Source organism: Streptomyces sp. NBC_01803 (assembly GCF_035917415.1).
Lineage (GTDB): Bacteria > Actinomycetota > Actinomycetes > Streptomycetales > Streptomycetaceae > Streptomyces.
The window spans coordinates 2,267,501-2,323,181 of the sequence record NZ_CP109073.1 but is presented as its reverse complement, the minus strand read 5'-3'; the positions used below and the strand labels follow the sequence as shown (position 1 = coordinate 2,323,181).

At 72.9% G+C, this 55,681-nt stretch carries 53 protein-coding genes, 2 pseudogenes and 1 riboswitch; of the genes and pseudogenes, 30 read left to right on the top strand and 25 right to left on the bottom strand.

Annotation, left to right across the window (positions count from 1 at the left end; translation table 11 throughout):
• The first annotated feature begins 382 nt into the window (after positions 1-382).
• The gene (locus OIE51_RS10015; protein ID WP_326597052.1) at positions 383-790 is read left to right on the top strand and encodes a VOC family protein; all 408 of its coding nucleotides are present in this window, start codon (positions 383-385) and stop codon (positions 788-790) included.
• On the opposite strand, the gene OIE51_RS10010 is transcribed toward OIE51_RS10015, so the two are convergent.
• The 3 genes and pseudogenes from OIE51_RS10010 to OIE51_RS10000 form a co-directional block, all read right to left on the bottom strand.
• On the bottom strand, positions 780-1,490 hold the full coding sequence (locus OIE51_RS10010) for an MOSC domain-containing protein (protein ID WP_326597050.1): 711 nt from the start codon (positions 1,488-1,490) through the stop codon (positions 780-782). The genes OIE51_RS10015 and OIE51_RS10010 overlap by 11 nt on opposite strands.
• A gap of 185 nt (positions 1,491-1,675) precedes the next feature.
• A pseudogene (locus tag OIE51_RS10005) lies at positions 1,676-1,775 on the bottom strand (zinc-binding dehydrogenase); the annotation flags it as partial.
• A 230-nt stretch (positions 1,776-2,005) separates the two neighbouring features.
• Positions 2,006-2,929 carry an RNA polymerase sigma factor SigF gene (locus OIE51_RS10000; protein ID WP_326597048.1) on the bottom strand — a complete coding sequence of 308 codons (924 nt, stop codon included), beginning with the start codon at positions 2,927-2,929 and terminating at the stop codon, positions 2,006-2,008.
• A 247-nt stretch (positions 2,930-3,176) separates the two neighbouring features.
• Here OIE51_RS10000 and OIE51_RS09995 point away from each other — a divergent pair, with 247 nt between their 5' ends.
• The 4 genes from OIE51_RS09995 (at position 3,177) to OIE51_RS09980 (ending at position 6,279) form a co-directional block, all read left to right on the top strand.
• A complete protein-coding gene (locus OIE51_RS09995) occupies positions 3,177-3,557 on the top strand; it encodes an STAS domain-containing protein (protein ID WP_326597047.1) in 381 nt (126 codons plus the stop codon).
• Between the two features lie 181 nt (positions 3,558-3,738).
• A complete protein-coding gene (locus tag OIE51_RS09990) occupies positions 3,739-4,257 on the top strand; it encodes an ATP-binding protein (protein WP_326597046.1) in 519 nt (172 codons plus the stop codon).
• An 84-nt stretch (positions 4,258-4,341) separates the two neighbouring features.
• Entirely contained in the window at positions 4,342-5,019 is a 678-nt protein-coding gene (locus OIE51_RS09985) for a response regulator transcription factor (RefSeq protein WP_326597045.1), read from the top strand.
• A 15-nt stretch (positions 5,020-5,034) separates the two neighbouring features.
• Positions 5,035-6,279, top strand: coding sequence for an ATP-binding protein (locus OIE51_RS09980; protein ID WP_326597043.1), 1,245 nt, complete (start codon positions 5,035-5,037; stop codon positions 6,277-6,279).
• A 469-nt stretch (positions 6,280-6,748) separates the two neighbouring features.
• Here the strand turns inward: OIE51_RS09980 and OIE51_RS09975 are convergent, their stop codons facing one another.
• Positions 6,749-7,234 (bottom strand): GtrA family protein, encoded by a 486-nt coding sequence (locus tag OIE51_RS09975; RefSeq protein WP_326597041.1) that lies wholly within the window; start codon positions 7,232-7,234, stop codon positions 6,749-6,751.
• Between the two features lie 34 nt (positions 7,235-7,268).
• Positions 7,269-7,679: a protease inhibitor I42 family protein gene (locus OIE51_RS09970; protein ID WP_326597040.1), complete on the bottom strand. Its 411-nt coding sequence runs from the start codon at positions 7,677-7,679 to the stop codon at positions 7,269-7,271.
• Between the two features lie 88 nt (positions 7,680-7,767).
• Between OIE51_RS09970 and OIE51_RS09965 the strand changes: the two genes are divergently transcribed.
• From OIE51_RS09965 to OIE51_RS09950, 4 genes are all read left to right on the top strand, one after another.
• Entirely contained in the window at positions 7,768-8,925 is a 1,158-nt protein-coding gene (locus OIE51_RS09965) for a 5-(carboxyamino)imidazole ribonucleotide synthase (protein ID WP_326597039.1), read from the top strand.
• Entirely contained in the window at positions 8,922-9,461 is a 540-nt protein-coding gene (gene purE, locus OIE51_RS09960; RefSeq protein ID WP_326597037.1) for a 5-(carboxyamino)imidazole ribonucleotide mutase, read from the top strand. Before OIE51_RS09965 ends, purE begins: the two co-directional genes overlap by 4 nt.
• Positions 9,458-10,699: a dipeptidase gene (locus tag OIE51_RS09955; RefSeq protein ID WP_442811895.1), complete on the top strand. Its 1,242-nt coding sequence runs from the start codon at positions 9,458-9,460 to the stop codon at positions 10,697-10,699. Before purE ends, OIE51_RS09955 begins: the two co-directional genes overlap by 4 nt.
• Positions 10,700-11,030: 331 nt before the next feature.
• Positions 11,031-11,219: riboswitch (cyclic di-AMP (ydaO/yuaA leader) on the top strand.
• A 3-nt stretch (positions 11,220-11,222) separates the two neighbouring features.
• The gene (locus OIE51_RS09950; RefSeq protein ID WP_326597036.1) at positions 11,223-12,182 is read left to right on the top strand and encodes a M23 family metallopeptidase; all 960 of its coding nucleotides are present in this window, start codon (positions 11,223-11,225) and stop codon (positions 12,180-12,182) included.
• 108 nt (positions 12,183-12,290) lie between these two features.
• Here OIE51_RS09950 and OIE51_RS09945 read toward each other — a convergent pair whose 3' ends face one another.
• Both OIE51_RS09945 and OIE51_RS09940 read right to left on the bottom strand, forming a co-directional pair.
• Positions 12,291-13,046 (bottom strand): ABC transporter permease, encoded by a 756-nt coding sequence (locus OIE51_RS09945; RefSeq protein ID WP_442812047.1) that lies wholly within the window; start codon positions 13,044-13,046, stop codon positions 12,291-12,293.
• Between the two features lie 44 nt (positions 13,047-13,090).
• A complete protein-coding gene (locus tag OIE51_RS09940) occupies positions 13,091-14,059 on the bottom strand; it encodes an ATP-binding cassette domain-containing protein (protein WP_326597034.1) in 969 nt (322 codons plus the stop codon).
• Between the two features lie 101 nt (positions 14,060-14,160).
• On the opposite strand from OIE51_RS09940, the gene OIE51_RS09935 reads away from it, so the two are divergent.
• Positions 14,161-14,928, top strand: a complete 768-nt coding sequence (locus tag OIE51_RS09935; RefSeq protein WP_326597033.1) for a TetR/AcrR family transcriptional regulator — start codon at positions 14,161-14,163, stop codon at positions 14,926-14,928.
• A gap of 346 nt (positions 14,929-15,274) precedes the next feature.
• On the opposite strand, the gene OIE51_RS09930 is transcribed toward OIE51_RS09935, so the two are convergent.
• Positions 15,275-16,435 carry an acyl-CoA dehydrogenase family protein gene (locus OIE51_RS09930; RefSeq protein ID WP_326597032.1) on the bottom strand — a complete coding sequence of 387 codons (1,161 nt, stop codon included), beginning with the start codon at positions 16,433-16,435 and terminating at the stop codon, positions 15,275-15,277.
• A gap of 120 nt (positions 16,436-16,555) precedes the next feature.
• On the opposite strand from OIE51_RS09930, the gene OIE51_RS09925 reads away from it, so the two are divergent.
• A complete protein-coding gene (locus tag OIE51_RS09925) occupies positions 16,556-17,920 on the top strand; it encodes a UDP-glucose dehydrogenase family protein (RefSeq protein ID WP_326597031.1) in 1,365 nt (454 codons plus the stop codon).
• A 248-nt stretch (positions 17,921-18,168) separates the two neighbouring features.
• Here the strand turns inward: OIE51_RS09925 and OIE51_RS09920 are convergent, their stop codons facing one another.
• From OIE51_RS09920 to OIE51_RS09900, 5 genes and pseudogenes are all read right to left on the bottom strand, one after another.
• Entirely contained in the window at positions 18,169-18,627 is a 459-nt protein-coding gene (locus tag OIE51_RS09920) for a hypothetical protein (RefSeq protein WP_326597029.1), read from the bottom strand.
• 226 nt (positions 18,628-18,853) lie between these two features.
• Positions 18,854-19,039: pseudogene (locus OIE51_RS09915) on the bottom strand (N-acetylmuramoyl-L-alanine amidase); the annotation flags it as partial.
• A gap of 45 nt (positions 19,040-19,084) precedes the next feature.
• Entirely contained in the window at positions 19,085-19,405 is a 321-nt protein-coding gene (locus OIE51_RS09910; RefSeq protein ID WP_326597028.1) for a hypothetical protein, read from the bottom strand.
• Positions 19,406-19,410: 5 nt separating this feature from the next.
• A complete protein-coding gene (locus tag OIE51_RS09905) occupies positions 19,411-19,959 on the bottom strand; it encodes a hypothetical protein (RefSeq protein ID WP_326597027.1) in 549 nt (182 codons plus the stop codon).
• 126 nt (positions 19,960-20,085) lie between these two features.
• The gene (locus tag OIE51_RS09900) at positions 20,086-21,291 is read right to left on the bottom strand and encodes a helix-turn-helix domain-containing protein (RefSeq protein WP_326597026.1); all 1,206 of its coding nucleotides are present in this window, start codon (positions 21,289-21,291) and stop codon (positions 20,086-20,088) included.
• Between the two features lie 172 nt (positions 21,292-21,463).
• Here OIE51_RS09900 and OIE51_RS09895 point away from each other — a divergent pair, with 172 nt between their 5' ends.
• Complete coding sequence (locus tag OIE51_RS09895) at positions 21,464-21,679, top strand: hypothetical protein (RefSeq protein ID WP_326597025.1); 216 nt, start codon at positions 21,464-21,466, stop codon at positions 21,677-21,679.
• A gap of 504 nt (positions 21,680-22,183) precedes the next feature.
• Here OIE51_RS09895 and OIE51_RS09890 read toward each other — a convergent pair.
• Entirely contained in the window at positions 22,184-23,086 is a 903-nt protein-coding gene (locus OIE51_RS09890) for a 1-aminocyclopropane-1-carboxylate deaminase/D-cysteine desulfhydrase (protein WP_326597024.1), read from the bottom strand.
• A gap of 6 nt (positions 23,087-23,092) precedes the next feature.
• Complete coding sequence (locus OIE51_RS09885; RefSeq protein WP_326597023.1) at positions 23,093-23,617, bottom strand: CGNR zinc finger domain-containing protein; 525 nt, start codon at positions 23,615-23,617, stop codon at positions 23,093-23,095.
• A gap of 92 nt (positions 23,618-23,709) precedes the next feature.
• Between OIE51_RS09885 and OIE51_RS09880 the strand changes: the two genes are divergently transcribed.
• On the top strand, positions 23,710-24,099 hold the full coding sequence (locus tag OIE51_RS09880) for a VOC family protein (RefSeq protein ID WP_326597022.1): 390 nt from the start codon (positions 23,710-23,712) through the stop codon (positions 24,097-24,099).
• 118 nt (positions 24,100-24,217) lie between these two features.
• Here OIE51_RS09880 and OIE51_RS09875 read toward each other — a convergent pair whose 3' ends face one another.
• Positions 24,218-25,546 (bottom strand): LCP family protein, encoded by a 1,329-nt coding sequence (locus OIE51_RS09875; protein WP_326597020.1) that lies wholly within the window; start codon positions 25,544-25,546, stop codon positions 24,218-24,220.
• 109 nt (positions 25,547-25,655) lie between these two features.
• On the opposite strand from OIE51_RS09875, the gene OIE51_RS09870 reads away from it, so the two are divergent.
• Positions 25,656-26,189: an acyl-CoA thioesterase gene (locus tag OIE51_RS09870; RefSeq protein WP_326597018.1), complete on the top strand. Its 534-nt coding sequence runs from the start codon at positions 25,656-25,658 to the stop codon at positions 26,187-26,189.
• Between the two features lie 9 nt (positions 26,190-26,198).
• On the opposite strand, the gene OIE51_RS09865 is transcribed toward OIE51_RS09870, so the two are convergent.
• The 3 genes from OIE51_RS09865 to OIE51_RS09855 form a co-directional block, all read right to left on the bottom strand.
• Positions 26,199-26,630 carry a J-domain-containing protein gene (locus OIE51_RS09865; RefSeq protein ID WP_326597016.1) on the bottom strand — a complete coding sequence of 144 codons (432 nt, stop codon included), beginning with the start codon at positions 26,628-26,630 and terminating at the stop codon, positions 26,199-26,201.
• 165 nt (positions 26,631-26,795) lie between these two features.
• A complete protein-coding gene (locus tag OIE51_RS09860; protein ID WP_326597015.1) occupies positions 26,796-27,710 on the bottom strand; it encodes a DNA-3-methyladenine glycosylase family protein in 915 nt (304 codons plus the stop codon).
• A 34-nt stretch (positions 27,711-27,744) separates the two neighbouring features.
• Positions 27,745-29,088 (bottom strand): N-acetylmuramoyl-L-alanine amidase, encoded by a 1,344-nt coding sequence (locus OIE51_RS09855; protein WP_326597013.1) that lies wholly within the window; start codon positions 29,086-29,088, stop codon positions 27,745-27,747.
• Between the two features lie 129 nt (positions 29,089-29,217).
• Between OIE51_RS09855 and OIE51_RS09850 the strand changes: the two genes are divergently transcribed.
• The 4 genes from OIE51_RS09850 to OIE51_RS09835 all read left to right on the top strand — a co-directional run bounded on the left by OIE51_RS09850 (position 29,218) and on the right by OIE51_RS09835 (position 34,839).
• Positions 29,218-29,970, top strand: coding sequence for a TIGR03089 family protein (locus OIE51_RS09850; protein WP_326597012.1), 753 nt, complete (start codon positions 29,218-29,220; stop codon positions 29,968-29,970).
• A 39-nt stretch (positions 29,971-30,009) separates the two neighbouring features.
• Positions 30,010-31,047, top strand: a complete 1,038-nt coding sequence (locus OIE51_RS09845; RefSeq protein ID WP_326597010.1) for a hypothetical protein — start codon at positions 30,010-30,012, stop codon at positions 31,045-31,047.
• Positions 31,048-31,429: 382 nt separating this feature from the next.
• Entirely contained in the window at positions 31,430-33,001 is a 1,572-nt protein-coding gene (locus tag OIE51_RS09840) for an LCP family protein (protein WP_326597008.1), read from the top strand.
• A 56-nt stretch (positions 33,002-33,057) separates the two neighbouring features.
• Positions 33,058-34,839 carry an LCP family protein gene (locus tag OIE51_RS09835; RefSeq protein WP_326597006.1) on the top strand — a complete coding sequence of 594 codons (1,782 nt, stop codon included), beginning with the start codon at positions 33,058-33,060 and terminating at the stop codon, positions 34,837-34,839.
• Between the two features lie 24 nt (positions 34,840-34,863).
• Here OIE51_RS09835 and OIE51_RS09830 read toward each other — a convergent pair whose 3' ends face one another.
• Positions 34,864-35,880, bottom strand: a complete 1,017-nt coding sequence (locus OIE51_RS09830) for a glycosyltransferase family 2 protein (protein WP_326597004.1) — start codon at positions 35,878-35,880, stop codon at positions 34,864-34,866.
• A 93-nt stretch (positions 35,881-35,973) separates the two neighbouring features.
• Between OIE51_RS09830 and OIE51_RS09825 the strand changes: the two genes are divergently transcribed.
• Positions 35,974-37,083, top strand: coding sequence for an LCP family protein (locus OIE51_RS09825; protein ID WP_326597003.1), 1,110 nt, complete (start codon positions 35,974-35,976; stop codon positions 37,081-37,083).
• Here the strand turns inward: OIE51_RS09825 and OIE51_RS09820 are convergent.
• The 3 genes from OIE51_RS09820 to OIE51_RS09810 are packed head-to-tail and all read right to left on the bottom strand — an operon-like array spanning position 37,080 to position 39,905.
• Entirely contained in the window at positions 37,080-38,429 is a 1,350-nt protein-coding gene (locus tag OIE51_RS09820) for a coenzyme F420-0:L-glutamate ligase (protein WP_326597002.1), read from the bottom strand. The two genes, OIE51_RS09825 and OIE51_RS09820, sit on opposite strands and share 4 nt — an antisense overlap.
• Positions 38,426-39,391 carry a 2-phospho-L-lactate transferase gene (cofD, locus tag OIE51_RS09815; RefSeq protein ID WP_326597000.1) on the bottom strand — a complete coding sequence of 322 codons (966 nt, stop codon included), beginning with the start codon at positions 39,389-39,391 and terminating at the stop codon, positions 38,426-38,428. The genes OIE51_RS09820 and cofD overlap by 4 nt, the downstream gene beginning before the upstream one ends.
• Before the next feature lie 13 nt (positions 39,392-39,404).
• Positions 39,405-39,905: a cysteine dioxygenase gene (locus OIE51_RS09810; RefSeq protein ID WP_326596998.1), complete on the bottom strand. Its 501-nt coding sequence runs from the start codon at positions 39,903-39,905 to the stop codon at positions 39,405-39,407.
• A 517-nt stretch (positions 39,906-40,422) separates the two neighbouring features.
• On the opposite strand from OIE51_RS09810, the gene OIE51_RS09805 reads away from it, so the two are divergent.
• The 3 genes from OIE51_RS09805 (at position 40,423) to OIE51_RS09795 (ending at position 45,977) form a co-directional block, all read left to right on the top strand.
• Positions 40,423-40,686 (top strand): WhiB family transcriptional regulator, encoded by a 264-nt coding sequence (locus tag OIE51_RS09805; protein ID WP_077061059.1) that lies wholly within the window; start codon positions 40,423-40,425, stop codon positions 40,684-40,686.
• 138 nt (positions 40,687-40,824) lie between these two features.
• Complete coding sequence (locus OIE51_RS09800; RefSeq protein ID WP_326596994.1) at positions 40,825-44,406, top strand: glycosyltransferase; 3,582 nt, start codon at positions 40,825-40,827, stop codon at positions 44,404-44,406.
• Entirely contained in the window at positions 44,403-45,977 is a 1,575-nt protein-coding gene (locus OIE51_RS09795) for a DUF5719 family protein (RefSeq protein WP_326596993.1), read from the top strand. Before OIE51_RS09800 ends, OIE51_RS09795 begins: the two co-directional genes overlap by 4 nt.
• Positions 45,978-46,007: 30 nt before the next feature.
• On the opposite strand, the gene OIE51_RS09790 is transcribed toward OIE51_RS09795, so the two are convergent.
• The gene (locus OIE51_RS09790; RefSeq protein WP_326596992.1) at positions 46,008-46,478 is read right to left on the bottom strand and encodes a metallopeptidase family protein; all 471 of its coding nucleotides are present in this window, start codon (positions 46,476-46,478) and stop codon (positions 46,008-46,010) included.
• 92 nt (positions 46,479-46,570) lie between these two features.
• Here OIE51_RS09790 and OIE51_RS09785 point away from each other — a divergent pair, with 92 nt between their 5' ends.
• The 7 genes from OIE51_RS09785 (at position 46,571) to OIE51_RS09755 (ending at position 53,617) form a co-directional block, all read left to right on the top strand.
• Complete coding sequence (locus OIE51_RS09785; protein ID WP_326596990.1) at positions 46,571-46,993, top strand: DUF3499 domain-containing protein; 423 nt, start codon at positions 46,571-46,573, stop codon at positions 46,991-46,993.
• A gap of 79 nt (positions 46,994-47,072) precedes the next feature.
• The gene (locus OIE51_RS09780; RefSeq protein WP_326596988.1) at positions 47,073-48,431 is read left to right on the top strand and encodes a phosphomannomutase/phosphoglucomutase; all 1,359 of its coding nucleotides are present in this window, start codon (positions 47,073-47,075) and stop codon (positions 48,429-48,431) included.
• 93 nt (positions 48,432-48,524) lie between these two features.
• A complete protein-coding gene (locus OIE51_RS09775; RefSeq protein ID WP_326596987.1) occupies positions 48,525-48,698 on the top strand; it encodes a Trm112 family protein in 174 nt (57 codons plus the stop codon).
• A 26-nt stretch (positions 48,699-48,724) separates the two neighbouring features.
• A complete protein-coding gene (locus OIE51_RS09770) occupies positions 48,725-49,870 on the top strand; it encodes an SIS domain-containing protein (RefSeq protein ID WP_326596985.1) in 1,146 nt (381 codons plus the stop codon).
• Between the two features lie 138 nt (positions 49,871-50,008).
• Positions 50,009-51,211 (top strand): mannose-6-phosphate isomerase, class I, encoded by a 1,203-nt coding sequence (gene manA / locus OIE51_RS09765; RefSeq protein ID WP_326596983.1) that lies wholly within the window; start codon positions 50,009-50,011, stop codon positions 51,209-51,211.
• A gap of 256 nt (positions 51,212-51,467) precedes the next feature.
• Positions 51,468-52,901, top strand: coding sequence for an adenosylhomocysteinase (gene ahcY / locus OIE51_RS09760; protein WP_326596981.1), 1,434 nt, complete (start codon positions 51,468-51,470; stop codon positions 52,899-52,901).
• 80 nt (positions 52,902-52,981) lie between these two features.
• Positions 52,982-53,617 (top strand): hypothetical protein, encoded by a 636-nt coding sequence (locus tag OIE51_RS09755; RefSeq protein WP_326596979.1) that lies wholly within the window; start codon positions 52,982-52,984, stop codon positions 53,615-53,617.
• Here OIE51_RS09755 and OIE51_RS09750 read toward each other — a convergent pair.
• On the bottom strand, positions 53,601-54,503 hold the full coding sequence (locus tag OIE51_RS09750) for an RDD family protein (RefSeq protein ID WP_326596978.1): 903 nt from the start codon (positions 54,501-54,503) through the stop codon (positions 53,601-53,603). The two genes, OIE51_RS09755 and OIE51_RS09750, sit on opposite strands and share 17 nt — an antisense overlap.
• Before the next feature lie 66 nt (positions 54,504-54,569).
• Between OIE51_RS09750 and OIE51_RS09745 the strand changes: the two genes are divergently transcribed.
• Positions 54,570-55,577, top strand: coding sequence for a stage II sporulation protein M (locus OIE51_RS09745; protein ID WP_326596976.1), 1,008 nt, complete (start codon positions 54,570-54,572; stop codon positions 55,575-55,577).
• The last annotated feature ends 104 nt before the right edge of the window (positions 55,578-55,681 follow it).

Below are 55,681 nucleotides of genomic sequence, written 5' to 3'. Positions count from 1 at the left end.
TCCCGACACTTCGCCAACCTGTCCATGGCGCGCGGCGGTTGGGTTTGGCGGGCTTCTCGTCGGGTCCGAGGGGACCATGCCCCGGCACGGCCACCGCCGGCGGCCTGGTGGCTGAGGTGGCGGAGGTGGCCGGCCGGGAGCCGGACCGCGCCCCCTACCTCGCCGCGGCCGTGATCGCGCCGGGCCGGCCCGGTACGTCCGCCGCCACCCGCACGCCCGCGCCCTGAGCGACGCGCTGGCCGCCACCCGCACGCCCGCGCCCTGAGCGACGCGCTGGCCGCCGCCCGATGAGTTTCCGTTCTCCGGCCGGTCTGGATGTCACCAGACCCATCACGGTCCTCGGCCCCCGGCCCTGGACCCCCACCGGCAGGAGCGATCCGAGATGACGAACGACGAGAACGAGACGGGCGGCCCCGGCGCCACCAGCCCGCGCCTGGGCGGCCTGGTCCTGGGCAGCACCGACCCGCGGCGGCTCTACGACTGGTACCGGGCGGCGTTCGCGCCCGACGCCGGGCAGCCGTCCGAGCCGATGCTCGCCCTGGAGCTGGGCGGCACCTGGCTGATCTTCGAGCACCGGGACGATGTCGGCCCGAAGGCGGCGGAGCCGGGCCGCGTCCTGTTCAACTTCGAGGTGGACGACATCAGGGCCGCCGAGGCGCGGCTCAACGAGCTGGGCGTCCGCTGGATCCGGCCGGTCAGCAAGCCGTCGCCGGACGAGCCGGTGCTGCTGGCCACCGTCGAGGACCCCGACGGGAACTTTCCGCAGATCGTCGAGGTCCTCAGCGCCTGACCTCGTCCGCGCCGTCCGATCCGGGAGTCCCGGCGGCTTCGGTGGCCCACCCGCGGGCCTTGCGCAGGGCCTGCGGGTGCAGCGCCTCTCCGGCGGCCAGCACGCGCGGGCGCAGCTCGGGCTCGGTGGTCTCGGCGCGGAAGAGGAACGCGACGGACACCTCGTGGTCGGGCCGGTGGACGATCTCGATCGGGTCCCCGGCCCGGATCACGCCCGGCCGGATCACGCGGAAGTACGCGCCGGGCGCGGCCTCGCGCGTGAAGCGCTTGATCCAGCCGCGCTCGTCGAGCCAGGTCGCGAAGGTGCGGCACGGGGTGCGGGCGGAGGTGGCCTCGATCACCAGATCGGGGCCGATCCGCCACCGCTCCCCGATCCGCGCGCCGTTGACATCGATGCCGCTGGTCGTGAGGTTCTCGCCGAAGACGCCGTTGGTCAGCTTGCGGCCCAGGGCCGCCTCCCAGCGGTCCAGGTCCTCGCGGGCGTAGGCGTAGACGGCCTGGTCGTCGCCGCCGTGGTGGCGCAGGTGACAGATCGTGTCCCCGGCCAGGCCGCTGCCGCCGGTGCCCTTCGGTCCCGGCGCGGACACCGCGACCGGTCCGGCGGCCGGCCGCTTGTCGATGCCGGTCAGGCCGTCGGGCGCCTCGGTCCCGGCGGAGGCGGCGGCCCGGCCGAGATTCACGGACAGCAAGGTGCTCAGCATGCCGTCACCCTAATGGCGCTGCCGTTCCGGCCGCCCCCGATTTCGGCGCCGGTCCGGTTCCCCGCGTGCGGCGGCAACCCGCGTGCGGCGGTGACCCTCGCCGGGGATGTCCGGCACCACCCCGCCCGGCACTCCGCCCACCGCGAGGGCGGCCACACCCTCCGCCGCGCGGGTCCGCCCGCCGCGCCAGCCGGTGTCCACGGCGCGCGGCTCCGCCCCCGCGCCGTCGGCGCCCAGCGTCACCACCGGGGTGCCGACGGCCGGCCCCGAGCCGTCCGCCGCCGACGGCGACGCCCACCGGGAGGCGCTGTGCGGTCACATGCGGGAGGCGTTCGCCGCGATCCCCGGCGTCGCGGCCCGGCGAGCGACGCGGAGAGCCCCCGGAACCCGCGGAGCGGTCCGGGGGCCCTGGCGCGTGTCGTCGGTGGACCGGGTGGGGGAGCGGTCAGTCCTCGGCCATCAGTCCTCGGCCATCAGTCCTCGGCCATCAGTCCTCGGCCATCAGTCCTCGGCCATCAGTCCTCGGCCATCAGGCCGCGGCGCAGCTTGCCGAGCGTGCGGCCCAGCAGCCGCGAGACGTGCATCTGCGAGATGCCGAGCTCCTCGCCGATCTCGGACTGGGTCATGTTCGCCACGAAGCGCAGCGACAGTATCCGCCGGTCGCGCGGCGTGAGCCGGGCGATCAGCGGCTTGAGGGACTCGATGTACTCGATGCCCTCCAGGCCGTGGTCCTCGTAGCCGATCCGGTCGGCCAGGGCACCCTCGGCGTCGTCGTCCTCGGGCTGCGCGTCCAGCGAACTCGCGGTGTAGGCGTTCGCCGCGGCCATGCCCTCCACGACCTCGTCCTCGCTGATCTCCAGCCGCTCGGCCAGCTCACCCACGGTCGGGGAGCGGTCCAGCTGCTGCGCCAGCTCGTCCCCGGCCTTGGCCAGGTCGAGGCGGAGCTCCTGGAGCCGCCGCGGCACGCGGACCGACCAGGAGGTGTCGCGGAAGAAGCGCTTGATCTCGCCGACGATCGTCGGCATCGCGAACGTGGGGAACTCCACACCGCGGTCGGCCTCGAAGCGGTCGATCGCCTTGATCAGACCGATCGTCCCGACCTGGATGATGTCCTCCATCGGCTCGCTGCGCGAACGGAACCGTCCGGCGGCGAACTTGACCAGCGCGAGATTGAGCTCGACCAGGGTGTTGCGGACGTAGGCGTACTCGTGGGTGCCTTCGTCGAGTGTCCGCAGCCGCTGGAAGAGGGTCTTGGACAGGGCGCGCGCGTCGAGCGGCGTGACCGTGTCGTAGTGCGGGATCTCGGGCAGCGGCGCGAGCAGGTCTTCCGCCGTCACGGCCGGCGCGGCGGCGGCGGACGGCTTGGCGGGGGCGACGGCGGTCGTGACGGTGGTCGTGACGCCGGTACGCGATTGTCGGGTCTCAGGGGCGGGTGACATGGTGTGTCCTCCGTAATGTTCTCGGCATATGGCTGCCGAAGCCGTGACGTGCACTGCCGGGTGCGGCGCCTCCAAAGCCGGCGTGGGAATTCGGATGCCTCTAGACCTACCGGTCACGCGGTGACGCTGGCAAGTCTGCTACGCCCGAATTCGGCACATTGTCCGTCTTGTTCGGCTGTCGAGAGGTCCCTTCAGGGGCTAAGGTTCGAACCTAGCCAGGAACGGGCTCCAGAATGAAGGGGGCTGCATGGACCGTGGGATGCCGGGCGAACGGACCCCGCGCCAACTGACGGTCGAAGTGCGGCGGGTGGGCACAGGAGCGGTGGTCTCGCCGAGCGGCGAGCTCGACCACCACTCGGCCGGGCGGCTGCGCGAGGCACTCGACACGTGCGTCGCCGACAGTTGTTCCCGGATCGTCATCGACTGCTCAGCGCTCGAATTCTGCGATTCCACCGGACTCAACGTGCTTCTCGCCGCGCGCATGGAAGCGGAGGCGGTGGGCGGAGAGGTGCAATTGGCCGGGATGCGGCCGAATGTCGCCCGCGTTTTCGAGATTACCGGCGCCGGATCCGTCTTCGTCGTGCACGACGGACTCGACGAGGCCCTCGCGGCCCTTCCCGCCGAATGAGCGCCGCCCCCGGGACAGCCTTCGGGGCCCCGTCCCCGCCGCCGGTCATCGAGTCACGCTATTGCCGCGAACGGGCGGGTGTGGCCCCCGTGGGTCAGGGCAGGAGTTCAGTCACGCCGGGCCACGGGGACCACCCGGCATGGTCATCCGGAGACGCGGCGATGCGGTGAGGGGAGCGCACATGGGTACCACCCGACCGTATCCGGCGGGAGATCCTGGCCCTGAGCGGTCCCTCCCGCCCGCTTCGCCGGTTCCACCGACCGCCACCGAGCCGGAGCCGTCGCGGCAGACGCGCTCCCTGCGACTGGCGGGGACGCCCGGCGTCGTCTCCCGCGCCCGCGAATTCGCCCGCGAGGCGCTGCGGGACTGGGGCTGGCTGCCATCGGCCTCCGAGATGCAGCGCGCGGCGGCCGAGGATGTCCTGCTGGTCGTCTCCGAGTTGGTGACCAATGCCTGCCTGCACGCCGACGGCCCCGAGGAGATCCGGGTCGGCCGCAGCGGCAAGCTGCTCCGTGTCGAGGTCGTGGACAGCGGCGAGGGGGCGCCCGCCCTGGCCACCACCCGCCGAGCCGGCAGTCCCGGCGGTCACGGCATGTTCATCGTCCAGCGGCTCTGTCTGGACTGGGGTGTGACCGAGAACCCGGAGATACCGGGCAAGACCGTCTGGGCCGAGCTCTCCGGGCCCTCGGCCGGTGACTGAGTGCCACCCGCGCCCTGTCTCCCCGCCGGCCCCCCGGCCGTCGGCATTCCTGGCAGGCCCGCTGTTGGCGTCTACCATCAGCCCATGACCCGAGTACTGCTCGCCGAGGACGACGCTTCCATCTCGGAGCCGCTGGCCCGAGCGCTGCGCCGCGAGGGCTACGAGGTGGAGGTGCGGGAGGACGGCCCCGGGGCGTTGCGAGCCGGGCTGCGGGGCGACGTCGACCTGGTGGTGCTCGACCTCGGGCTGCCCGGGATGGACGGCCTCGAAGTGTGCCGAAGACTCCGTACCGAGGGACTCGGTCTCCCCGTGCTGGTCCTGACCGCCCGTGCCGACGAGGTGGACACCGTCGTCGGCCTGGACGCGGGCGCCGACGACTACGTCACCAAGCCGTTCCGCCTCGCCGAGCTGCTGGCCCGCGTCCGGGCCCTGCTGCGGCGCGGCACCGCCGAAGCCGCCCCCGCCCCGACCGTGCACGGCATCCGCATCGACGTCGAATCCCACCGGGCCTGGATGGGCGATGAGGAACTGCACCTGACGGCCAAGGAGTTCGACCTGCTGCGGGTCCTGGTCCGCGACGCCGGCCGGGTCGTCACGCGGGAGCAGCTGATGCGCGAGGTCTGGGACACCACATGGTGGTCCTCGACCAAGACCCTGGACATGCACATCTCCTGGCTCCGCAAGAAGCTCGGCGACGACGCGGCCAACCCCCGCTACATCGCGACCGTCCGCGGAGTGGGATTCCGTTTCGAGAAGAGCTGACGGGGGACCTCTGGCGTGCGCCGCCGTCTGATCAACTCGACCCTGGCCGTGGTGCTCGTCGTCATCGCGGTCTTCGGTATCACCCTCTCCGTGGTCGAGGCCCGCTCGATCGAGTCCAGCGCCGAGGACCGGCTCGACGCCGAGGTGGCCCGGCTGCTCGGCGACACCGAGAGCCGGATCGCGGCCGGCGAACCGGTCACGGCCGAGGAGATGCGCCCGCTGGCGCCGGCCGACCGTTTCGTCAAGATCCAACTCGTCGGCCGGGCCCCGGTCCTGATCGGCCTGCGGCCCGACGGCGAGGTGATGGAGGTCACCGAGACCGGCGTGCACGGCGAGACCGTCACCGTCATCCAGCCCAAGAGCGTCGTCAGCGACGAGATCGGCCGGATGGTCACGATCATCCTCGTCGTGTCGCTGCTGGCCGTCGCCGCCGCCGCGCTCCTCGCCGTCCAGCAGGCGCACCGCGTGGCCGCGCCGCTGACCGACCTGGCCGAGACCGCCGAACGCCTCGGCTCCGGCGACCCCCGCCCGCGCTACCGCCGTTACGGCGTCGCCGAGCTCGACCGGGTCGCGGACGTGCTGGACGCCAGCGCGGAACGGATCGCCCGCATGCTCACGGCCGAACGCCGACTGGCCGCCGACGCCTCCCACCAACTCCGCACGCCGCTGACCGCGCTGACCATGCGGCTGGAGGAGATCATCGCCACGGAGGACGCGGATACCGTCAAGGAGGAGGCGACGATCGCGCTGTCGCAGGTGGAACGCCTCACGGACGTGGTGCAGCGGCTGCTCACCAACTCCCGCGACGCGCGGCTCGGCTCGGCGGTCAGCTTCGACCTGGACGAGATCGTCGTCCAGCAGATCGAGGAGTGGCGCCCCGCGTACCGCAGCGCGAACCGCGCGATCGTCCACTCCGGTCGCCCGGGCCTGCGGGCGGTGGGCACGCCGGGTGCCGTCACGCAGGTGCTGGCGTGCCTGGTGGAGAACTCACTGATGCACGGCGACGGAACGGTGGCACTGCGCACGCGGACGACGGGCAACCAGGCGGTGATCGAAGTCACCGACGCGGGCCCGGGTGTCCCCCTCGAACTGGGCGCCCGGGTCTTCGAACGCACGGTGAGCGGCCACAACTCGACGGGCCTCGGCCTGGCAGTAGCCCGCGACCTGGCCGAAGCGGACGGCGGTCGCCTGGAACTCCTCCAACAACGCCCCCCGATCTTCGCCCTGTTCCTGAGCCGCGAGGGAGATGGAACGGAATGAGGCCCCGCCCCCGACCCACCTCAACGAAACCAGCCCAACCCCCGGCACCCCCCGGACCAACGAGCGTGTTCCCCGCGTAGGCGGGGTGTTCCGGCGCCCGAGGTGCCGGCGCGTCATTCCCTGGCGTGTGTTCCCCGCGTAGCGGGGGTGTTCCGCCCGCGCGCTCGGCCCGCTGGCTCCGGTTGAGGTGGTCCCCGCGTAGGCGGGGGTGTTCCCGCGATCCCGTGTCGGGTGGGGAACTCCCGGATGTGTTCCCCGCGTACGCGGGGTGGCCCCGCCTCTCTGCCGGGTGAGGAATCCGTCGCGGAGTCGGGTGTCCCGTCCGAGCCGTCCGTCATGTGCTCGTCCCCACGCGCACGCGGGAACGTCCCCGGCCGGTCCCACGCAAGGGCGTCATCCCCCCGCGCGGGTCAGCGCGGCGCCACGTCATCGTCGACGTCGGGCGGCTGGCGTCATCCCCGCGCGCGGGTCAGCGGGTTGGGGAGGCTGCTGCCGCAGTCTCTTCCTCCGCCGTCGTCGGCGGGGGTGCGCGGAAGACCCAGGTGCGGTAGGACCAGAAGCGGAACAGGGAGCCGAGGCCGAGGCCGATCAGATTCTTCGCCAGGTTGTCCGCCAGGGGGGACGTGAAACCCAGGCCGTAGTGCGACAGCGCCAGGACGCCGTTCTCGATCACCATGCCCGCGCCCGAGAACAGCAGGAACAAGCCCGCCTCCCGGCTGCGGCCGGTCTTGTCGCGGTGGCGGTACGTCCAGTACCGGTTCCCCACGTAGTTCGTGCAGATGGCCGCCGACGTGGCGAGCACACCCGACCGGATCGGCGCGAGACCCGCCGCCTGGGTGCAGAGGTTGAACACGATCACGTTCACGAGAAACCCGAACGCGCCCACGGCGCCGAACTTCGCGGCTTCCTGGGCGATGCCGCGCATGCGGTCGCGCAGCGTGCGCCGGTCGCTCATAGCGGCCATGCTAACCAGACCGTCCCGGCCCGGCTCAGCCGACAGTGACGTCGAATGTCAGCTCCTCCGCCGCGCGGTCGTCGCCTTCCCGCCGTTCCACCAGCCGGAGGTCCGTGGTCCCCGCGTCCTCCGCCCGGAAGACCAGGTACTTCGTTCCGCCGCGCCCCGGTGCCTCCGCCGCACCCTCGTCGGCCTCGTAACGTTCCTCCACCACGGTGATCACCGCCGGGTCCGGCGTGGGGGAGACGATCGCCCACTCGTAGCCGGTCGTCGGGTTCTCGGCCAGCCGGACCGTGAAGCTCTCCCCGGCCTCGACCTCGATCGCCTCGTCCTCCGCCGTGAACACCCGCGCGTCCTCGCGTTCCTCGTTCCCCTCGCAGGCGCCCGCCCCCGCCGCGACACCCGCCACCAGCGCCGCCACCGCCATGCCCCGTCCGATCCACATGCGTACGACGACGCGCCCGCGCCCCGGCCCGGTTCCAGCCGTTGTGGCCCAGCGGCCGACGTCAGAGGGCTGCCGATACGCTGGCCCCGTGACATTTCCGGTGGTCGGCATGGTCGGAGGCGGTCAGCTCGCCCGTATGACCCATGAGGCGGGCATCCCGCTCGGTATCAGGTTCAGGCTGCTCAGCGACACTCCGCGCGACTCGGCGGCCCAGGTCGTGAACGACGTGGTCGTCGGGGACTACCGCGACCTCGACACGCTGCGCGCGTTCGCCCGAGGCTGCGACGTGATCACGTTCGATCACGAGCACGTCCCGACCGAACATCTCCGCGCGCTCGAAGCCGACGGCATCGCCGTCCGGCCCGGCCCGGACGCCCTGGTGCACGCGCAGGACAAGGGCGTGATGCGGGCCCGTCTCACCGAGCTGGGCATCCCCTGCCCCCGCCACCGCGTCGTCGCCGACCCCGCCGACATCCGCCGTTTCGCCGAGGAGGACACGGGCGCCACCGGCTTCCCCGTCGTTCTGAAGACCGTGCGCGGCGGCTACGACGGCAAGGGCGTGTGGGTCGTCCGCTCGGCCGCCGAGGCCGCCGCGACCAGCGCGCCGTTCCTGGCGGGCGTGCCGGTGCTGGCCGAGGAGAAGGTCGACTTCACGCGCGAGCTGGCCGCCAACGTCGTCCGTTCCCCGCACGGCCAGGCCGTCGCCTACCCGGTGGTCGAGTCCGTCCAGGTGGACGGCGTCTGCGACACCGTGATCGCCCCCGCGCCCGGCCTGCCGCACGAGCTGGCCCTGGCCGCGCAGCGGCTGGCGCTCAGCATCGCCCGGGAGCTGAACGTCACCGGCCACCTCGCGGTCGAGCTGTTCGAGACGGCCGACGGCCGCGTTCTCGTCAACGAGCTGGCGATGCGCCCGCACAACTCCGGCCACTGGACGCAGGACGGCGCGGTCACGTCGCAGTTCGCCAACCACCTGCGCGCCGTGCTCGACCTCCCGCTCGGCGACCCGCGCCCGCGCGCCCCCTGGACCGTGATGGCCAACGTCCTCGGCGGCGACGCCCCAGACATGTACCAGGGGTACCTGCACTGCATGGCCCGCGATCCCCGCCTCAAGATCCACATGTACGGCAAGGACGTGAAGCCCGGCCGCAAAGTCGGCCACGTCACCACCTTCGGCGAGGACCTGGCCGACGTGCGCGACCGCGCGCGGCACGCCGCCGACTACCTCCGAGGAATCATCGACGAATGAGCACCACCCCGAGCAGCAGCAGCACCTCGCCGCCTCTGGTCGGCATCGTCATGGGCTCCGACTCCGACTGGCCGGTGATGCGCGCCGCCGCCGAGGCGCTGGACGAGTTCGCCGTGCCCTACGAGGTGGACGTCGTCTCCGCGCACCGCATGCCGCACGAGATGGTCGCCTACGGCGAGCGGGCCGCCGGGCGGGGGCTGAAGGCGCTGATCGCGGGCGCCGGCGGCGCCGCCCACCTGCCGGGGATGCTCGCCTCGCTGACCCCGCTGCCCGTCATCGGGGTGCCGGTGCCCCTGAAGTACCTGGACGGGATGGACTCGCTGCTCTCCATCGTGCAGATGCCGGCCGGCGTCCCGGTCGCCACCGTCTCGGTCGGCGGCGCGCGCAACGCCGGCCTGCTCGCCGTCCGCACGCTCGCCGCGCACGATCCGGAGCTGCTGGAGCGGATGCGGGCGTTCCAGCGCGCCCTGAACGAGCAGGCCACCGAGAAGGGCCGCCGCCTGCGCGCCTCGCTCGCCGCCGGGGGCACACCGTGACCGACGCCCCGGCCGATTCCCCCGCCGACGCCCCGGCCGCGGCTCCGGCCGATTCCCTGGCCCGCGCCCGCGCGCTGCTGGCCGAGCATCCGATCGTGGACGGCCACAACGACCTGCCCTGGGCGCTGCGCAAGCAGGTCGCGTACGACCTCGACCGCCGTGACATCGCCACCGACCAGAGCGCCCACCTCCACACCGACCTCCCACGGCTGCGGGCGGGCGGCGTCGGCGCGCAGTTCTGGTCGGTGTACGTCTCCACCGAGCTGGCCGGGGACCGCGCCGTCAGCGCCTGCCTGGAACAGATCGACGTGGTCCGGCGCCTCCAGTGCCGGTACGCGGCCGACCTGCTGCCCGCGTACACCGCCGACGACGTGGCGGCGGCGTGGGCGGCGGGCCGGATCGCCTCCCTCATGGGCGCCGAGGGCGGCCACTCCATCGCCAACTCGCTGGCGACGCTCCGGGCGTTCCACCACCTCGGCGTCCGGTACATGACGCTCACCCACAACGACAACACCGACTGGGCGGACTCGGCCACCGACGAGCCCCGGCACGACGGGCTCACCGCGTTCGGCGAGGAGGTGGTCCGGGAGATGAACCGCATGGGGATGCTGGTCGACCTCTCGCACGTCGCCGCCTCGACGATGCGCGACGCGCTGCGCGTGAGCCAGGCGCCCGTGATCTTCTCGCACTCCTCCGCGCGCGCGATCTGCGACCACCCGCGCAACATCCCGGACGACGTGCTGGAGTCGCTGAGCGCCAACGGCGGGGTGGCGATGGCGACGTTCGTGCCGGCCTTCGTGCTGCCGGAGGCCGCCGAGTGGACCCGGCGCGCGAGCGAGAACATGCGGGCCCACGGCCTGCACCCGCTGGACACCACGGAACCGGCGATGCGGGTGCACCGGGCGTTCGAGGCCGAGCACCCGCGTCCGCGCGCCACCGTGGCGACCGTCGCGGACCACCTGGACCACATGCGCGAGGTCGCCGGGGCTGACCACATCGGCATTGGCGGTGACTTCGACGGCACGGCCTTCCTGCCGGACGGCCTGGAGAGCGTGGCGGGCTATCCGGCGCTGATCGCGGAGCTGCTGGACCGGCGCTGGTCGTCGGCCGAGCTGGCGGGACTCACCTGGCACAACGCGGTGCGCGCGTTGCGGGACGCCGAGGCCGTCTCCCGGGATCTGTCGAGCCGGCGCGGTCCGTCGATCGTGACGATCCGGCAGCTCGACGGCGAGGGATGAGCTGACGGGACGTTCCGGGCATAAGGGGCGGAAGGGTGGCGCGTGACCGAGGTCACTCGGCGGCGCGACCGGCGATCATCGCCATCACCCGCCCGTTCCGCCGGTCCGGTCAACGAGTCATCGGGAAAGGGTGATTGGCGAATCCGCCGGAAATCCCACTCTTACCCGCCGTTCATGTCCGGTCGCCCGTCGTCACGCATGGCCGGGGGCGGTATTTCCGATCATGGAGTGACTGCGCCCGTTTTCTTGTCTTCTATGAATTCATAGGTTTACCGTTCTGGCCGCGCCGCATCCGCGGCGAGCCGCTCCCGGACGCCGAATCCTGTCACCGGAGGCGGAAACGCAGCAATTCCGCGTGACAGGAGCGGGGGACCCACTTTTCGCCGAGGCGTTTTTCCGACGCTCCGGCTCGGGGTGAAGCCACCCATGAATTCGGTCGCCCGTGCCCGAATTCGGCGGTGGCCGGGCTACTCCGGCCCGAACCCGACAGCTCACCTCGCAGGCGTTGGAGAGGAGCACACCTATGTCCGCACGCGGACGTCACCGCCGCCAGCGTATCCGGCGCACTTCCCGCATCTCCCTGATGCTCACGGCGGGTGGTGCCGGCGTGGCACTGCCGCTCATCGCCGCGGGCGGAGCGAGCGCCGCGCAGCCCGCGGCCCAGCAGGTCGCCGCCGCCAACGCCGCCCCCGTCAGCGCCCCGGCCGGCTCCGACCAGTCCGACGACCGCTCCGGCGACTCCGAGCGTGAGCGCGGTTCCGGCAGCTACACGGTGGTCAAGGGCGACACGCTCTTCAAGATCGCCGACGCGCACGACGTCGAGGGCGGCTGGGAGCGGATCTACGAGGACAACCGCCAGGTCATCGGCGGCGACCCCGACCTGATCCACCCCGGTCAGGAACTGTCCCTGGACGGCACCGCCGCCGCCCAGACCGCCGCCCCGGCCCCGGCCCCGGAGGCCGAGCCCGCCCCGGCCCCCGAGCCGGAGCCCGCTCCCGAGCCGGAGCCTGCTCCTGAGCCCGAGCCCGAGCCGGAGCCGGAGCCCGCCCCGGCCCCGGCCCCGTCCGACGAGACCGGCACCGGCTTCACGGCCCCGGTCGAGGGCGCGGTCGGCACCAACTACGGCGTCGCCGGCTCCAACTGGTCCTCCGGCTACCACACCGGCGTCGACTTCCCCGTAGGCACCGGCACTCCCGTGGTGGCCATCACCTCCGGCGAGGTGGTCACGGCCCGGACGAGCAGCGCCTACGGCAACGAGGTCGTCATCCTGCACGCCGACGGCCACTACAGCCAGTACGCCCACCTGTCCTCGTTCTCCGTCAGCGTCGGCCAGACGGTGAGCCCCGGGGAGCAGATCGGCCTGTCCGGCGCCACCGGCAACGCGACCGGCCCGCACCTGCACTTCGAGGTGCGCACCGGTCCCGAGTACGGCTCGGACATCGACCCGCTGGCCTACCTGCGGGGGCACGGCGTCGCCATCTGACGCGACACCGCGCCCGTTCCACGAGACGGGGCCCCGCACCGGACATCCGGTGCGGGGCCCCGTCTCGTTCCCGGCCGTTCTGGTCGTTCCCGGTCGTTCCCGGTCCGCTCAGCGGCTGAGCCGCTGATACGCGCGCACCGCCAGCGGCGCGAAGACCGCCGTCAGCACCACCGGCCAGGCCACGGCCAGGAACAGCGCGTGGTCCGCCGCCCACGAGCCGCCCGTCGGCCCCGGGTTGCCGAACAGCTCGCGGATCGCGGCCACGGTGGCCGACAGCGGGTTCCACTCCGCGACCGTGCCGAGCCAGCCCGGCATCAGCTCCGGCGCGGTGAAGACGTTCGACACGGCGGTGAGCGGAAACGCCAGCGGGAAGACGATCGAGCCGACGGTCTCCGGGTTCCTGACCACCAGGCCCAGATAGATCCCGATCCAGGTGATCGCCAGTCGCAGCGCCAGCACCAGCGCGAGGGCCGCGAGCGCCCGGCCAGGGCCCCGGTGCCACTCCCAGCCGACCAGCAGCCCGCAGATCACCAGCACCGTGATCTCCAGCAGGGCTCGCAGCATGTCGGCCGTACCACGCCCGGTGAGCAGCGCCGAACGGGCCACCGGCATCGACCGGAACCGGTCCACCACGCCCCGCTCCGTGTCCGCGGCCACCGCCGAGCCGGTGGCGCCCATGCCGTAGAGCATCGTCATGACGAAGACGCCCGGCAGCAGGAACTCGCGGTAGTCACCGCCGCCCGGAACCGTCATGCCGTTGCCGAAGACGTACCCGAAGACCAGCACGAACATGATCGGCAGCGTGAAGTAGAGGATCATCTCCTCCGGCACCCGGACCAGATGTGCCATGTTCCGCCGCGTCATGACGAGACTGTCGCTGACGCCGTTCCGTACCGTGCCGGTGCCGCTCACGCGGGGACCTCCTCGCTCTCGTGCGTCCGCGCCGTGCCCGTGAGCAGCAGGAACGCCTCGTCGAGCGTGGGCCGCCGGGTGCCGATGTCCTCGACCGCGATCCCCGCCTCGTGCAGCGCCCGCACCACCTCGGTCAGCGCGGTCACCCGGTCGGCGGCCGGGGCGGCGACCCGCCGGGTGTCCCGGTCGGTCTCCGGCCGCGCCCCGCACACGCGGCCGACGAGCGCGGCCACGGCGTCGAGGTCGGTCGCGTGCCGTGCGACGACCTCGATCCGGTCGCCACCGATCCGGGCCTTCAGCTCGTCGGCCGTTCCCTCGGCGACCACCCGGCCCGCGTCGATGACCGAGATGCGGTCGGCGAGCTGGTCGGCCTCCTCCAGGTACTGCGTGGTGAGCAGCACCGTCGTGCCGACGGCGACGAGCGAACGGACCGCGTCCCAGACCTGGTTGCGGCTGCGCGGATCGAGGCCGGTGGTCGGCTCGTCGAGGAACAGCACGCGCGGGGTGACGATCATGCTGGCCGCCAGGTCGAGCCGGCGGCGCATGCCGCCCGAGTACTGCCCGGCGTTCCGCCCGGCCGCCTCCGCCAGCCCGAACCGCGCGAGCAGCTCGTCGGCCCGCCGCCGCGCGGCACGCGGGCGCAGCTTGTGCAGCCGCCCGAACATCACCAGGTTCTGCCGCCCGCTCAGCTGCTCATCGACGGCCGCGTACTGCCCGGTCAGCCCGATCCGCGCCCGCACCTCCGCCGGCCGGCGGGCCACGTCGTACCCGCAGATCTCGGCCCGCCCCTCGTCGTAGCGCAGCAGCGTGGCCAACGAGCGCACGGCCGTCGTCTTCCCGGCGCCGTTCGGCCCGAGCAGGCCGTGCACGGTACCGGCGGGCACGGCCAGCGCGAAGCCGTCGAGCGCCCGCTTGCCGCCGTACCGCTTGCGCAGCCCCTCGGCCACGACCGTGTGGTCAGCCATCAGTGTCACCCCTGAACTGTGTACGCCGTAAACCTGGGTATACGCTATACACAGTTTTAAAATACGGTCAACCCCGAGACCCGCTGTCCCCGAGGAGACCGATGGCCGCGACCGAACGCCCGCGTGACCTCCAGGCCACGGTGGACCTGCTGTGGCGCACCAAGGCCCCGGGCAGCCGAGGCCCGCGCGGCAGCCTCACCCTGGACGGGATCGTCGCGACGGCGGTGGAGATCGCGGACGCCGACGGCATCGCGGCGGTCTCGATGCGCAAGGTGGCCGAGCGTCTTGGCGTCACCACGATGTCGCTCTACCGGTACGTGCCGGGTAAGGACGACCTGCTGGACCTCATGTTCGAGATGGCCTCGGGCCGCCCCGACACCACCACCTGGCCCGAAGGCTGGCGCGCTCGCCTGACGGCCTACGCCCACGCTTGCCGCGCGCTGTTCCTGCATCGCCCCTGGATGCTGGACATCCCGATCAGCGGCCCCCCGATGGGCCCGAACAACCTCGCCTGGATGGAAGCGGTCCTCGCCTCCCTCAACGACACCGGCTTGCGCGAGGACGACATGCTCGGCGTGCTGATGCTGCTGACCGGCTACGTGATGAACGAGGCCCGCCAAGAAGTGGCGATGACCCGCGCGGCTCCGCGCACCGGCGTCTCCTACTCCGAATGGGACGCGGTCTACGCGCGGCTCCTGACCCGCGTCACATCGGCGGACGACAGCTACCCCACGCTCTCCCGCATGGTCCGAGCCGGCGCCCTCGGCCCCACCGGTACCACGGCGGACGACAACTTCGCATACGGCGTGAAGTTCATCCTGGACGGCGTCGAGGCCCTGATCCACACGAGGAGCGAAACGAGGCTGTAGCGCCCCTACGGAGCGGCGGACCGCCACGCGATGTCCTTCGGCGCCCCCACCAACGCCAGAAACCCCGCGCGTGCGGGGCTCGTCTGCGCGGCGAGGCCACAGCGAGCGAGCGCGCTCCAGAAACCCCGCCTGTGCGGGGCTCGTCCCGTGTCAGCCGGCCGTCCGAGTCGATGGACACCAGAAACCCCGCGGGTGCGGGGCTCGTGCTTGCTGATCTGGGTGTTCCTGCCCTGCTGGGGTCATTCGCGTGCGCTTGGTCGCGTGGTGGCGCGGGGTGGTCGCCGGTGACGGACGGGCCGCCGCCCGGAGAGGGGGCTGGTGGCCCGTCGGGTGCCCGGTCCTGTGCCTAGGGGAGGTTGCGGGCCATGACGATGCGCTGGACCTGGTTGGTGCCCTCGTAGATCTGGGTGATCTTGGCGTCGCGCATCATCCGCTCCACCGGGTAGTCCCGGGTGTAGCCGTACCCGCCCAGGAGCTGGACCGCGTCCGTGGTGACCTCCATCGCCACGTCCGAGGCGTAGCACTTGGCCGCCGCCCCGAAGAACGTCAGATCCGCGTCCCCGCGCTCCGACTTCGCCGCCGCCGCGTACGTCAGCTGCCGCGCCGCCTCCAGCTTCATCGCCATGTCCGCGATCATGAACTGGATCCCCTGGAAATCCCCCACCGGCTTCCCGAACTGCTTCCGCTCCCGGATGTACCCCTTCGCGTAGTCCAAAGCGCCCTGGGCGATCCCCAGCGCCTGCGCCGCGATCGTGATCCGCGTGTGGTCCAGCGTCCGCATCGCCGTGGCGAACCCCGTCCCCTCCTCGCCGATCATCCGGTCCGCCGGAACCCGCACATGATCCAGATACACCTCGCGGGTCGGGGAGCCCTTGATGCCGAGCTTCTTCTCCGGCGCCCCGAACGACACGCCCTCGTCGGACTTCTCCACCACGAACGCCGAGATCCCGCCCCGGGTCCGCTTCTCCGGATCGGTCACCGCCATCACCGTGTAGAACTCCGAGACCCCCGCGTTGGTGATCCACCGCTTGACCCCGTTCAGCACCCAGGAGTCGCCGTCCCGCACCGCCCGGGTCTTCATCCCGCCCGCGTCCGACCCCGCGTCCGGCTCCGACAGGCAGTACGAGAACATCGCCTCACCCGCCGCCAGCGGCCCCAGATACCTCGCCTTCAGCTCCTCCGACCCCGACAGGATCACCGGCAGCGACCCCAGCTTGTTCACCGCCGGGATCAGCGACGAGGACCCGCACACCCGCGCGACCTCCTCGATCACGATCACCGTCGCCAGCGCGTCCGCCCCCGCACCCCCGAACTCCTCCGGCACATGCACCGCGTGCAGATCACTCGCCACCAGCGCGTCCAGCGCCTCCCGCGGGAAACGCCCCTCCTCGTCCACCTCCGCCGCGAACGGCGCGATCTTCGCCTCCGCCAGCGCACGGACCGACTCCCGGAGCAAATCGTGCTCCTCAGCCGGACGGAAGAGGTCGAAGTCTGCGGCTCCAGCCACCTGTCTCACTCCCTGCGAGCGACGATGCTAACGACTGTTAAGTAACAAGCAATCCTACGGTCGCGCGGTCGCCGCCCGATAGGTGAGCTTGCCGACACACCCGGGTTTATGCTCGTGACCATGCCCTCGGAGACGCCCTCGAAGACCCTCCCCAAGATCACGGTCATCGGCACCGGATACCTCGGCGCCACCCATGCGGCGGCCCTCGCGGAGCTCGGGTTCGAAGTCCTGGGTCTGGACGTGCTGCCCGAGAAGATCGAGCTGCTGTCCCGGGGTGAAGTCCCGATCTACGAGCCGGGTCTCGGCGACATCCTGTCCCGCCACGTCAACGGCCTGCCCGGCTCCTCCGGCCGGCTGTCGTTCACCACCTCCTACGTCGACGCCGCCGCCTTCGGCGACATCCACTTCATCTGCGTCAACACCCCGCAGAAGCCCGGGGAGTACGCCTGCGACATGAGCTACGTGGACGCCGCCGTCGAGTCCCTGGCCCCGCATCTCACCCGCCCCGCCCTCGTCGTGGGCAAGTCCACGGTCCCCGTCGGCAGCGCCGCCCGCCTGGCCCGCCGGGTCGCGGAGCTGGCCCCGGCCGGGGAGGCGGCGGAGCTGGCCTGGAACCCGGAGTTCCTGCGCGAGGGCTTCGCCGTCGAGGACACTCTCCGCCCCGACCGGATCGTCGTCGGCGTGACGAGCGAACGCGCCGAGACCCTGCTGCGCGAGGTCTACGCGAAGCCGGTCGCCGAGGGCGTCCCGTTCCTCGTCACCGACCTGCCGACGGCCGAGCTCGTCAAGACGGCGGCCAACGCCTTCCTCTCCACCAAGATCTCCTTCATCAACGCCATGGCCGAGATCTGCGAGGCGGCGGACGGCGACGTCGTGAAGCTCGCCGAAGCGCTCGGACACGACGACCGGATCGGAAAGAAGTACCTGCGCGCGGGTATCGGCTTCGGCGGCGGCTGTCTGCCCAAGGACATCCGGGCGTTCATGGCCCGCGCGGGCGAACTCGGCGCCTCCGAGGCGCTGTCGTTCCTCCGCGAGATCGACTCGATCAACATGCGCCGCCGCGCCAGCATGGTCGAGCTGACCCGGGAAACGCTCGACGGCTCGCTGCTGGGGAAGCGGATCGCCGTGCTGGGCGCGGCGTTCAAGCCGGACAGCGACGATGTGCGCGACTCGCCCGCGCTCAACATCGCGGGCCAGCTCCACCTCCAGGGCGCGGAGGTGACCGTCTACGACCCGAAGGCGATGGATAACGCCAAGCGCCTTTTCCCGACCCTCCGTTACGCCTCCACGGCGGTGGAGGCGGTGACCGGCGCGCACGCCGTTCTGCACCTCACCGAGTGGCGCGAGTTCCGCGAGCTGGACCCGGCCGCGCTGGCCGAGGTCGTCTCGACGCGCCATATCCTCGACGGGCGCAACACGTTGGACCCGGTGCTGTGGCGCAAGGCCAACTGGACGTACCGCGCTCTGGGCCGTCCCACGGCGTAAAACCGGATGCGCGGCCCCGGCCCTGGGCCCCGTTCCCGACCATCGGCGCGTGCTGACCGGCCACTGGCCCCTCGCGGGGCTCCGCCTGACCACGCCGCGCCTGGAACCGCGGCTCCCGACGGATGAGGAGCTGGCCGACCTGGCCGACCTCGTGGTGCCCGGCGTCCACCCGCCGGAGGACATGCCGTTCCTGGCCCCGGCGACCGACCTCCCTCCCGCGGAACGCGCCCGGTCCGTGGGTCTCCGTCTCATCGCAGCTCGGCATGGGCGACGTTGAACCCTCCCCGCACGACCGGCGCGAACGGCGCCGGCGCCATGCACGTCCCGACCTCGGCCTCCTCCCCACCGTCCAGCAGGTTGCCCACCCCCCACGACAACCCGACCCGATCCCGCCCGCCGGGCCCGTCGTAGACGCTGAACCCGAGCCGCCGCCCCACCCACTCGTCGGGCCCCTCGGCGATGACGGCCGTCAACGTCGCGGTACGGGGCCCGGTGACCAGACAGTCCACGTCCCCGCGCGCGGTCTGAGCGGTACCGTCCTCGGCGAACCAGTGAAAGGTCTCCACCCGCCCGACCGCATCCGTCGGCAACCCCTCGGGGAACCCCGGCACCGGCCTGCTGTACGGCGCGGCGTGCGCGTCGAAGGCGAACGACCGTACATCCCCGTCGAGTTCGAACGGCAGCCGGAACGCCCCGCTCCCGGTCACACTGGCCGACTCCCTCGGCCGGCCCATCTCCTCCCCAGCTCTTGACGTCGTGTCCCCGGCGGTCACCCCCAGAGCCACGACAACGACGCCAACCCCCCACACCACTCTGCGTCTCGCCGCACGCGCCATGACACCTATCGTGCACGATCGGTCGCGCAGAGCGAAGAGGGTCAGTGTCCCAGGCGTTCCCGCACGCACTTCCTGATGAGTCCATCGAGATCCCGGGACCGCGGGGATCCACCTTGCCTGGCTGCCACTCCGCGTGCCCGATGACCGAGGTGTCGCCGTCCTCACCCCACCGGTGCGCCCGGCAGATGGCGGCCGAGGCCCGCACGATAGCGTCCACCTGCGCCGGCGGGAACGGGTCCTCGTTGTCGCCCAGGTTGACGCACTCGAAGCCGTAGAAGCTCCTCGCCAAGGACGGCACGGTGCACCTGGTGGAGAACGGCCGGGCGAATCACGCGGGGAAGGGGGACGGCGCCGTTGAAGGCTGTGAAGGCCGAGAAGTCGTGCGGGTCCCGTCGGTGGCGACTTCGGCGGCCTGTGCGCGCCCGGCGCGGGCGCGGGCCTGGGCGATTTGCGCGGCTTGGGCCGCGCGGCCCTGTGCCATCAGGTCCCTGAGCTGGCCCGGGGACATCCGAAGCTCCAGCCGCGACGGCGGTGTCCGGCCGGATGGGTCGTGGCTGATGCCGGCGACCACGAGCCGGACGCACAACTCCGGGTGCGGGTCCCCCGCCCGCGCCAGTGCCTCATCGCTGAGCAGGGCCAGCGTCATCATGCCGCTCACCGCCCGGCCCCCGCGTGGCAGTCACAGTTGCACGGCTCGTAGATCACCGAGCTGTCCTGCGGGGAGGAGGGCACCTCGGCCTTGGTGCACGCCTCGTGCTCGCCGAAGAGGCACTCGGGCGAGGTGAAGGTGGACGCGGCGGCCCTCAGTCTCCGTTCGCCGGTGACGAGGGCGAGCGTGTCGTACAGCAGCGCCGGACAGGTCAGGCAGTCCCCGGCCGGAGGGATCACCCAGCGCAGGAGCGCCCTGTCCGGAACGGCTGCCGGGGGAACGACGATCTCGCAACCGGCGCCGAGGACCCCGACGCACGGCAACGACCAGCCCGCGGCCGACCCGGGCCTGACGAACCATGTGACGAATCCCTGCTCCGGGTCATCGATCACCGGCCCGGACCGCTCGCCGAGCCGCGCGATGGCGCGGACGCCCTCGACGCTGTAGGCCGTGACGGCATCGAACCACCGGCCGGTGGGCCGGAGTTCGGGATACCGGCCGACGGGAATCCACTCGGGTACCGCTGGGGGTAGTGCGGGGGCGATCGTCGCCATAATCGGCTCTCCAGTGAGCTGCCGTGCGCTGACAGTCACAGAATTCCCCTGCTGAACCCCTTTGGTGTTACCACGCTGGCAACAGGCGATACCTCAGGAAACGCTTGACGCTGTACCAACTCTCCGCTAAACGCCACACCACAGCGCGTAGTCCCTAAGCTCGTCCGTGGCCCGCGCCCGAGCACGCAGCAACGTGCCGACCGTCTCGTGAACGCCTGGGTGATATCGAGTTTGCTGTGGTGCCACCGTCCGTGCCTTTGCCAATGACCGCTGCGCCGCATCGTGCTGCGCGGTCCAAGCCTCCGACCTCGCGCGTGATGCCCAGTAGGACGCCGCCCTAGCCTTCGGGTAGTCCTCGGGCAGGTGCAGGCTCTGGGCGGTCTTCAGTGCTTCGCCGTGCCGGTCCTTGTCAGCCGCCACGGACATGGTGTGAATCGCTACGTTCGTAGGTCCGAAGACCAGTCCGTAGTCGGGAAGTTCACCAGTCTGATTGGCGAGCTCGCGGGCCTCGCCAAGCCAGTCCGCCGCCGTGTGTCCCACCCCAGCGCGGCGCGCGAGCACCGACGCTTCCAGGTACAGCGCGCCGCGTACCGCCCGTGTCGCAGCCGTCCCGTCGTCGTCCAGGTCGCGGAGCGCCTGGTGCACGAGGCGGGACCCTTTATCGGCCCGGGTCGCGTCACCCAGCAGTCGGGCCCGGTCCCACCGCTCGATGGCGACCTGCCGAGGGTCGCCGGAGTGCGGTGCGGCAGCCGCCATACGGCCGAGAGCGTGCCGTGCCAGATCCATGAACCCGAGCCTGCGCGTGGCGACATAGGCCGTGCGGCCCAGCTCGGCCTGGAGCCAGAACGCGCGCTCACGGTCGCGGCCGGGACGGTCGTGGAAGAGCACGGTCGCGTTGACCTCCGCGATGAGGCCGGGAAGGGCCTCGGCGACCTCAAACTGCATGCCAGCCTCCCGCTTGGCGTCCAAGGACCGCACTTCCGCCTCCAGGACTGCCAGAGGACGCGGCGGTGGGTCCTCCTCGTCGGGTGCGATGTCCCAGTCGTCGAGCGAACTGGCGATGGGTGACAGCAGGGCGTCGAGTTGGTCCCGCTTCAGCATGTGGATGTACGGCTGCCCGTACAGCACAGAGACGCTGACACTGAGCGCACGAGCTAGGGCTGCAACCACGCTTACGCTGGCGTACCGCTTGCCCGACTCGACACGGGAAACCTGGGCAGGAGAGACGTGCGCCCGACGGGAAAGCTCTCGCAGGGTGTATCCGCGCAACAGGCGGATCTCTTGGATGCGTGTCCCGATCCCCTCTATGGGGGCATGGGTGGGTGCTCGCATAGTGGACTCCGTTGCCGTCCTTGCGCTGACACCTCGGACGGTACCCCTCCGCTTGCGGGGGGAACAGCGAACGGCCCCGCCGGTTGGCGGGGCCGTAGTGCTGGCCACTCAGTTGGGGCGAATCGTGCCGGGTCCGGCGGCATCCACCCCCGCGTACTGGGAGCATGCCGCCATGGTGGATAGCCGATTTATTGGATTGCCGCACGAGCCCGGCCCCTTCGAGGCCCGGCAGTACCGCGACGGCTGGTGGTACGTGATCACACCTGACGGAGGCATTGCCCACGACACCAGGCCGGACGGTACTCCCCAGGCAGCCCGGGACATGACCGAGACGGACGCCCAAGCACTGGCGGCGAAGCTGAACGAGCGGTTCGGTCTTCAGTCCTAGCGGGGGTTGAAGGTGCTGCCGCAGTCGTCACAGCGCCATTTCCGGCTGAACAACCCGGCGGAACTCACGTTGGTGCTTTCGCAGTTGGGGCATGTCATGGGCGAGTCGTACCCACCACCGGGTCGGCTGACGCCGCACGTCCGAGTGAACACACGGGCGCCGCGCCCCTCGGTCTGGCCCGCAATCCCGGCGAGCTGCTGAAACCGCTGCGCCGCGCGGGACTCGACGTCGAAGACGTCGACCTCTCGGACCCGCGCGTGATCGAGTGGTGCGGCGGCGGTCCCCGTATCTGGGAGTGACCCGTGCCAGGGCACAACGAGAAACCCCCGGGTGCCTGCCTTCACGAGGAAGGCCAGGCGCCCGGGGGCATCGCGAGACGTCGGTCAGCGGCGGGAGCGCCCCGCCGCCTGCCTGAGCAGGAGCGGGACACCCGGCCGCGAACACCCCCGCGCGGGGGCTTCTCGTTGTGCGCGCGGAGGTGTCGCGGCTCGGGGCGTTGTGTCCTCACGGCGTGGCCGGGCCCGTTACCACCAGGGTTATTCGTGTTCCGGGTGGGAACTGCCCGGTCCGGGCCAGGTCGTAGACGCAGTGCAGGGTCTTCGCCACGTAGTGGCGTTCCAGCGCCACCCCGTGGCGGGACTCGAAGTCGGCTGCGAATGCCGCCAGTTGGGGGGAGGTGCGGGCGTAGCCGCCCGCGTGGTGGGTGTGGTGGATCTGCCAGTTGTCGAAGGTGCGGTGCCAGCCTTGCTCGTGGAGGCGGGTGATCTCCGACTCCAGGTAGCCGGAGGCGCCCTTCAGGGCCGCGACGCCCAGTGCCCGGGTGCCCGGGGGGAGGGCGGCGGCCATGCCCGCGAGGGTGCCGCCGGTGCCGACCGCGCAGCAGATGACGTCGTCCGGGCCGAGGTCGGGGAGCAGTTCGCGCACGGTGTCGGCCGCGCCTCGTGCGGCCAGGACGTTCGAGCCGCCCTCGGGGAGGACGGAGCAGCGGCCCCAGGCCCGCAGCAGTCGGCGTTGGGTTTCCGGCGTGGACAGGGTGGACAGCGTCGCCCGGTAGGTGCGGCGGTCCAGGAACGACAGGCGCATGCCGTCCGCCTCCGCCGCCGTCAGGGACCAGTTGCGGGGGGCGTCGGCCAGTTCGTCGCCCCGGATCAGGCCCACGCTCTCCAGACCGTACGCCGCCGCGCCGGCCGCCACCGCGCGTATGTGGTTCGAGTAGGCGCCGCCGAACGTCAACAGGCGGGTGTGACCCTCGGCCACGGCCGCCCGCAGATTGGGCATCAGCTTGCGCCACTTGTTGCCCGGGATCAGGGGGTGGATCAAGTCATCCCGCTTCAGGCGAAGTTCCACTCCAGCGCGGGCCAACACCGGGTCGGGCAGGCGCAGGACCGGAGACGGCAACAGCGGCATCGCGGCTCACTCCCCCCGCTGCTTCGCCCGGTACGCCCGCATCTTCGCCCGCGACCCGCACACCTGCATCGAGCACCAGCGCCGTCGGCCCGCCGGGCTGTGGTCGTAGTACGCCCAGCGGCAGCTCTCCGCACCGCATGCCTTCAGCCGCTGCCACGTCCCGCCCGCCTCTGCCGTGGCGATCGCCGCCGCGACGCGCGCGGTGAACTCGGCGGCCGGGGAGAGGCCGGGGGCGGGGGTCAGCGAAGCCCGGCCGGTGGCGTCCACCGTCACGGTCAGCGGGGCCGACCTCAGCAGCGCGGCCAGCTGAGCCCCGCGCTCCGGGCGCATGTCGGGGCCGGTGTGGGCGACGCACGCTTCCCGCAGCGCCTCCCGCAGAGTGACCAGCCCGGGCACCAGCCCGGGCACCGGCAGGCCGCGCTCCTCCGCGAAGGCGGCGAGCGTGTCACGGCCGGATTCCACATCGAGGGTGTTGATCAGGTCCTTGATCAGAACCAGCCCCTCGGGTATCCGTCTGTCTCCGGCGCTCACGCTTGCCACGTTACCGGCACTGGGCCATGATGAGGTAACTCGTTACCGATAGAAGCGACATGTAGGTAACGCACACACGGAGGAGAGACGTCATGGCCGTAGCCACGATGGGGGTAACCGTTCTGGACTGCCCCAATCCCCGGGAGCTCGCCGAGTTCTACGCCGCCGTTCTCGGCTGGGAGGTCGACGCGAGCGACGGCGAGGGCGACGGCGACGGCGAGTGGGTCGAGCTCATCGGGCCGCACGGGCGGCGGCTCGCCTTCCAGCGGTCCGACGGCTACCAGCCGCCGCGGTGGCCGAGCACCGACATGCCGCAGCAGTTCCACCTCGACCTCGACGTGGCGAAGGAGCACCTGGACGCCGCCGAGCAGGAGGTGCTGCGGCTGGGCGCGAAGCTGCTCGAAGGCGACGACGGTGGCAAGCGCGGCTGGCGGGTCTACGCGGACCCTGCCGGACACCCCTTCTGCCTCTGCGCCTGCTAGCTGGCGAGCGCGGAGACGGGCACAACGACGATGGGGCCCCGCGGCCCGGCCGCGAGGCCCCATCGAAAGAGGAGGAGAGGGAGGCTGAGGAGAAAGGCTGAGGGAAGGAGGAGAGCCGTCACTCCTGCCCGACCGTCACCTCTTCATCGTTGATCAGCTGCTGCATCAGCAGGTCCACCTGCTCCTCGTCCCAGAGGACGGCGGACCCCTTGCTCGTCTCGTAGCCGGGGTCGGCGACCGGCATGTTCATGCGGTGCGCGCCACGCATCGCCCAGAACATCCCGCGCAGATCCCACAGGCTCATGTCCTTGTCCACGATCAGCGCGTCCAGGCTGGCGCTCATCGTCGGGTACAGCGTGAACGGGTTCAGCAGCGTCGACGGCGACGCCGCCTGGTCGGCCAGCGTGCTGAGGAACTCCTGCTGGTTCTGCGTGCGGCCGAGGTCGCCCTCGGCCTCCTGGTAACGCTGCCGGTTGTACGCCAGGGACTCCGCGCCGTCGAGCCGCTGGCAGCCCTCCTCGAAGTCGGCGCCCGAGTTCTCGTCGTGGATCGCCTCGTCGAAGCACATCTCGACGCCGCCCAGCGCGTCCACGACGTTCGCGAAGCCGCCGAAGCCGATCTCCGCGTAATGGTCGATGCGCAGGCCGGTGTTGTACTCGACCGTGCGGACCAGCAGCTCCGCCCCCTCCGACGAGTAGGCCGCGTTGATCTTGTTCTGCGACTCCGGGATGCGGTTGCCCGTGACCGAGCCGGTGAACTCCGGGATCGTCACCCACGAGTCGCGGGGGAGGCTGACCATCGTGTTCCCGTTGTCACCGATGTGCAGGATCATGATCGTGTCGGTGCGCTGGCCCTCGGTGCTGCCGGTGTGCAGGTCCTGCTGCTCTTCCTCGCTCAGCCCCTCGCGGCTGTCGGAGCCCACGATCAGGTAGTTGGTGCCCTCGCCCGCCTCCGGCCGGTCCTCGACCGAGGCCAGGTCCACGTCGCGGCGCAGTTTTCCGTCGGCCCAGAAGTAGGTGCCGACCCCGGTTATGAGCAGGATCAGGACCAGCGCGAGCGCCGAGTACCCGATGCGGCGACGCCAGTTCCGGGGGCCGCGGGGACCGCGGGGGCCACCCGGACCGCGCGGGCGCGAGCCGTCGTCGCCCGGGTAGTACGCGCCGGGGCCCGGAGCCTGCGGCGGGGACGGCGGCGCCGGGCGGGAATGGCCGGCGCCCCGGTAGACCTGGCCCTCGTTGTAGCCGGAGTCGTACCGCTGCGCCTCGTCCGGAACGGTGTCCTCGTGGGGTCCCGGCCCGGGCTCGGGCGCGCGCGGATGCGGCGGGCGTTGGACGTGGGGCATGACCCGGGCGTTCTCGGGTCGTGGGTTTCCGCCCGCGCCCCGGCCATAACGGTCCCGGTTCCGGTTCTGCTCGCCGTCGCTCCACCCGGAGGGCCAGTCGCTCATAGCAGCTAAGTGTGCCTGTCCCCCGCGAGAGGCAGGGAGCCGGTGGTCATGACTGTGTCAGAGCTGATGCAATCCGCCGGTGCGCGCGACCCGGCTTAGGGTGGCGACCATGACCGACCTCCCCGGAAAGCCCACCTCGGCCTCCCGCACCACGCTCTCGCACATCATGACGCAGGCCGATGTGAACCTGCTGGGCACCGTCCACGGTGGCGTGATCATGAAGCTGGTGGACGACGCGGCCGGGGCCGTCGCCGGGCGGCACTCGGGCGGCCCGGCGGTGACGGCGTCGATGGACGAGATGGTCTTCCTGGTGCCGGTCCGGGTGGGTGACCTCGTCCACGTCCACGCCCAGGCGAACTGGACCGGCCGCACCTCCATGGAGATCGGCGTGCGGGTCATGGCCGAGCGGTGGAACGAGTCGACCCCCGCCACCCAGGTCGGCAGCGCCTATCTGGTCTTCGCCGCCGTCGACGAGAGCGGCAACCCGCGGAACGTGCCGCCGGTGCTCCCGGAGACCGACCGTGACCGGCGCCGCTTCCAGGAGGCGCAGATCCGCCGCACGCACCGGCTGGCCCGGCGGCGGGAGATCAAGGAGCTGCGCGAACAGAAGACCGGGAGCGGCGGGGTCGCCGGCACCCCGTGACGCGGCCGTTCAGGACGACGCGCGCCCTTGGTACCCCTCGTGCCCCTCGTGCCCCTCGCGCCACTCCCCGACGACCTTCTCCACGTCGTAGGGGACCAGGTTGAGCGGCGGGCCGGACATCGGACGCCGGAGCGCCGCGCCGATCTTGTCGTTGATCTCCGTCACGATCCGCCGCACCTCCGCCTCGTTCCCGGCTCGGGCCGCCGCCGCGAGGGCGTCCTCCGCTTCCTTGCGCAGCGCGAGCGTCGGCGGCAGGAGCGTCAGACCCTCGTCGGCCATCTTCCGCCGGACCCACCACAGGTCGTCGTAAGGCCGGTCGAGATGGGGGAGCGGGCGGCCGGTGCCGGGCAGGTCGGCGAAGTCGCCGCGTTCCTCGGCCTCGCGGATCTGCTTGTCGATCCACGACTCGAAAGTGACGCCGGGCGGCTTGCGTTCGGTCATCGTCGGGTCTCCTGGACAGGCGCAGGTCTTCCGTACGGCGTCCACGGTACGGGCCACCGGCGATCGCCCGCCGCCCCACCGCAGCCGCCCCGCCCCGGCCCGGTCGTCCGCCCGCAGCCGCCTGCCCGCAGCCGCGCGACGTCACAGCGCCACAGCGTCACAGCGCTACAACCGCGCGATGTTCGCGTGCCGCTGGCGCGGCGCGCGGCGGGCCGGGGCGACGCCGGTCAGCAGGATCAGCCGGGCCGCCCGGTACCGCTGGCCCGCGTAGGGCGCCAGCAGCTCCAGCATCCGCTCGTCGTCCGCGTCCCGCTCACCGCCGCCGAGCGCGTGACCGATGATGCCCGGCAGGTGCAGATCCCCGACCGTGATCGCGTCGGGAGCGCCGAGAACGCGTTGCAACGTCTCGGCCGCCGTCCACGGCCCGATGCCGGGCACGGCCCGCAGCCGGGCCATGGCCTCCGGGAGTGCCATGCCCGCCGCCTCCTCCATCCGCCGCGCGAGCCGCACCGCCCGCAGCACCGCCGCCGACCGCTTGCCGTCCACGCCCGCCCGGTGCCAGTCCCAGGACGGCACCCTGGCCAGCACGCGCGGCTCGGGCATCACCCACATGCCCAGCTCGGCGCCGGGGCCGGGCGCCGGCTCGCCGTACCACCGCAGCAACAGCCGCCAGGCCCGGTGCGCCTCCTCCGTCGTCACCCGTTGTTCGAGGATCGAGGGGATCAGCGACTCCAGCACCAGCCCGGTCCGGATCAGCCGCAGCCCGCCGTGGCGGCGCACCGCCTGGGCCACCAGCCGGTGACATGCAACGAACGCCTCCGGCTCGTCGTCCGCCCCCAGCAGCGCGGGCAGCCGCTCCAGCGCCCAGTCGGCCCCGGGCCCCCAGGCCGTGCCGTCGACCGACCCCGACCGGCCGCGCACGACGCGCAGCGTCGCCGGACCCTCCGGCGTGCGCGTGGCACGCCAGATCGCGCCGTCGCCGGCGGCGCGGAACGCCGGGTCGTACGGCCCGCGCCGCAGCACGAGCAGGCTGCGGCGCAGATCGTACGGTTCGGGCGGGGCCCAGCTGCGATCCGGCATGATCCGGCAATCTACTGCCGGCGTCGGACCGGCGTCACCTGCCCTGGAGATCGGCGGCGGTGGCGCGCACGGTCGGCAGCTCGGCGTACAGCTCGTCGCCGGGGCAGTCGGTGTTGTAGCCGTCGCGGTGACCGGAGACGTTGTTCAGCTCGATCGTCGTGCCCTCGGGGTAGGTGCCGCCGCTGGACGTGCGGTTCTGCGCGCCCTCGGGGTCGCCGTCGTGCAGGCCGAGCTTCCACGCGGTCAGCAGTGAGACGCTGGCGAGGATGTCCTCGTTGGGGGCGGTGCTGGAGTAGGTGCCGAGGACCGAGACGCCCATGCTGTTGTGGTTGAAGCCGAGGGTGTGGGCGCCCTGCACGGGTTCGGTGACGCCGCCGGCCCGGCCCTCGTAGATCTCGCCGCACTTGTCGACGAGGAAGTTGTAGCCGATGTCGCGCCAGCCCTCGCTCTCCACGTGGTAGGCGTAAATGCCGCGGATGATCGCGGGCGCGTCGGAGCAGGAGTAGTCGTTGGTGCCCGCCGTGTGGTGGACGAAGACGGTCTTGATCGTGTCGGTGTAGACGAAGTCGTCCTCGCGCAGGCTCTCGTCCGCGCCCCAGTCGGCCCGGGTGGTGATCGGCGGGCGTGGGGCCTCGAACTCGCCCTCCGCCGACCTGGGCTCCTCGGCGGGCGGCTCCTCCCCGTCCGCCTCGGGGGTCTCGCCCGGGTCGATCAGCTCCAGCCGCAGCCCCTCGGGCAGCCCCTCGGACAGCGCGTCGGCCGTCCCGGCCGCACCGTCCTTGTCGGCGTCCTCGTCGGCCGCGCCGCCGACCCCCTCCGCATCGCCTTCGCCGGGCACCGCCCGGACCTCCACCCCGTCCGAGGGGCCGACCCACAGCGGCGCGGTGCCGCCGCGCACCCCCGCGTCGCCGGCCTCCGCCGTGCCCGGGTCGGGGGCGTGGGCGGCGTTCGCGTCGAGTTCGATCCAGTCCGACCAGGCGCCCGTGGGCTCCGCCCGGGTGCGCACCTCCACCTCGCCGCGCAGCTCCGCCGCCGCGTCCGACCAGATGACGCCGAGCAGCGAGAACGGATCGGTGTCGGTGGGCGGCAGCCCCTGCGCGCCGTCCGGCCCGGCCGGCTGGCCGCCCGCCCGGGTCCTGGGTTCGAGCGGCTGCAACGGAAGTGACTGGAGGCCAACGGTCCCCATAGCCCGGGCCCCGGACGACTCCGCGGTCCCGGCCCCGGACGACTCCGCCGTCCCGGCGGCGGTGGCGCCGGACGGCAGGGCCAGGGCCGCCAGACACGCGGCACCCACCGTCGCCACCGACCGGGCGGCGAACGAGGACGCGAACAACGACGCGAACGAAGACGCGAAGGTGGAAGCAGAGAGTGATCGCATGACACCGATCCTGGCCATACTCCGTCTTATATGTCTATCGGTCCGTAGTTATTCGCTGACTCCATGTGAGCTACGGTGACCGCCCGCCGCCCATGGGCCGCGGAGCCCCCCGGGCGTACCCTGACGCTGATGAACATCGCCGACCGCACCCCCGCTGACCTGCTGCGTTCCGCACTCGCCTCGGATGCCGCCCGTCCCCTGGTGACGTACTACGACGACGCCACCGGCGAACGTGTCGAACTCTCCGCCGCCACCCTCGCCAACTGGGTGGCCAAGACCGCGAACCTCCTCCAGGACGAGCTCTCCGCCCTGCCGGGCGACCGCCTCGCCCTCCTGCTGCCCGCCCATTGGCAGACGGCCGTCTGGCTGCTCGCCACCGCCGCCACCGGGGTGGTCGCGGAGCTGGAGGGGGACCCGGCCGAGGCCGACCTCGTCGTCACCGGCCCGGACGCGCTCGAAGCAGCGCGCGCCTGCCGCGGGGAGCGTGTCGCGCTGAGCCTGCGCCCCCTCGGCGCCCGCTTCGCGCAGCCGCCCGCCGGCTTCACCGACTACGCCGTCGCCGTGCCCGCCCAGCCCGACACGTTCGCCGCCTACGACCCGCCCGGCCCGGACCACACGGCCCTCGTGACCGGCGGCCGGGAGCTGACCGGCCGCGAGGTGGTCGAACGCGCCCACGCCGACGCCGCCGAACGCGGGCTCGGCCCCGGCGACCGCCTGATGTCCCTCGCCCCGTTCGGCACTTGGGAGGGCGTCTCGGCCGGTCTCTACGCCCCGCTGGCCGTCGGCGCGTCCGTCGTGCTGTGCCGCAACGCCGAACGCCTCGATGCCGCCGCGCTGGCCGCGCGCCGGGAGAGCGAGCGCGTCACCCACTTCGCCGCCTGACGGTGGCCGGGACGGCGCGGTGCCCGCACGATCGTGACCATGAGGGTGCCGCGCCAGCCCGCCTACCACCGGCTCACCGCCCCGCCGGGTCCACGGCGGCCGGTCCCGCCCGACGGCCGCGAGCCCGGCCATGACCCCCGCCCCGGCGGACGTGGTTGGCCGCGCTGGGTGGCCCTCGCCGCCGCGGCCACCGTGCTCGCCGTCGCGGCGGCCGGCTGGGCGGTCCTGCGCCGCGTCGAGGACACCGTCGTGGCCGACCTCGCCACCGCCGCCGAGTTGGCCCGCCACGACCGCGAACGCCCGCCCCCCGGACCCGGCGCCGCCCGCAACGTCCTGCTGATCGGCACCGGGGACCGGGGCGCCCGCGCCACCGCTCTCCTCCTGCTGCACCTGCCCGACGATGGCGAGAGCGCCACCGCCGTCTCCGTTCCGCCCGGTCTGCCGGTGGATGTGCCCGCCTGCACTGGACGCGACGGCACCCCGGTCCGCGCCACCCGCGCCTCCCTCGCCCGCGCCTACGCCACCGGCGGCACGGCCTGCCTCGTCCGCGCCCTGGAACGCCTCACCTGGCTCCGCCTCGACGGCCACCCCACGACCGCCGCCCCGTTCCCGACCGCCGCCCCGACCCCGACCCCGGCCACGGCCTCGACCGCCGCCCCGGCCACGGCCGCCGCCCCGACCCCGGCCACGGCCACGGCCTCGACCGCCGCCCCGACCCCGGCCGCCGCCCCGTTCCCGACCGCCGCCCCGACCCCGACCCCGGCCACGGCCTCGACCGCCGCCCCGGCCACGGCCGCCGCCCCGACCCCGGCCACGGCCCCGGCCTCGACCGCCGCCCCGACCCCGGCCACGGCCACGGCCTCGACCGCCGCCTCGACCCCGGCCACGGCCTCGACCCCGGTCGGCGTCTGCGCGTTCCACCGCTCCGAGGCCGCTCCCGCCGAACTGCGCGCCGTCCCGCCCGCCCGGTTGCGGGTGCTGGACGTCCCCGCGGACGACGACCGCCGCGCGCACGCGCTGCTGACGCGGCTGCGCGCCGATCTGCCCGCCGCCGGGGAGCCGATCTGTGCCGGGTGAGCAACTCGATAAAGACCCTAAAAAGGGTGAGTAGCCGGAGGTTTGCCCCCACCGCTTCGGGTGGAATACGTCACCGCGATCGCGACCCCTGGAACCTGGAGGCTAGTGTGTGCCGTCTGATCCTCTAGAAAGCACACGGAGGGCGCACGGACACGTGGACGCGCAGGGACGTGGGGGTGCGGGCGATATCGATCCCGCCGATCAGTGGGTGTTCAACCCGGACACCGGCGACTATGAGCTGCGGTTGCCCGGCTCCCGTCAGGCGGGGCAGGGCGAGCGGCCGAGACGGTCGTCAGCCTCAGGCGACCCCACACGCAGGAGTCGTAACGCTCCGCCACCGCAGCGTCGCTCACCGTCGGACCGGCCGGACGGGGACCGCCCCGTGCCGGGCCGACGGGACAGCCGGCCCCCGGCGCCCAGCCGTCGCAAGGGGAAGGACGCCAAGGGGAGCAAGACCGCCAGGAAGCGCGGACGCACCAAGAAGGCGCTGATGTGGACCGGCGGCGCGCTCGCGATGCTGCTGATCGTGGGCTGTGCCGGCGCCTGGTATGTCTACAACCGGCTGAACGGGAACATCACCAAGGTCGACGTCGGCATCGAGAACGACTTCCAGTCGGACGAGCCGGTCAACATCCTGTTCATCGGGACCGACACCCGCTCCGGCTCGGGCAACGAGACCTACGGTGGCGAGGCCAGCGAGGGCGCGGACACCACGATCCTCATGCACTTCTCCGAGGACCGGTCGCACGCCACCGGCCTGAGCATCCCGCGGGATCTCATCACCGACATCCCGGACTGCGAGGTCGCGCAGGAGGGCGGCGGCACGGAGGTCATCCCCGGCTCCCAGGGCGTCCGGTTCAACCAGAGCATGGGCGCGGGCGGCCGTGACCCGGGCTGCGTCTGGCGCACGGTCCAGGAGATGACCGGCGTCGAGATCAACCACTTCATGATGGCCGACTTCAACGCGGTCAAGGACCTCTCGACGGCCGTCGGCGGCGTCCCGGTCTGCGTGGCCGAGCCCATCGACGACCCCAAGTCCGGTCTCCAACTCGACGCCGGACGGCACGAGGTGCAGGGCGAGGACGCGCTGGCGTTCGTGCGCACCCGCCACTCGGTGGGTACCGGCAGCGACCTGAGCCGGATCGAGCTCCAGCAGCAGTTCGTCGCCTCGATGGCCCGTGAGATCACCCAGGGCGGCATGCTCAACAGTCCCACTCAGATGTTTGACCTGGCGGACACGGCGACCAGGTCGCTGACCGTCGACACCGGTATCGGCAGCATCCAGCGGCTGATGGACCTCGCTCAGGATCTCGGCCAAGTGCCGATGTCCGACATGAACTTCGTCACGCTGCCCGTCCTGGACAACCCCGACGAGCCCGAGGGTGCCAAGGCCACCGTCGTCATCGACGAGTCCCGGGCCGCGCCGATCTTCCGGATGCTCCGGGAGGACATCTCGATGACGGACTCCGGCGAGGAGGAAGGCTCCGGGGGCCCGGGTGACTCCGGTGACTCCGGTGACTCGGGGAGTTCCGGCGACGACGGGCAGGGCGGCGGCGCCTCCGACGAGCCCGAGCCGGCCCCGGCCGCTGAGGTCAGGGTCGACGTCTTCAACGGTGGCGACGTGATCGGCGCCGCCCAGGAGACACTGGACTGGCTGCAGAACGTGGAGGGTGTCCCGCTGTCGACGAACGCGGGCAACGCCCCCGAGGCGCAGGAGAAGACCACCCTGGAGTACGGCCCTGACCAGGCCGGCCAGGCGGCGACCCTCGCTGAGATGATGGGCCTGCCGGACTCGGCGCTGCGTGAGCAGTCGGCGGACGCCGGAGACGAGCCGATGGTCCTCGTCCTCGGCGACGACTTCCGCGGCGCGGGGGAGCCCATCGAGGTCCCGGCGGAGCTGCCGGAGGACGTCACCAGCATCACGGCGGATGACGAAGACGTCTGCGCCTCATAACAGGGGGGCCGCCCAGCGCGGGCGGAGTGGAGCGACAGCGGAGAGTGGGGGTTCCCGTGCGGAGGACCGGCATACGCGGCGACGACGAAGGCAGGTCCGTCGCCGGGGTCGCCAGGCCGGGACAGCGCACCAGCCCGTCCGCCGCCCCCCAGGACGGCCCGCGTCATGAGCCCGACCCGTATGAGGACCCCGATGTCCCCGCCCCGCGCCGGCCGGCGGCGGACGGCCCCCCGTCCCGCAAGGCCCCCGGGACCCAGGGCAAGCGCACCCGCAAGAAACCGAAGCCGCTGTGGCGCCGCGTCCTCGTCTGGGCGGCCGGCTCGCTCGCGCTCCTGCTCCTCGTCGTGGCCGCCGCCGGCTATCTCTACGTCCGGCACCTGAACGAGAACATCGACAAGGAGAAGCTCAACCTCGGCGACAACGAGATGGGGGAGTCGGAGCCGAACGCCGCCGGACAGACGCCGCTCAACATCCTCCTCCTGGGCTCCGACTCGCGGGACGGCGAGGAGAACCAGGATCTCGGCGGGGCCCGTGACCTCGCCGGCGGCCCGGTCCGCGCCGACGTCCAGATGCTCCTGCACGCCTCGGCGGACCGCAGCAACATCACGCTGATCAGCATCCCGCGCGACACCCAGGTCACCATCCCGGAGTGCACCGACCCCGACACCGGCGAGGTCTACGCCGAGGACCAGTCGGAGTCGATCAACATGGCCCTCGCCCACGGCGGCCCCGGCTGCGTCGTCGCCACCTGGTGGGAGCTGACCGGCATCCCCATCGACCACTTCATGATGGTCGACTTCGCCGGCGTCGTGGACATGGCCGACGCGGTGGGCGGCGTCCCGGTCTGCGTCGAGCAGAACATCCACGACTCCAAGTCCGGGCTGCGCCTGGAGGCCGGTGAGACCGTCATCGAGGGCGAGGAGGCCCTCCAGTGGCTGCGCACCCGCCAGGCGTTCGGTGACGGCAGCGACGTCGGCCGCACCCACGCCCAGCAGATGTACCTGAGCAACATGGTCCAGGAGCTCCAGTCCAGCGCCTCGCTCTCCGACCCGGGTGAGCTGATGGACCTGGCCGAGGCCGCGACCAACGCCCTGACGGTCGACCACGACCTCGGGACCGTCCAGAAGCTGTACGACCTCGGCACGGACCTGCGGTCCGTTCCCAACGACCGCATCAACATGGTCACCCTGCCCTGGCTCCCGGACCCGGCCAATCCGGAGGTCACGATCATCCCCGACCCGGCGGCGTCGGACGAGCTGTTCTCCCTGGTCCGCGAGGACGTTCCGCTGGACGACCAGGAGGCGCGCCCCGCCGAGCCGGAGAAGGACGACGCCGGCGCCTCCGCGTCCCCGGAGGAGACCGCTGACCCCGAGGCCGAGATCCCGATCGCCGTCCGCAACGGCACCGGCTTCGGCCCGGAGTTCCCGCTCCCCGTCGAGGGTCGGGCCAGTGTCATCACCGACGAGCTGCACCGCCTCGGCTTCATCGCCGCCACGACCGACATCACGCCCGAGTCCGAGGGCAGCACCGCGCTGCTCTACCCGGACATCGCCGACCAGGCCAACGCGGAGGCCGTCGCCGACGCACTCGGCCTGCCCGCCGGCGCGGTGCGGATCTCACCGAGCGCCGACCAGATCACGCTGGTGATCGGCGCCGACTGGCGTGAGGGCACCGCCTTCCCCGAGACGGCGGACCCCGGCGGCGAGGAGGAGAGCGGCGAGGCGGCCGGCGGTGGCACCGGCGGCGCGGCCGAGGAACCGGCCGTGAACGAGGAGGACATCTTCTCCGGCACGGACGAGGAGCGGTGCATGGAGGTCAACCCCGCCCACGTCTGGTGACGTGTGGCGAGGCCCGCCCGGACCTCAGGTGGTGACGGGCTCCCGGCGGCTGGCGATGACCTTCCTCGCCAGCCGCCGCGGGCTGGTCAGGAACCCCCAGCCCCACGACATGTGCATGGTCGCCAGTGCCACCGGCACCCGCAGCCGCGCCCCGGCGGACAGCCCCTTCCCGGCGGGCAGTGAGCCCAGCGTGATCCCCGCCAGGTAGCCCGCGGGCACCACGAAGCCCCACGGCGTCAGCACCGCCCCGGCCACGATCCCGGCGGCGATCGCCAACAGCGCGGCGGGCGGCGCCAGATAGCGGGGATTGATCGACCCGGCGTGGTAGCGGGCCACGACCCGCCGCCAACGCCCGTAATTGCGGTACTGCTTGGCCAGCTCCCGCACCGAGGGCCGCGGCCGGTAGGAGACCAGCAGCTCGGGCGAGAACCAGATCAGTCCGCCGGAGCCGCGGATGCGGTAGTTCAGCTCCCAGTCCTGGGCGCGGATGAACTCCTCGTTGTAGCCGCCCAGCTTCTCCAGCACCTCGCGCCGGAAGACGCCCAGATAGACGGTCTCGGCCTCACCGGCCCGGCCCCCGGTGTGGAAGGCCGCGTTCCCCACACCGATCCGGGAGGTCATCGCGGCGGCGACGGCCCGCTCCCAGTCGTTCTCGCCCTCGGCGTGCATGATCCCGCCGACGTTCGCCGCGCCGGTCTCCGCCAGCAGCCGCACGGCGGTGGCGATGTAGTCCGGCGAGAGCATCCCGTGCCCGTCCACGCGCACCACCACCGGATGCCGGGAGGCGGCGATGGCCGCGTTCAGCCCGGCCGGCGTGCGGCCGGTCGGATTCGGCACGGTCCGCACCCGTGGATCCCCGGCCACCAACTCGGCGGCGATCTCGTCGGTCCGGTCCGCCGACGGGCCGAGGGCGATGACGACCTCCAGCTCGCCTGGATAGTCCTGCGCCAGGATGTGCCGTACGGAGTCGCGCAGATGCCGTTCCTCGTTGAGCACCGGCATGATCACGGACACCGCGGGGGTCGTCGGAGAGCTGGTCACCGGAGCACGTTACCGCGTATGGGCGACCCCGGTGCGCGCCGCCCCGGACCGTTGATCCTATGGCCATACGATGACGGTCGGGAGGTGCCCGACATGCCCGCAACACGCAGTCGCCGCCGCTGGGGCCTCAGGGCCGCGGCTGTGGCGGCCGGCCTGGTGCTGACGGCCGGTGGGGTGGGCCACGCGGTGCTCGGCTCGGCCGAACATGGCGTCCACCGCGTCGATCCGTTCACCGGCCTGCGGGACCGGCCCGACGCCGGGCGCGGCCTCAACATCCTGCTGATCGGCACCGATTCACGCGAGGGCCTCACCGCCGACGAGCGCGAGGAATACCACCTCGGCCACGCCTCCTGCTACTGCGCCGACACCATCCTGCTGCTGCACCTGTCCGAGGCGGGCGACCGGGCGACCGTCGTCAGCCTGCCCCGCGACTCCTACGCCAAGCTCCCGGAGCACACCTTCGCCGTCTCCGGCGCCCACCACGAGCCGCACGCCGGCAAGCTGAACGCGGCGCTCTCGCACGGCGGCCCGCCGCTCATGGTGCGCACGGTCGAGGACCTGACGGGGGTCCGCGTCGACCACTACCTGGAAGTGAGCTTCGGCGGCTTCATGCGCGCGGTGGACGAGGTCGGCGGCGTGAAGGTGTGCACCCCGCGCCCGCTGCGGGACGCGCACTCCGGGCTCGACCTGCCGGCCGGCACCAGCAGGCTCGACGGCGCCGAGGCCCTGGCGTACGTGCGCGCCCGGTACGTGGACGGCGGCTCCGACCTCGGGCGGATGAACCGTCAGCAAACGTTCCTGGCGGCGTTCGCGGACCAGGCGATCACCGGCGGCGCGCTCCTCGATCCGGCCAGGCTCGGCGCGACGGTCCGGGCGCTCCTCGACTCGGTCCGCGCCGATCCCGGCTTCGGCGCCGAACAGATGCTCCAGCTCGCCGGCGTCCTCAAGGACTTCAGCCCGTCCGACACCCGGTTCGCGTCTGTGCCCGTCCAGGAGGCGGGCCGTTCGGTGCCGGGCCTCGGCTCCACGGTCATCTGGGACGACGGCGCGGCCCGGCGCCTCTTCGCGGCCTTGAGCGAGGATCGGCCGCTGCCCCGGCCCGAACGCTCCACCACCACCCCGGCCACCCTGGCCACCCTGGCCACCCCCGCGCCGACCGCGGAGGACGACGACCCGCCGGCCGCCGGCGGGGTCAGCTGTTAACGGACGGTGATGAAGGCGTCGGCGACGCGCGGCGGGCGGGTCCGCGGCGGGGCCGCCGCGTGGCCCACGGCCACCGCGCCCATCGGGTCCCAGCCCGCAGGCAGCCCGAGCTCCGCGCGGACCGCGTCCCGGCAGAACATCGTGGACGAGACCCACGCCGAGCCCAGCCCCTCGCCGGCCAGGGCCACCAGCAGGTTCTGCACTCCGGCGCCCGTCGCCACCACGAACATCTCGCGCTCCGCCGCGTTCCGCCGCTCGTCCGGGTAGGTGTGCGAGCCCTCCATCACCATGCAGGGCACCACCAGATACGGCGCGTGCCGCAGCACATCGCCCCGGCGCACGCGCTTGGCGATGCTCTCCGCCGACTTCCGGTCGGCCCGCAGATCGGCGATCCAGGCGTCCCGCATGACGTCCAGCAGCCGCGTCCTCGCCCCGGCGGACTCCAGCAGCACGAACCGCCACGGCGTGGTGTGGTGCGGCGCCGGGGCGGTCACCGCGGCGGCCACCGCACGCCGCACCGCCGCCGGGTCCACCGGGTCCGCGGTGAACTCCCGGACCGTCCTGCGCTGCGTGACGGCCTCGCGCACGGCCTCCGAGGTGCCCAGCCGGAACATGTCCAGCGCCGGCTCGCGGATCAGGTCCCGCGCGCCCCGGCCGGCCGCGCCGTCCCCGACGCGGTGGCCCAGGCCGCGGATCACCGCGACCGGCAGCCCGGCCGTCTTGCCCTTGACCAGCTCCCCGGCGCCCGCCAGCTCGTCGGCCACGGCGGTCACCGTGACCTCGAACTCGTTGCCGAACGAGTCGGTCCCGCCGCGCAGGTCCTCCAGGACCGCGACTCCGGCGGCGCCTATCGCCACATCGGTCTGCCCCTCGCGCCAGGGCCGCCCGAAGGTGTCGGTGACGATCACGCCGACATCGACGGAGAGCAGCGTCCGCAGCCCCCGCCGGATGCGCTCGGCCGAGGCGTCCGGGTCCTCGGGAAGCAACAGAACGGTGCCGGCCGGGGTGTTGGAGGCGTCCACGCCGGCCGCCGCCATCACGAACCCGTGCCGGGACTCCACGATCCGGGCCCGGCCGCGCCGGGCGACGACCCGGACCGTCTCCGCGTCGATGGCGGCCTCGCGGTCGTCGGCCCGCAGCATCCGGCCCTCGGCCTTGCTCACTATTTTCGAGGTGACGACGACGATGTCGCCGTCCCGCAGCCCCGGCAGCCCGGGGGCGCCGGCGCGGTCCGCGATGAGCTTGGCCAACTCGTCGCCCGGCCCGATCTCCGGGATGCCCGGCACGGCCCACACCTGGTAAGCGGGCGCGTCCGCCGCGCCCGGCTTCTCCGTCGTCTCCGTCACGCGGTTCTGACCTCCTCGGCGAGCGCCAGTGCCTCCCGCGCCATCGCGGCGGCGGCATCGGCGTCGGTCATCAGCAACGGCACGGCCCGGCAGCGGATGCCGTCGGCCTCCACCACCTTGACCGCGTCCGCGTCCACGGTGTCCACCAGCCAGCCGTCCAGCAGCCCGGAGCCGTAGTGCTGGGCCACGGCGGCGGCGGTGGCGGAGACGCCCACGGCGGCCAGGACCTTGTCGGCCATGCCGCGCACCGGGGCGTCCCCGATGATGGGGGAGAGGCCGATGACCGGCACCCCGGCGTCGGCGACGCCCTCCCGTATCCCGGGCACGGCCAGGATCGTCCCGACGCTCACCACCGGGTTCGACGGCGGGAAGAGGATGACGTCCGCCGCCGCGAGGGCCTCCAGGACACCGGGCGCCGGCGCGGACTGCTCGGCGCCGACCGGGATCACGGCGTGCGCGGGCGGGGCGGCGCGCAGCCGCACCCAGTACTCCTGGAAGTGCACCGCCTTCCGGCCGCCGTCGCCGTCGTCGACAAGCACGTGGGTCTCCACGCGGTCGTCCGTCATCGGCAGCAGCCGCACGCCCGGCTGCCAGCGCTCGCACAGCGCCTCGGTGACCGCGCTCAGCGGATACCCGGCGGCGATCATCTGGGTGCGGACGATGTGGGTGGCGAAGTCCCGGTCGCCCAGGCCGAACCACTCCGGGCCGACGCCGTACGCGGCCAGCTCCTCCTTGACGGTGAACGTCTCGTCCGCGCGGCCCCAGCCCTGCTCCTCGTGGATGCCGCCGCCGAGGGTGTACATCACGGTGTCGAGGTCGGGGCAGACCTTGAGGCCGAAGAGGTGGATGTCGTCACCGGTGTTGCCGATGACGGTGATCTCCGCGTCCGGGGCGGCGCGCCGCAGACCGCGCAGGAAGCGCGCGCCGCCGATACCACCGGACAGAACCACGAAGCGTCGCATGCCCGCCAGTCTGTCAGCAGGTGAGGACATCGCGCGGCGCGGGTTCGGCATGCGAGCGGGCGTACATGCGCATCTCGGTGAGGCCCGGGAAGTAGACGTGCAGGCTGACGGCGGGATCCAGGGAGGCGTTGACCACCTCGTGGACATAGCCGGGGGCGAAGATCCGCAACGAGCCGGGGGTCAGCACCCGGCTGCCGCGACCGGCGGCGTGCTCGGTCAACGCGCCCGCGAGCACCGTGTACAGACCGTTGGAGTCGCCGTGGTCGTGCCGCCCGCTGCCCTGTCCCGGCACCCAGCTCAGCAGCCACACCTCATACCCGGGACCGGTGCGCAGCCGGTGGTACCAGCGGCTGACCGCGTCGTACCGCACCAGGGGCGCCCAACACTCGCGATCACCCGCGAGCGCGGTCGCCAGGGCGGCGAACTGCGCGACGGTGGAGGGGTGCTCGGGAGCGGGCGGGAGCAGATGCGGGATCGCCAGCGGGTCGCCGGCGATTTCGTTGTCGTTGTCCATGGGGTGAGGTGTCGCCATCGATCGGTCGCGGATGGAAGCCCTAGGGGAGCGGCAGGGGCGCACGGTTGTCAACCTCGCGCGCTGTCCGGGGCATTGTTTCATCCCTTCCGGTCTGCCGGTCGGGGAAAGGTTTATGCATCGCGCTACACGGACAGAAGCCGCGTCATCCGTGCTCGCGGGCGCCGTTGCCGATCCGTGATCCGGCTGTGATCCTCATCGCTGTCACGCGCGGCCCGCAACGCACGCGGTGCCTGGTTCGTCTCTCACTTACGCACGGGTCGCGAAGTGGGAGGAGAACGACCGGATTGTGCGACCCGGAGTCGCGCGAGCGGCCATGGTTTGTGGCGATTTGAACACTTTCTGTATGGCTGTGGTGCCACAGGGTGAATCATCGGGTGAATAGCAGATCGTGGCTTGACTGCCGCAGAGCGCCCCACTTGTAATTTCACTCATGTCGTTCGAGCGGTATCGATAACGACGGCATCACGGGGAAGCAAAGACGACGAGGGGCGCGCATATGACCGAGCTGTTCCAACAACTGCTGGTCGACCAGGCGGAAGAAGAGCTCGGCTGGCAGGAGCGCGCGCTGTGCGCCCAGACCGATCCGGAGTCGTTCTTCCCGGAGAAGGGCGGCTCCACACGCGAGGCCAAGAAGGTATGCCTTGCCTGCGAGGTCCGCTCCGAATGTCTTGAATATGCCCTCGCCAACGACGAACGTTTCGGAATCTGGGGCGGATTGTCCGAACGTGAACGTCGCCGTCTGAAGAAGGCCGCCGTCTGACCCCGGCTGACCGATCCGGCTTCGGGCCGGAGGGCCCTGACAGTCCCAGCCGCTAGTGTGTGGCTCGTCCAAGACGTTCCGCCGCCGGCGCAGCGCGGCAGCGTCCACACCGTCCAGCGAACCGGGGCCAGCACCTCGATGTCCGTGCACAGCCAGCAGGCGGCGTCGCACCAGGCCGCCCATCCCGAATTCCCCAAGCACGTCGTCACCGCCGTGCTCGTCTCGCACGACGGCGAACGCTGGCTCCCCGATGTCCTGACCGGGCTCCTCGGACAGGACCGCCCGGTGCAGGACGTCATCGCCGCCGACACCGGGAGCGCCGATTCCTCCGCCACGCTGCTCACCGAGGCGTTCGGTCCCGACCGTGTGCTGCACCTGGCCCGCCGCACCGGCTTCGGGACGGCCGTCGCCGAGGCCGCCCGCACCGCGCCCGTGCTCACTCCGGACGACCTCCCCTACCTCAAGCGCCCCAGCGCCTGGGACCCGGTGACCCGCACCTGGGACACCAGCACCTACGACCTGCCCGAGTTGCCCTTCGGCGAGCCCGTCCACTGGCTGTGGCTCCTCCACGACGACGCCGCCCCCGAACCCGCCGCGCTCGCCGAGCTGTTGCGGCAGGCCGACGCCAGCCCCTCGGCCGTCATCGTCGGCGCCAAGCAGCGCGGCTGGTACGACCGCAGACAGCTCCTCGAAGTGGGCGTCTCCATCGCCAGCAGCGGTCGCCGCTGGACCGGACTCGACCGTCGCGAGCAGGACCAGGGCCAGCACGACCAAGTCCGGCCCGTCCTGTCCGTCTCCACCGCCGGCATGCTGATCCGGCGCGACATCTTCGAGCGGCTCGGCGGCTTCGACCGCAGACTCCCCCTGATGCGTGACGACGTCGACCTGTGCTGGCGCGCCCAGACCGCCGGCCACCGGGTCCTCGTCGCCCCGACCGCCGTCCTGCGGCACGCCGAGGCGTCCTCCCGCGAGCGCCGCTCCATCGACTGCGCCGGCCGGCTCGGCGGCAGCCCGCACCGCATCGACAAGGCCGCCGCGGCCTACACCCTGCTCGTCAACGCCCGCACCCGCGTGCTGCCCTGGATCCTCATCCGCCTCGTCCTCGGCACCCTGCTGCGCGTGCTGGCCTATCTCGTCGGCAAGCTGCCTGGCCGCGCCCTCGACGAGACCGCCGGGCTGCTGGGCACCCTGCTGCGGCCCGGCCTCGTCATCGCCGCCCGGCGCCGCCGGAAGCGGATCGCCGACCCGGGCACCGACCCCAAGGAGCTGCGTCCCCTTTTCCCGCCCCCCCTCGCCACCGTCCGGGCCACCATCGAGCAGGCCGCGGGCGGCCTCGCCCGCCGCTCCGAGCCCGCCACGGCGTCCCGCGGCCGGCACGGCGGCGCCGTCGAGTCGGGACCGACCGACGAGGACACCGACTCGCTCGACATCGAGCAGTTCGCCCGCGTCCGCCGCCTGGCCCGCCGCCCGGGGCCGATGCTCGTCCTCGCCCTCCTCCTGGCCTCGCTGCTGGCCTGCCGCGATCTCATCAGCGGCGGCGTCCTCACCGGCGGCGCCCTGCTGCCCGCCCCCGGCGACGCGGGCGCGCTGTGGGACCGGTATCTGGGCACCTGGCAGCCCGTCGGCACGGGCGGCACCGAATCCGCGCCGCCCTACCTCGCCTTCCTCGCCCTGCTCGGCTCCGCGCTGCTGGGTGGCACCGGACCGGCCATGACGCTGCTGCTGGTCGCCTGCGTGCCGCTGGCCGGCGCCAGCGCCTACTTCTCGTCGCGTCCGCTGCTGATGTCCCGGCTGCTGCGCGCCTGGGCGAGCATCGCCTATGCCTTCCTGCCCGCCGTCACCGGGGCGCTCGCCGGGGGCCGGATCGGCACCGCGGTGCTGGCCGTGCTGCTGCCCCCGCTCGCCCGCACCGCCGTCACCGCGGCCGGGCTCACCACCGCCGAGGGCCGCGGTTCCTGGCGCGCGGTCTGGGCCTGCGCGCTGCTGCTCACCGCGGGCACCGCGTTCACGCCCGTCATCTGGCCCATGGCCGTGGCGCTCGCCGTCTGCGCCGTCGCGCTGCCGCTCGCCTCCGAGCCCGGTGTCCGGCAGGCCAAGGCCGCCCGGCTCGGCGCGCTGCTGGTCACCCCGCTCGTCCTGCTGGGCCCCTGGTCCTGGTCGGTCCTGCTGAGCCCCTCGGACTTCCTGCACGAGGTCGGGCTCCGCTTCGAAACGGCCCAGGCGAGCCCTTTCCAGCTCCTCAACATCAACCCCGGCGGCCCCGGCACCCCCGGCACCTGGCTGCTCGGCGGCCTGCTCCTGGCCGCCCTCGGCGCGCTGCTCCGGCAGGAGCGGCGGCTGGCCATCATCACCGCCTGGGCCGCCGCCCTGGTCGCCCTGGTGTTCGCCGTCTGGTCCGACGGCGACGGCTGGGCCGGGCCGGCCACCCTCGTCTACGGGATCGCGCTGCTGAGCGCCGCCGTGCTCGGCGCCGACGGCGCCCGGTACCGGGTGGCCGCGCAGAGCTTCGGCTGGCGCCAGCCCGTCGCCGTCGCCGTCGCGGGCGCCGCCGCGGCCGGTCCGCTGCTGGTCGCCGCCGGCTGGATCCTCGGCGGCGCGGCCGGTCCGCTGGAGCGCGGCGACCCCGAGCAGGTCCCCGCGTTCGTCGCCGAGGAGAGCTCCACCCAGGACCAGGCCCGCACCCTGGTCCTCGCGGGCGAGGGCGAGAGCACGGAAGGCCCGGCCGACCGCGTCACCTACACCCTTGTGCGCGGCTCCGGCGCCCGGCTCGGCGACGCCGACCTGGCCCGGCTGATCGGCGAGGACTCCTCGCTGAGCGAGGCCGTCGGCGATCTGGTGGCCGGTTCCGGCGCCGACCAGACCGCCGTCCTCGCCGGCTACGCGGTGCGGTATGTGCTGGTCCAGGACGGCTCGCCGCACGAGCTGCACCGGGTGCTCGACACCACGCCCGGCCTCCAGCGGCTCAGCCAGGAGGACGGCAGCGCCCTGTGGCGGGTGGACCGCGAGGTCGCCCGGGTCATGATCAGGCCCGCCGAGGAGGGCGCCGGCGCCGAGCCCGTCTCCGTGCCGGCCGGCGCGGTCGAGGTCCACACGGACGTGCCCGAGGGACCGGCCGGCCGCACGCTGCGCCTGGCCGACGCCGCGTCCGCCGGCTGGCAGGCGTCCCTGAACGGCGAGCCGCTGTCGCCCGTCACCGTCGACGGCTGGGCCCAGGGATTCGAACTGCCCGCGGGCGGCGGCCGGTTGGACGTCGTGTACGAGACCTCGGCCGGGCACACCGGGTGGGTGTGGTTCCAGGGCCTCTCCCTGCTCGTGCTGGGCGTGCTCGCGCTGCCGGGCCGCCGCCGCGAGCTCGACGACGACCTGCCCGAGGAGCCGCCCGCCGGCCCCGCGCCGCAAGGCCGCCGGGCCCGCCGGGAGGCCGCCGCCGCCGCGGTGGCCGCCGCCCCCGCGCCGCCCGACGAGCCGCCGGGCGCGCACCCGCCGCCGTACGCGCCGGACCAGCGGCCCGAGGCCGGGCCGGAGCCCGTGCCCCAGGGCCAAGAGCCCTACCCCGGCTACCCGGGCCCCTACCAGGACCCCGGCACCTACTATCCGGACGGTCAGCCCATCCCGCAGCAGCAGCCCTACGGCGGCTGGGACGACCAGGGGTACGACCAGAGTTATGTCGCGCCGTACGACTACCCGGCCGACTACGGCGACGGGAGCAACCAGTCGTGAACCGCGCCACCATCTCCCTGCTCGCCGCCCTCGCCGCGCTCGTCGCCGTCACGGGCTTCGCCACGCTCCGCCCCGACGACGGCACCGGGCGGGAGACCCTGGAGTACGAGAGCCCGCGTCCGGTCGAGCGCGCCGCGCTCACCTGCCCCCGGCCCACCGCCGCCGAGTCGGCCACGACCTGGTACACCGCGTACACCCCGGCCGACGACGCCCCGTACCCCGAGGACGGTGACGGCGAGGAGACCGGCGACAGCGCCGCCCTGCTGCCCGCGCCCGAACACACGCCGGGCACGGAGGCGGACGAGTCCGGGGACGCGGAGGAGAACGCGGAGGAGAACGCGGAGGGCCTGGACAACGGAGAGGCCGGGGACGCCGAGCCGGTGGTACCGCTCCAGGAGCCGGGCCTGCCCGTCGCGGCCCGCGTCCGCGACGCCGACACCCCCGCCCTGACCGGGACCGCCGAACAGCGGCTCGCCCCGGGCTGGACCGTGCAGCAGACCACGAGCGTTCCGTCCGGTCCGGGCCGTGGCCTGCTGGGCACCTCCTGCCAGACGCCCGACACCGAGTTCTGGTTCGCCGGGGCCAGCACCGCCGAGACCCGGCACGACTACGTCCACATCACCAACCCCGACGGAGCCGCCACGGTGGTCGACATCGACCTCTACGGTCCCGAGGGCAGGCTGGAGTCAGACGCCGGACAGGGCATCACCGTGCCCGCCGGCTCCTCCGTCCCGATCCGGCTCTCCACGCTGAACAGCGAGCCGCAGACGAACCTCGCCGTACATGTCACCGCCCGCACCGGCCGGATCGGCGCCCTGGTCGAGGCCGTCGACGAGCGGCTCGGCGCGGACTGGCTGCCGCCCGCCGGGGCCCCCTCCGGCCGCGTGGTCCTGCCCGGCATCCCGGCCGACGCCGAGTCCGTGCGGCTGGTCGTCTTCGCGCCGGGCGAGGAGGACCTCGCGCTCGACGTCGGCCTGGCCGGACCCGGCGGCACGATCACCCCGGCCGGCTACGAGACGGTGTCCGTCCACGCCGGGACGCTCACCGCCGTGGACCTGGAGGACCTCACCCAGGGCGAGCCCGGCTCCCTGGTCCTCACCCCGGCCTCCGGCTCGGGCACCGGCACGGTCGCCGCCGCGCTGCGCGTCACCATGGGCGACGGCGAGGAGCAGGAGATGGCGTTCATCCCGGCCACCGCGCCCGTCGAGCGGCGCGCCAGTGTCTCCGGCAACACCGCCTCGGGCACCGAGCTGTCCCTGGTGGCCCCCGACGAGGCGGCCGAGGTCGAGGTCACGTACTCGGCGGGCGCCGAGGGCGGGGAGCCCGTCACCGAGACCCACACGGTGGAGGCGGGCACCACGCTGGTCCTGGCCCCGGAGCTCCCCGACTCCACCGAGGGCCAGTTCGCGGTGACGGTCCGGCACACGGGCGGCGGCTCGCTGTACGCCTCACGGACTCTCACCGCCGAGTCGGACGGCGCGACGACGTTCACCGTCCAGACGCTCCCCGACGACCGTTCGACCGTCGCCATCCCGGACACCCGTCAGGACCTGTCGATCCTGACGGACTGAGGACGGGGAGCCGCCCCCGGCCTTCGGCCGTCAGTCCTGGCCGTACTTCGGGTCCACGGACTCCGGGCTGAGCCCGAGCAGCTCCGCGGCCTGCTCCACGACCACCTCGTGCACGAGTTGCGCGCGCTCGTCCCGGTCCCGGGCGCGCAGCTCCACCGGGCGTCGGTAGACCACGATGCGGTCGGGCTGGCCACCCCTGGCCCGGATCACGCCGCCCAGCGGCACGCCGTCCACGTCCGCGGGGCCCGAGCCGTTTCCCGCACGCGGCAGCCAGGGCACCTCCTGCACGCCGAAGTCCACTCCGGCGAGCTGGGGCAGCCGGCGCCGCAGCCGTTCCGCCGAGTCGTGCACCAGGGAGTCGAAGGTGTCCGCCCGGCTGACAGCCAGCGGCACCTGCGGTGGCGCCACGGGTCCGCGCATGCCGCGGCCGTGCCGATCCCGGTGCCGATGACGGTCGGCCGGGCCGGACGGAACCGGGGGGACGCTGCTGGATTTGTCCATCGCCTCTGACCTTAGAGGACTTCCGGCCCCGGGGTGAGAACACCGTCGTCACGCGCCACCACGGCCCCACGACACGGTGGCGCGAGGCCGGGGTGAGTCGTCGCGGCCCGCTTTGGAGTGCGGTACGGTCCAACATCGTGAGCCCCGTACGTCGCTGTTCGCGCACCGCGTGCGCCCGCCCCGCCGTGGCGACGCTCACCTATGTCTACGCGGACTCCACGGCCGTGCTCGGCCCGCTCGCCACCTACGCCGAGCCGCACTGCTACGACCTGTGCGCCCAGCATGCGGAGCGGCTGACCGCCCCCCGGGGCTGGGAGGTCGTCCGGCTGGCCGTCGATCCCGGCCTGGTGCGGACCAGCGCGGACGACCTGGAGGCGCTCGCCGACGCGGTCCGCGAGGCCGCCCGCACCCCCGTCGGCCGGACGGCGAGAGCCGAGGGCCCGCCCGAGGGCGCCGACCCCATGGAGGTCGCCCGCCGCGGGCACCTGAGGGTCCTCCGCTCGCCGGAGCGATAAAGCTGCCCGGTACATTGAGGAGCGCGCGCACCCGACAGCACCCGCCCCCATCAATCGACTCCCAGACAAGGGGTTAGCTGTGCCGGATCTGTCACAGATTGTGAAGGCATACGACGTACGCGGAGTGGTCCCCGACCAGTGGGACGAGCGGCTGGCCGAGCTCCTCGGTGCCGCGTTCGCGGAGATCACCGGAGCGTCCGCCGTCGTCATCGGCCATGACATGCGCCCGTCCTCCCCCGGCCTGGCCGGCGCCTTCGGCCGGGGCGCCGCGGCGCGCGGGGCGGACGTCACCGAGATCGGCCTGTGCTCCACCGACCAGCTGTACTACGCCAGCGGCGCCCTGGACCTGCCGGGCGCGATGTTCACCGCGAGCCACAACCCCGCGCAGTACAACGGGATCAAGATGTGCCGCGCGGGCGCCAAGCCCATCGGCCAGGACAGCGGCCTCGCCGAGATCCGCGCCCTCGTCGAGGGCTGGCTGGCGGAGGGCCCCCCGGTCCCGGCCGCTTCGCCCGGCGGGCTGGCCCAGCGCGATGTCCTCAAGGACTACGCGGCCCACCTGCGCGGCCTGGTGGACCTCACCGCCATCCGCCCGCTGAAGGTCGTGGTCGACGCGGGCAACGGCATGGGCGGGCACACCGTCCCGACCGTGTTCGAGGGGCTGCCCCTGGAGCTCGACCCCATGTACTTCGAGCTGGACGGCACCTTCCCCAACCACGAGGCCAACCCGCTCGACCCCGCGAACATCGTGGACCTCCAGGCCCGCGTGAAGGCCACCGGCGCCGACCTCGGCCTCGCCTTCGACGGCGACGCCGACCGCTGCTTCGTCGTGGACGAACGCGGCGAGCCCGTCCCGCCCTCCGCCATCACCGCCCTGGTCGCCGCCCGCGAGCTGGCCAAGGCGCCCGGCTCGGCCGTGATCCACAACCTGATCACCTCCTGGTCCGTCCCCGAGGTGGTCAAGGAGAACGGCGGCACCCCCGTCCGCACCCGCGTCGGCCACTCGTTCATCAAGGCCGAGATGGCCCGCACCGGCGCCATCTTCGGCGGCGAGCACTCCGCGCACTACTACTTCCGCGATTTCTGGAACGCGGACACCGGCATGCTCGCGGCCCTGCACGTCCTCGCGGCCCTCGGCGAGCAGGAAGGCCCGCTCTCCGGGCTCGTCGCCGCCTACGACCGGTACGCGGCCTCCGGCGAGATCAACAGCCGGGTCGAGGACCAGACCGGGCGCGCGGCGGCGGTCAAGGCCGCGTTCGCCGACCGGCCCGGCGTCACCCTCGACGAGCTGGACGGCCTCACGGTCACCGCCGCCGACTGGTGGTTCAACATCAGGCCGTCCAACACCGAGCCGCTGCTGCGCCTGAACATCGAGGCCCGCGACGCCACCACCGTCGACAAGATCCGCGACGAGGTGCTCGGCATCGTCCGCTCCTGAGCGGCGACCGAGCGCCGTCCGGCTCGCGATGCCGCCCCGGCGTCCCTCCGGGTAGGGTGATCGGCGGAAGCCACTCACCCGCGGAGGGACGCCATGCCGCTCGTCGAAGCCGCTCTGCTGGACATTCTCGCCTGCCCGGCGTGTCACGCCCCCCTGCGCGAGGACGGCCAGGAGCTGGTGTGCACCGGCGAGAGCTGCGGGCTGGCGTATCCGGTGCGGGACGGTGTTCCCGTCCTCCTGGTGGACGAGGCCCGCCGGACCGGCTGAGGCCCCTCTCGGCGAACGGACCGCGCATGATCGACGAATCGATGCTCGACACCCCGGACGAGCTGCTCCGCGCGGACCCGCACGGCCTGCTCCGCGCCGTCGCCGCCGGCGGCGCCCACGTCCGCACCGCGGCCCGGAGCGCGGAGGAGTCCGGGCTCGCCCGGATCTCGCCCGAGGGCCGCCCCGGTACCCTGCTCGTCGCCGGCGCCGGACCCGAGGTGCCGCTCGTGGCCGGGCTCCTGGGCGCCCTCGCCGGGGACGGCGCGCGCGTCACCCGCCTGCGACCCACCGGAGCGCTGGCCGCGCCGGGCGCGCTGACCTGGCCGCTGCCCCGCTGGGCCGGCCCGCTCGACCTGCTGCTCATCACCTCCGCCGAGGGCACCGAGCCCGGCCTCATGCTCCTGCTGGAGGCGGCCCATCGGCGCGGTTGCTCGGTCGTCACGGTCGCCCCCGGCGGCTCGCCGCTGGCCGACGTGACCGCGCAGCGGCGGAACCTCAGCCTCCCGTTCAGCCCGGCGCCCCGTCAGGAGACCACCGGCCACCCGGCCGCGCCCGGTCCGGCCTGGGCGCTGCTCACCCCGCTGCTGCTGCTCGGCGACCGGCTGGGCCTGTTCGACGCCGGCCCCGCCGCGATCCAGGGCCTCGCGGACCGGCTGGACGCTGTGGCCGAGCGCTGCGGCCCCTCGGTGCGGACGCACGAGAGCACCGCCAAGACGCTGGCCGCCGAGTTCGGCGCGACGCTGCCGCTGCTGTGGGCCGAGGGCCCGATAGCGCGCGCCGCCGCCCGGCACGCCGTGGCCACGCTCCACGCGCTCCCCGGCTGCCCCGCGCTCACCGCCGCGCTCCCCGAGGCCCTGACCGCCCACGGCGCGCTGCTCCACGGCACCCTCGGACCCGGTGCCGACCCGGACGACTTCTTCCGCGACCGGGTGGAGGAGCCGTCGCCGCTGAACGCGCGGGTGCTCCTGCTGCGCGACCGGTTCCCCGGCGCCGACGACGGCACCGCGAGCGCGGTCGGCGCCGCCCGCGATCTGGCCTTCGAGTTGGGCGTCGCGTTCAGCGAGCTGCCGACGGTGGAGGGCAGCGCCCCCCTGGAGATCGCGGGCGAGTTCATCGCGCAGCTCGACTTCACCGCCGTCTACCTGGCGCTCGCCACCGGAGCCCGCCTCTAGACCTCCGCCATACCCGTCTCTTGACAGTCACCGCAGTCACCGCAGTCACCGCAGTCACCGCAGTCACCGCAGTCACCGCAGTCACCGCAGTCACCGCAGTCACCGCAGTCACCGCATCCGCAGAAAGCACCCGCGCGCATGAACCGCCTCCACAACACCCTCCGGACCTATGCCTGGGGTTCGGCCACCGCCCTCCCCGAGCTGCTCGGCGCCGAGCCCACCGGGGAACCACAGGCCGAGCTGTGGATGGGAGCGCACCCCGCCGCGCCCTCGCGCGTCGACCGCGGTGCCGGGCACGTCCCCCTCACCGACGTCATCGCCGCCGACCCCGAGGGCGAGCTCGGCGAGGCCGCCGTCCGGGAGTTCGGGCCACGGCTGCCGTTCCTCCTCAAGCTGCTGGCCGCCGAGAGCCCGCTCTCCCTCCAGGTGCACCCCGACCGCCCCCAGGCACGCGCCGGCTACGCCGCCGAGGAGGAGCGGGGCCTGCCGGTGGACGCGCCGGACCGCAACTACAAGGACGCCAACCACAAGCCCGAGCTGATCTGCGCCCTCACCCCCTTCGACGGGCTGTGCGGCTTCCGCCCGGCGGCCGAGGCCGCCGACCTGCTGGAAGAGCTCGGCGTCGGCGCGCTGAAACCGTACGCGGACGCGCTGCGCGCCCACCCCGAGGGCGGCGCGCTGCGCGAGGTCCTCACCGCCGTGCTGACCGCGGACCCCGAGGCGATGGCCGAGACCGTCGCCGAGGCCGCCGAGGCGGCGGCCCGGCTGGGCGGCGCGTACGCCGTGTACGCCGAGCTGGCCCGGCACTTCCCGGGCGACCCGGGCGTGATCGCGGCGACGCTGCTCAACCGCGTCCGGCTCGAACCGGGCGAGGCGCTCTTCCTCGGCGCGGGCGTTCCGCACGCCTACCTGCGCGGCCTGGGTGTCGAGATCATGGCCAACTCCGACAACGTGCTGCGCTGCGGCCTCACCCCCAAACACGTGGACGTGCCCGAGCTGTTGCGCGTGGTCCGCTTCGAGGCCGGCGGCCCGGGCGTCCTGCGCCCCGCCGCCGCGCCCGGCGACGCCACGGGCGAGGAGGTGTACGCGACGCCGATCGACGAGTTCCGGCTCTCCCGCCACGTCCTGCCCGCCGGCTCCGCCCCCCGCCCGCTGCCCGACCGCACCGCGCAGATCCTGCTCTGCGTGGACGGCCGCGTCACCCTGCGCCCGACCGGGGGCGGCACCGAGAGTGACGCCGAACTGACTCTGGAACGCGGCGAGTCGGCCTACGCGCGAGCGGGCGAGCGCGTCTCGGCGGAAGGCCCCGGCACGCTTTTCCGCGCGACTGTCGCCCTGTAACCCCACCGGCCCGGTGGCCCGGGGGGTGAGATGGCCGGGATCCACCGGCCGTCTTGAGCGGCCCCCGGGCACCCGGTGTAGATTCGGCGTCGAAGTCGACGTCGCTGCTGATGGCAGTCGGGCGGCCCGCGGGCCGCCCGGCCGAGGGGAAAGAAGGCCCTCCGACGGACTGCGAAGCTCCGGACGCGCCGCTGGTCGAGGGCGCGCCCGCTGTCGCATCGTGTCCGCCATAGCTGATCTGTAAGGAGCAGCCGTCATGACAACGAGCGCAACCGCCGCTCAGGACTTCAAGGTCGCCGATCTGTCGCTGGCCGAGTTCGGCCGCAAGGAGATCATCCTCGCCGAGCACGAGATGCCCGGCCTGATGGCGATCCGCGAGGAGTACGCCGCGTCGCAGCCGCTGGCCGGCGCCCGCGTCACCGGTTCACTGCACATGACCGTCCAGACGGCCGTGCTGATCGAGACGCTGGTCGCTCTCGGTGCCCAGGTCCGGTGGGCGTCCTGCAACATCTTCTCCACCCAGGACCACGCCGCCGCCGCGATCGCCGCCGTGGGCATCCCCGTCTTCGCCTGGAAGGGCGAGACGCTCGAAGAGTACTGGTGGTGCACCGAGCAGGCCCTGGTCTGGCCGGACAGCCCGACCGGTGGCCCGAACATGATCCTGGACGACGGCGGTGACGCGACGCTCCTGGTCCACAAGGGCGTTGAGTACGAGAAGGCCGGCCGCGTGCCGGACGTGGCCACCGCCGAGAACGAGGAGCACGCCGTCATTCTCGGCCTCCTCACCCGCACGCTGGCCGAGTCGCCCCAGAAGTGGACGCAGCTCGCCTCCGAGATCCGGGGCGTGACGGAGGAGACCACCACCGGCGTCCACCGCCTGTACGAGATGTTCCGCGAGGGGACGCTCCTCTTCCCGGCCATCAACGTGAACGACTCGGTCACCAAGTCGAAGTTCGACAACAAGTACGGCTGCCGCCACTCGCTCATCGACGGCATCAACCGCGCCACGGACGTCCTGATCGGTGGCAAGGTCGCGGTCGTCTGCGGCTACGGCGACGTCGGCAAGGGCTGCGCCGAGTCGCTGCGCGGCCAGGGCGCGCGAGTGATCATCACCGAGATCGACCCCATCTGCGCGCTCCAGGCGGCGATGGACGGCTACCAGGTGGCCCGGCTCGAAGACGTCGTCGAGACCGCCGACATCTTCATCACCTGCACCGGCAACAAGGACATCATCCTGGCCGCCGACATGGCCCGGATGAAGCACCAGGCGATCGTCGGCAACATCGGCCACTTCGACAACGAGATCGACATCGCCGGTCTCACCAAGCTGCCCGGTGTCGTCAGGGACGAGATCAAGCCCCAGGTCCACACCTGGACCTTCCCGGACGGCCACAACATCATCGTCCTGTCCGAGGGGCGCCTGCTGAACCTGGGCAACGCCACGGGCCACCCCTCGTTCGTCATGTCCAACAGCTTCGCGAACCAGACGATCGCGCAGATCGAGCTGTTCTCGAAGACCAACGAGTACCCGACGGGCGTCTACACGATCCCCAAGCACCTGGACGAGAAGGTCGCCCGCCTGCACCTGGACGCGCTCGGCGCCAGGCTGACCGAGCTCCGCCCGGAGCAGGCCGCGTACATCGGCGTCCCGGTCGAGGGTCCGTACAAGTCCGAGCACTACCGGTACTGACCGACGCGAGGGCCGAGGGTGCCCGACCGCGCCGCACCGCACTGCGGCCGGGCACCCCACGCCCCGCTTCGATCCCCGCCATGCCCCGCGGCCGATACAGCCTCCACGACCCGCACGACGGGACCCCGCTCGGTGAGGAGCGCTTCCACTGCGCCCCCGGCCCGAGCGGCTGGCGTTACGTGTCCCAGACCTTCGGCCCGGCCGGATCGCCCGCCGGGTCCGTCGATCTGACCCTGGACCGGCTCGGCCGCCCGATCCGGCTCGAACTGCGCGCCGGCGGCTGGCGGGTGCGCGGCGCCGCGCTCAACGGCGTGACCTGGGTCCGGATGGCCGAGGAGACCGGAGAGCGGGCCGAGGAGGACAACGCGCCCGCCCGCGCCTTCACCGGCGCGTCCCCGGCGTTCCTCGTCGCCACCGCCCGCCTGCTCCGGCTCACCGACACCCCCGGACAGGGCGTCCGCGTCCGGCTGCTCGCTTTCGCCCCGCTCACGCTGGCCGCGCGGGTGCGCGACGAGACCTGGACGCTGACCGGCAGCGAGGTCCACACCCCCGAGGACGGGAACGGCACGCTGACCGTGGACGCCTACCACGTCGACGACATGGAGACCGGGGAGCGCCACGCCGTCCACCTCGCGGGCGACGTCGTGCTGGCCGCGCCCGGCGTCGAGCTGGAGGACCTGGACACCCCGCCCACGGACTTCAGGACGGCGGAGTGAACCCGGTGGTCCGCTCCGGCCCGGGCTCCTGCCGCGCCTCCCGCTGGGGGCGCGACTCCTGTCGGGGCTCCGGCTGAACAGCCGGTATGGGGGGAGTGAGCGGCGCGCCGGGCGCCGCCGACGGGGCAGGCGGCGAGCCGAACGCGCGCTCCGCCTCCCGCCGCTGCCGCTCCGCGAGCACCCCACTCAGATACGCGGCCGGATGCGTCCCGGCCGGCGCCGGGGCGCCCACCCGCTCCACCACGTCACCGGCCAGCCGCACCGCCATCGACCACGCGACCCGCTCGTCCAACTGCTCCATCCGCGCCAGGTACTGCCGCACCGCGAGCCACAGCCCGTCCGGCACCCGGGACAGATCCAGCCCGGCGAACTCACCGGCCAGCGCGGGCGGAGGCGGCGGCATCGGCGCGGCCGTCCGCCCACTGCCCGGGATCCGCTCCCGCACCACCAGCGTGCCCGCGAAGATGTCCCCCAGCCGGCGTCCCTCCGCCGAGACCAGCGAGGTGATGACCGGCGCGGCCCCCGCGCTGATCACCGTCTCGACGAACCCGACCACCCCGCGCACCAGCGCGTGCCGGAACCGGATGGGCCCGCCGTCGCGCCGCACCACCCGCAGCCCGAAGACCAGCTTGCCCAGCGAACGGCCCCGGCTCAGCGTCTCCACCGCCACCGGCCCGCCCACCAGGACCAGGATCAGCAGCGCCACCTGCACGGCCGCGGCGGCGGCCGAACCGAGCGGCAGCACCGTGCTCAGCAGAACGACGGACAGCAGCAGATAACCGCCGACGAAGACCGTCAGATCGAGGGCGACGGCCATGATCCGGCTCGGCAGACGAGCGGGCTGCAACCCGAGGACGACCGCGTCGCCCGTCACCACCTGACTCATCCGCGCTCCCACCAGATCCACTCTCCGCCGGACAGTCTGTCACTGCCGTCTGACAAGCTCTGAACTATGGATCTCGACGTCTTCGTCGCCGCGCACCGGGCGGAGTGGGACAGGCTGGAGTCACTGCTGCGCCGCTCCCGCCGGCTCACCGGTGCCGAGACGGAGGAGCTGGTCGAGCTCTACCAGCGCACGGCGACCCATCTGTCGCTGATGCGCGCCTCGGCTCCCGACCCGGTCCTCACCGGCCGCCTGACCACCCTCGTCGCGCGCGCCCGCAGCGTCGTGGTCGGCACCCGCAGGGCGACCTGGCGCGACGCCGTGAGCTTCTTCACCGCCGGGTTCCCCGCCGCCTGTTACCGCACGCGGCACTGGTGGGTGCCCACGGCCCTGGTGTTCACCGCCGTGGTGGCGGCCCTGGGCTGGTGGATCGCGGAGAACCCCGAGGTGCGCGCGACGATGGCCGCCCCCGAGGACCTGCGGGAGATGACCCGCCCCGGCGGAGCCTACGAGTCGTACTACTCCAGCAGTCCGGCGGCGGCCTTCTCGGCCCAGGTCTGGACGAACAACCTGCAAGTCGCGGGTATGTCCCTCGCGTTCGGCGCTCTGCTCGGCCTGCCCGTGCTGTGGGTCCTCCTGCAGAACGCGGTGAACGTGGCCACCGGCGTCGGACTCATGGCGTCGGCGGACCGGCTCGACGTCTTCCTCGGCCTGATCCTCCCGCACGGCCTGCTGGAGCTGACCGCCGTCTTCGTCGCCGGTGGCGTCGGTCTCCGCCTGGGCTGGACGGTGATCGACCCGGGCCCGCGCCCGCGCCTCGCCGCCCTCGCCCAGGAGGGCCGCGCGGCGATCGGCATGGCCATCGGACTGCTCGTGGTGCTGCTGATCTCGGGAGTGATCGAGGGGTTCGTGACCCCCTCCGGCCTGCCCACCTGGGCCCGCATCACCATCGGCGTGGTGGCCGAGCTGGCCTTCCTGACCTACGTCTTCGTGCTGGGCCGCCGCGCCGTGGCGGCCGGCGAGACCGGCGACATGGCGGCGGCCGACCGCGAGGACGAGGCCCCGGTCGCGGCGTGACTTGACGCTGCCGTCACGAGCGCGTAATGTTCTCCGAGCTGCCACTGAGCCGCCGGGTGACCCGGGGGACGTGGAGGCACTCCTGCCACCGAGTGTGGCGCCCA

Excerpts from the sequence above, each read along its gene's own strand:
- OIE51_RS10015 (WP_326597052.1), top strand. The coding sequence starts at position 383 with ATGACGAACGACGAGAACGAGACGGGCGGCCCCGGCGCCACCAGCCCG.
- OIE51_RS10010 (WP_326597050.1), bottom strand. The coding sequence starts at position 1,490 with ATGCTGAGCACCTTGCTGTCCGTGAATCTCGGCCGGGCCGCCGCCTCC.
- OIE51_RS10000 (WP_326597048.1), bottom strand. The coding sequence starts at position 2,929 with ATGTCACCCGCCCCTGAGACCCGACAATCGCGTACCGGCGTCACGACC.
- OIE51_RS09995 (WP_326597047.1), top strand. The coding sequence starts at position 3,177 with ATGGACCGTGGGATGCCGGGCGAACGGACCCCGCGCCAACTGACGGTC.
- OIE51_RS09990 (WP_326597046.1), top strand. The coding sequence starts at position 3,739 with ATGGGTACCACCCGACCGTATCCGGCGGGAGATCCTGGCCCTGAGCGG.
- OIE51_RS09985 (WP_326597045.1), top strand. The coding sequence starts at position 4,342 with ATGACCCGAGTACTGCTCGCCGAGGACGACGCTTCCATCTCGGAGCCG.
- OIE51_RS09975 (WP_326597041.1), bottom strand. The coding sequence starts at position 7,234 with ATGAGCGACCGGCGCACGCTGCGCGACCGCATGCGCGGCATCGCCCAG.
- OIE51_RS09970 (WP_326597040.1), bottom strand. The coding sequence starts at position 7,679 with ATGTGGATCGGACGGGGCATGGCGGTGGCGGCGCTGGTGGCGGGTGTC.
- purE (WP_326597037.1), top strand. The coding sequence starts at position 8,922 with ATGAGCACCACCCCGAGCAGCAGCAGCACCTCGCCGCCTCTGGTCGGC.
- OIE51_RS09950 (WP_326597036.1), top strand. The coding sequence starts at position 11,223 with ATGTCCGCACGCGGACGTCACCGCCGCCAGCGTATCCGGCGCACTTCC.
- OIE51_RS09945 (WP_442812047.1), bottom strand. The coding sequence starts at position 13,046 with ATGACGCGGCGGAACATGGCACATCTGGTCCGGGTGCCGGAGGAGATG.
- OIE51_RS09940 (WP_326597034.1), bottom strand. The coding sequence starts at position 14,059 with ATGGCTGACCACACGGTCGTGGCCGAGGGGCTGCGCAAGCGGTACGGC.
- OIE51_RS09935 (WP_326597033.1), top strand. The coding sequence starts at position 14,161 with ATGGCCGCGACCGAACGCCCGCGTGACCTCCAGGCCACGGTGGACCTG.
- OIE51_RS09925 (WP_326597031.1), top strand. The coding sequence starts at position 16,556 with ATGCCCTCGGAGACGCCCTCGAAGACCCTCCCCAAGATCACGGTCATC.
- OIE51_RS09910 (WP_326597028.1), bottom strand. The coding sequence starts at position 19,405 with ATGATGACGCTGGCCCTGCTCAGCGATGAGGCACTGGCGCGGGCGGGG.
- OIE51_RS09905 (WP_326597027.1), bottom strand. The coding sequence starts at position 19,959 with ATGGCGACGATCGCCCCCGCACTACCCCCAGCGGTACCCGAGTGGATT.
- OIE51_RS09900 (WP_326597026.1), bottom strand. The coding sequence starts at position 21,291 with ATGCGAGCACCCACCCATGCCCCCATAGAGGGGATCGGGACACGCATC.
- OIE51_RS09895 (WP_326597025.1), top strand. The coding sequence starts at position 21,464 with ATGGTGGATAGCCGATTTATTGGATTGCCGCACGAGCCCGGCCCCTTC.
- OIE51_RS09890 (WP_326597024.1), bottom strand. The coding sequence starts at position 23,086 with ATGCCGCTGTTGCCGTCTCCGGTCCTGCGCCTGCCCGACCCGGTGTTG.
- OIE51_RS09880 (WP_326597022.1), top strand. The coding sequence starts at position 23,710 with ATGGCCGTAGCCACGATGGGGGTAACCGTTCTGGACTGCCCCAATCCC.
- OIE51_RS09875 (WP_326597020.1), bottom strand. The coding sequence starts at position 25,546 with ATGAGCGACTGGCCCTCCGGGTGGAGCGACGGCGAGCAGAACCGGAAC.
- OIE51_RS09870 (WP_326597018.1), top strand. The coding sequence starts at position 25,656 with ATGACCGACCTCCCCGGAAAGCCCACCTCGGCCTCCCGCACCACGCTC.
- OIE51_RS09865 (WP_326597016.1), bottom strand. The coding sequence starts at position 26,630 with ATGACCGAACGCAAGCCGCCCGGCGTCACTTTCGAGTCGTGGATCGAC.
- OIE51_RS09860 (WP_326597015.1), bottom strand. The coding sequence starts at position 27,710 with ATGCCGGATCGCAGCTGGGCCCCGCCCGAACCGTACGATCTGCGCCGC.
- OIE51_RS09855 (WP_326597013.1), bottom strand. The coding sequence starts at position 29,088 with ATGCGATCACTCTCTGCTTCCACCTTCGCGTCTTCGTTCGCGTCGTTG.
- OIE51_RS09850 (WP_326597012.1), top strand. The coding sequence starts at position 29,218 with ATGAACATCGCCGACCGCACCCCCGCTGACCTGCTGCGTTCCGCACTC.
- OIE51_RS09845 (WP_326597010.1), top strand. The coding sequence starts at position 30,010 with ATGAGGGTGCCGCGCCAGCCCGCCTACCACCGGCTCACCGCCCCGCCG.
- OIE51_RS09825 (WP_326597003.1), top strand. The coding sequence starts at position 35,974 with ATGCCCGCAACACGCAGTCGCCGCCGCTGGGGCCTCAGGGCCGCGGCT.
- cofD (WP_326597000.1), bottom strand. The coding sequence starts at position 39,391 with ATGCGACGCTTCGTGGTTCTGTCCGGTGGTATCGGCGGCGCGCGCTTC.
- OIE51_RS09810 (WP_326596998.1), bottom strand. The coding sequence starts at position 39,905 with ATGGACAACGACAACGAAATCGCCGGCGACCCGCTGGCGATCCCGCAT.
- OIE51_RS09805 (WP_077061059.1), top strand. The coding sequence starts at position 40,423 with ATGACCGAGCTGTTCCAACAACTGCTGGTCGACCAGGCGGAAGAAGAG.
- OIE51_RS09800 (WP_326596994.1), top strand. The coding sequence starts at position 40,825 with ATGTCCGTGCACAGCCAGCAGGCGGCGTCGCACCAGGCCGCCCATCCC.
- OIE51_RS09790 (WP_326596992.1), bottom strand. The coding sequence starts at position 46,478 with ATGGACAAATCCAGCAGCGTCCCCCCGGTTCCGTCCGGCCCGGCCGAC.
- OIE51_RS09775 (WP_326596987.1), top strand. The coding sequence starts at position 48,525 with ATGCCGCTCGTCGAAGCCGCTCTGCTGGACATTCTCGCCTGCCCGGCG.
- OIE51_RS09770 (WP_326596985.1), top strand. The coding sequence starts at position 48,725 with ATGATCGACGAATCGATGCTCGACACCCCGGACGAGCTGCTCCGCGCG.
- manA (WP_326596983.1), top strand. The coding sequence starts at position 50,009 with ATGAACCGCCTCCACAACACCCTCCGGACCTATGCCTGGGGTTCGGCC.
- ahcY (WP_326596981.1), top strand. The coding sequence starts at position 51,468 with ATGACAACGAGCGCAACCGCCGCTCAGGACTTCAAGGTCGCCGATCTG.
- OIE51_RS09755 (WP_326596979.1), top strand. The coding sequence starts at position 52,982 with ATGCCCCGCGGCCGATACAGCCTCCACGACCCGCACGACGGGACCCCG.
- OIE51_RS09750 (WP_326596978.1), bottom strand. The coding sequence starts at position 54,503 with ATGAGTCAGGTGGTGACGGGCGACGCGGTCGTCCTCGGGTTGCAGCCC.
- OIE51_RS09745 (WP_326596976.1), top strand. The coding sequence starts at position 54,570 with ATGGATCTCGACGTCTTCGTCGCCGCGCACCGGGCGGAGTGGGACAGG.